The sequence below is a fragment of the Flavobacterium filum DSM 17961 genome (assembly GCF_000425465.1).
In the GTDB taxonomy this organism is placed as follows: domain Bacteria; phylum Bacteroidota; class Bacteroidia; order Flavobacteriales; family Flavobacteriaceae; genus Flavobacterium; species Flavobacterium filum.
In genome coordinates, this window is sequence record NZ_AUDM01000006.1 from 1 (window position 1) to 45,173 (window position 45,173).

Annotated in this window: 37 protein-coding genes; 5 read left to right on the forward strand and 32 right to left on the reverse strand. The window is 34.4% G+C overall.

Going from position 1 to position 45,173, the window contains the following annotated elements; genetic code table 11:
* Positions 1–443 precede the first annotated feature (443 nt).
* Entirely contained in the window at positions 444–2,711 is a 2,268-nt protein-coding gene (locus H601_RS0103505) for an aconitate hydratase (RefSeq protein ID WP_026710214.1), read from the reverse strand.
* Between the two features lie 241 nt (positions 2,712–2,952).
* Complete coding sequence (locus H601_RS0103510; protein ID WP_156900336.1) at positions 2,953–4,074, reverse strand: acyltransferase family protein; 1,122 nt, start codon at positions 4,072–4,074, stop codon at positions 2,953–2,955.
* Positions 4,075–4,107: 33 nt separating this feature from the next.
* On the opposite strand from H601_RS0103510, the gene H601_RS0103515 reads away from it, so the two are divergent.
* Positions 4,108–5,250 (forward strand): hypothetical protein, encoded by a 1,143-nt coding sequence (locus H601_RS0103515; protein ID WP_026710216.1) that lies wholly within the window; start codon positions 4,108–4,110, stop codon positions 5,248–5,250.
* Here H601_RS0103515 and H601_RS0103520 read toward each other — a convergent pair.
* The 4 genes from H601_RS0103520 to H601_RS0103535 are packed head-to-tail and all read right to left on the reverse strand — an operon-like array spanning position 5,242 to position 10,440.
* Positions 5,242–6,195 (reverse strand): AAA family ATPase, encoded by a 954-nt coding sequence (locus tag H601_RS0103520; protein WP_026710217.1) that lies wholly within the window; start codon positions 6,193–6,195, stop codon positions 5,242–5,244. The genes H601_RS0103515 and H601_RS0103520 overlap by 9 nt on opposite strands.
* A 30-nt stretch (positions 6,196–6,225) precedes the next feature.
* Entirely contained in the window at positions 6,226–7,659 is a 1,434-nt protein-coding gene (locus H601_RS0103525; RefSeq protein WP_026710218.1) for a peptidylprolyl isomerase, read from the reverse strand.
* Positions 7,622–8,473, reverse strand: a complete 852-nt coding sequence (locus H601_RS0103530) for a hypothetical protein (RefSeq protein WP_035655501.1) — start codon at positions 8,471–8,473, stop codon at positions 7,622–7,624. Before H601_RS0103530 ends, H601_RS0103525 begins: the two co-directional genes overlap by 38 nt.
* Positions 8,473–10,440: a peptidylprolyl isomerase gene (locus H601_RS0103535; protein ID WP_026710220.1), complete on the reverse strand. Its 1,968-nt coding sequence runs from the start codon at positions 10,438–10,440 to the stop codon at positions 8,473–8,475. Before H601_RS0103535 ends, H601_RS0103530 begins: the two co-directional genes overlap by 1 nt.
* Positions 10,441–10,626: 186 nt before the next feature.
* On the opposite strand from H601_RS0103535, the gene H601_RS0103540 reads away from it, so the two are divergent.
* The 3 genes from H601_RS0103540 (at position 10,627) to H601_RS0103550 (ending at position 13,326) form a co-directional block, all read left to right on the forward strand.
* Positions 10,627–12,216 carry a peptide chain release factor 3 gene (locus H601_RS0103540; protein ID WP_026710221.1) on the forward strand — a complete coding sequence of 530 codons (1,590 nt, stop codon included), beginning with the start codon at positions 10,627–10,629 and terminating at the stop codon, positions 12,214–12,216.
* A 106-nt stretch (positions 12,217–12,322) separates the two neighbouring features.
* Complete coding sequence (locus tag H601_RS0103545) at positions 12,323–12,532, forward strand: hypothetical protein (protein ID WP_035655503.1); 210 nt, start codon at positions 12,323–12,325, stop codon at positions 12,530–12,532.
* A 56-nt stretch (positions 12,533–12,588) separates the two neighbouring features.
* Positions 12,589–13,326, forward strand: a complete 738-nt coding sequence (locus H601_RS0103550) for a tyrosine-protein phosphatase (protein ID WP_026710223.1) — start codon at positions 12,589–12,591, stop codon at positions 13,324–13,326.
* Here the strand turns inward: H601_RS0103550 and H601_RS0103555 are convergent.
* The 25 genes from H601_RS0103555 to recR all read right to left on the reverse strand — a co-directional run bounded on the left by H601_RS0103555 (position 13,306) and on the right by recR (position 43,034).
* A complete protein-coding gene (locus tag H601_RS0103555; RefSeq protein WP_026710224.1) occupies positions 13,306–15,693 on the reverse strand; it encodes a GumC family protein in 2,388 nt (795 codons plus the stop codon). The genes H601_RS0103550 and H601_RS0103555 overlap by 21 nt on opposite strands.
* 3 nt (positions 15,694–15,696) lie before the next feature.
* A complete protein-coding gene (locus H601_RS0103560; RefSeq protein ID WP_035655504.1) occupies positions 15,697–16,458 on the reverse strand; it encodes a polysaccharide biosynthesis/export family protein in 762 nt (253 codons plus the stop codon).
* 34 nt (positions 16,459–16,492) lie between these two features.
* On the reverse strand, positions 16,493–18,265 hold the full coding sequence (locus tag H601_RS0103565) for a polysaccharide biosynthesis protein (protein ID WP_245571607.1): 1,773 nt from the start codon (positions 18,263–18,265) through the stop codon (positions 16,493–16,495).
* A gap of 255 nt (positions 18,266–18,520) precedes the next feature.
* Complete coding sequence (locus tag H601_RS0103570) at positions 18,521–19,663, reverse strand: DegT/DnrJ/EryC1/StrS family aminotransferase (protein WP_026710227.1); 1,143 nt, start codon at positions 19,661–19,663, stop codon at positions 18,521–18,523.
* On the reverse strand, positions 19,656–20,276 hold the full coding sequence (locus H601_RS0103575) for an acetyltransferase (RefSeq protein ID WP_245571608.1): 621 nt from the start codon (positions 20,274–20,276) through the stop codon (positions 19,656–19,658). The genes H601_RS0103570 and H601_RS0103575 overlap by 8 nt, the downstream gene beginning before the upstream one ends.
* Positions 20,266–20,868, reverse strand: coding sequence for a sugar transferase (locus H601_RS0103580; RefSeq protein ID WP_026710229.1), 603 nt, complete (start codon positions 20,866–20,868; stop codon positions 20,266–20,268). The genes H601_RS0103575 and H601_RS0103580 overlap by 11 nt, the downstream gene beginning before the upstream one ends.
* 85 nt (positions 20,869–20,953) lie before the next feature.
* Positions 20,954–22,111, reverse strand: a complete 1,158-nt coding sequence (locus H601_RS0103585; protein WP_035655506.1) for a glycosyltransferase family 4 protein — start codon at positions 22,109–22,111, stop codon at positions 20,954–20,956.
* The gene (locus tag H601_RS0103590; RefSeq protein ID WP_026710231.1) at positions 22,092–23,240 is read right to left on the reverse strand and encodes a hypothetical protein; all 1,149 of its coding nucleotides are present in this window, start codon (positions 23,238–23,240) and stop codon (positions 22,092–22,094) included. The genes H601_RS0103585 and H601_RS0103590 overlap by 20 nt, the downstream gene beginning before the upstream one ends.
* 3 nt (positions 23,241–23,243) lie before the next feature.
* Positions 23,244–24,194 carry a polysaccharide deacetylase family protein gene (locus H601_RS0103595; RefSeq protein WP_035655507.1) on the reverse strand — a complete coding sequence of 317 codons (951 nt, stop codon included), beginning with the start codon at positions 24,192–24,194 and terminating at the stop codon, positions 23,244–23,246.
* Positions 24,191–25,375, reverse strand: coding sequence for a hypothetical protein (locus H601_RS15180; protein ID WP_035655508.1), 1,185 nt, complete (start codon positions 25,373–25,375; stop codon positions 24,191–24,193). The genes H601_RS0103595 and H601_RS15180 overlap by 4 nt, the downstream gene beginning before the upstream one ends.
* A gap of 2 nt (positions 25,376–25,377) precedes the next feature.
* The gene (locus tag H601_RS16030; RefSeq protein ID WP_051220650.1) at positions 25,378–26,319 is read right to left on the reverse strand and encodes a GNAT family N-acetyltransferase; all 942 of its coding nucleotides are present in this window, start codon (positions 26,317–26,319) and stop codon (positions 25,378–25,380) included.
* Complete coding sequence (locus H601_RS0103610; RefSeq protein ID WP_035655509.1) at positions 26,316–27,434, reverse strand: glycosyltransferase; 1,119 nt, start codon at positions 27,432–27,434, stop codon at positions 26,316–26,318. Before H601_RS0103610 ends, H601_RS16030 begins: the two co-directional genes overlap by 4 nt.
* Positions 27,421–28,512: a glycosyltransferase family 4 protein gene (locus H601_RS0103615; RefSeq protein ID WP_026710234.1), complete on the reverse strand. Its 1,092-nt coding sequence runs from the start codon at positions 28,510–28,512 to the stop codon at positions 27,421–27,423. Before H601_RS0103615 ends, H601_RS0103610 begins: the two co-directional genes overlap by 14 nt.
* Positions 28,509–29,660, reverse strand: a complete 1,152-nt coding sequence (locus H601_RS0103620) for a glycosyltransferase (RefSeq protein WP_026710235.1) — start codon at positions 29,658–29,660, stop codon at positions 28,509–28,511. The genes H601_RS0103615 and H601_RS0103620 overlap by 4 nt, the downstream gene beginning before the upstream one ends.
* The gene (locus H601_RS0103625) at positions 29,661–30,821 is read right to left on the reverse strand and encodes a polysaccharide pyruvyl transferase family protein (protein WP_026710236.1); all 1,161 of its coding nucleotides are present in this window, start codon (positions 30,819–30,821) and stop codon (positions 29,661–29,663) included. It abuts the gene before it with no gap.
* Positions 30,818–32,011, reverse strand: coding sequence for an outer membrane protein assembly factor BamB family protein (locus H601_RS0103630; RefSeq protein ID WP_026710237.1), 1,194 nt, complete (start codon positions 32,009–32,011; stop codon positions 30,818–30,820). Before H601_RS0103630 ends, H601_RS0103625 begins: the two co-directional genes overlap by 4 nt.
* Positions 32,011–33,315, reverse strand: coding sequence for a flippase (locus tag H601_RS0103635; protein ID WP_026710238.1), 1,305 nt, complete (start codon positions 33,313–33,315; stop codon positions 32,011–32,013). The genes H601_RS0103630 and H601_RS0103635 overlap by 1 nt, the downstream gene beginning before the upstream one ends.
* Positions 33,316–34,335 carry an NAD-dependent epimerase gene (locus tag H601_RS0103640; RefSeq protein WP_026710239.1) on the reverse strand — a complete coding sequence of 340 codons (1,020 nt, stop codon included), beginning with the start codon at positions 34,333–34,335 and terminating at the stop codon, positions 33,316–33,318.
* A gap of 5 nt (positions 34,336–34,340) precedes the next feature.
* Complete coding sequence (gene rfbB / locus H601_RS0103645) at positions 34,341–35,393, reverse strand: dTDP-glucose 4,6-dehydratase (protein ID WP_026710240.1); 1,053 nt, start codon at positions 35,391–35,393, stop codon at positions 34,341–34,343.
* Position 35,394: 1 nt separating this feature from the next.
* Positions 35,395–36,672 carry a nucleotide sugar dehydrogenase gene (locus H601_RS0103650; RefSeq protein ID WP_035655511.1) on the reverse strand — a complete coding sequence of 426 codons (1,278 nt, stop codon included), beginning with the start codon at positions 36,670–36,672 and terminating at the stop codon, positions 35,395–35,397.
* 11 nt (positions 36,673–36,683) lie between these two features.
* The gene (locus tag H601_RS0103655) at positions 36,684–38,075 is read right to left on the reverse strand and encodes a UDP-glucose 6-dehydrogenase (protein ID WP_026710242.1); all 1,392 of its coding nucleotides are present in this window, start codon (positions 38,073–38,075) and stop codon (positions 36,684–36,686) included.
* A 16-nt stretch (positions 38,076–38,091) separates the two neighbouring features.
* Complete coding sequence (locus H601_RS0103660) at positions 38,092–39,069, reverse strand: SDR family oxidoreductase (RefSeq protein ID WP_026710243.1); 978 nt, start codon at positions 39,067–39,069, stop codon at positions 38,092–38,094.
* Positions 39,070–41,547 (reverse strand): exopolysaccharide transport family protein, encoded by a 2,478-nt coding sequence (locus tag H601_RS0103665; RefSeq protein ID WP_026710244.1) that lies wholly within the window; start codon positions 41,545–41,547, stop codon positions 39,070–39,072.
* A gap of 10 nt (positions 41,548–41,557) precedes the next feature.
* Complete coding sequence (locus tag H601_RS0103670; protein ID WP_026710245.1) at positions 41,558–42,349, reverse strand: polysaccharide biosynthesis/export family protein; 792 nt, start codon at positions 42,347–42,349, stop codon at positions 41,558–41,560.
* Positions 42,350–42,413: 64 nt separating this feature from the next.
* Complete coding sequence (gene recR / locus H601_RS0103675) at positions 42,414–43,034, reverse strand: recombination mediator RecR (protein WP_026710246.1); 621 nt, start codon at positions 43,032–43,034, stop codon at positions 42,414–42,416.
* 118 nt (positions 43,035–43,152) lie between these two features.
* Between recR and H601_RS0103680 the strand changes: the two genes are divergently transcribed.
* Positions 43,153–44,592 carry a sodium:solute symporter gene (locus tag H601_RS0103680; protein WP_026710247.1) on the forward strand — a complete coding sequence of 480 codons (1,440 nt, stop codon included), beginning with the start codon at positions 43,153–43,155 and terminating at the stop codon, positions 44,590–44,592.
* Between the two features lie 58 nt (positions 44,593–44,650).
* On the opposite strand, the gene H601_RS0103685 is transcribed toward H601_RS0103680, so the two are convergent.
* Complete coding sequence (locus H601_RS0103685) at positions 44,651–45,016, reverse strand: CoA-binding protein (RefSeq protein ID WP_026710248.1); 366 nt, start codon at positions 45,014–45,016, stop codon at positions 44,651–44,653.
* Positions 45,017–45,173: the final 157 nt, after the last annotated feature.

A 45,173-nucleotide genomic window follows, 5' to 3' on the forward strand; every position in this document is an offset into this window, starting at 1 on the left:
GATTAATGTCAATAACACTAATACAACAATCAATTTTTTTACTTGAAACGTCAAGTCCAACAGAATACTTTAGCATATTTCAAAAATTTAAAAATGTTAAGTAAACAAAATCATATTGGATTTTATCTCATATTTTATGCAACATCTCTATATAAAAATAAAGTGTTTAAGTACTAATTCAAATTCAATATATGATTAAAATAAGGTTGATATTCCTCCCGAACAATATCATAAAAATGTATCTAGACCTTGGTAGTTATTACAACCTTATTTGTTTACTTTGTAAAGATATGAGACTTCGCGGAGCTTATCTTTGGAAATTTGTTCTAAAAACTCAGCGGAGCTGGTAGGTAGATATAAATCTATCTACTAGTATGTCTATTAAAAGTTAAAAAAAACTCCTGAAATTCAGGAGTTTTTTTATGAATGATATTTATAAATGCTTAAGCTTTTCCTGCAGCAGCAATCAAATTCAAAGCAGAACCGGCTACAAACCACTCAATTTGACTGGCATTGTAGGTATGATTCGCTAAAATGATGTCTTTACTACCATCTGCATGCACAAATTCTAAAGTCAAAGGTTTTCCCGGAGCAAAATCTACTAAGTCTAAGAAATTGATGGTATCATCTTCTTGTACTTTATCATAATCCGCTTCATTGGCAAACGTTAAACCTAACATTCCTTGCTTTTTCAAGTTGGTTTCATGAATTCTGGCAAATGATTTAACCAAAACCGCTTTTACACCCAAATGACGTGGCTCCATCGCAGCATGCTCACGTGATGAACCTTCACCGTAGTTATGGTCACCCACAACAATGGAAGCAATTCCGGCAGCTTTGTATGCACGTTGCACTTTCGGTACTTCTTCATACGCTCCTGTCAATTGATTCTTAACAGAATTAGCTTTCCCGTTGAAAGCATTTTCCGCTCCAATCAACATATTGTTTGAAATGTTATCCAAATGCCCACGGAAACGCAACCAAGGACCAGCCATCGAAATGTGGTCGGTGGTACATTTTCCAAATGCTTTGATTAATAATTTTGCACCGGTAATATTTTTACCATCCCAAGGTTGGAAAGGGTCTAATAATTGTAAACGCTCAGAAGTTGGTGAAACCAATACTTGAACACCAGATCCGTCTTCTGCCGGAGCTTGGAAACCGGCATCTTCCACTTCGAAACCTTTGGTTGGTAATTCATCTCCTACCGGAGGTAGTAATTTTACTTCTTGTCCGTTGTCCGCCAATAACGTATCCGTAATCGGGTTAAAATCCAAACGTCCTGAAATAGCCAAAGCAGCTACCATTTCAGGTGAAGTTACAAAAGCATGTGTGTTTGGGTTTCCATCAGCTCTTTTGGAAAAATTACGGTTAAAAGAGTGAACAATTGTATTTTTCTCTTGCTTGTCTGCACCTTCTCTATCCCATTGGCCGATACAAGGTCCGCACGCATTCGTGAACACTTTTGTTCCCATTTTCTCGAACGTTGCAATGATTCCGTCACGTTCAATGGTGTAACGAATTTGCTCAGAACCCGGATTGATTCCAAACTCTGCTTTAGGAGTAATGCCATGTGCAACAGCTTGTTCAACAATGGAAGCCGCACGCGACATATCTTCATAAGAAGAGTTGGTACACGAACCAATCAATCCCCACTCTACTTTTAGTGGCCAACCATTTGCTTCGGCTTCTGCTTTCATTTGAGAAACCGGTGTACCTCTATCCGGAGTAAAAGGACCATTGATATGTGGTTCTAATTCTGATAAGTTAATTTCAATTAATTGATCAAAATAATCAGCCGGATTTGCATACACTTCAGCATCAGCCGTTAAATAAGATGCAACTTTATCAGCCGCTAAAACAACATCTGCTCTTCCGGTAGCGTTCAAATAACGACGCATAGAATCATCGTATCCAAAAGTAGAAGTGGTTGCACCAATTTCTGCACCCATGTTACAAATGGTACCTTTTCCGGTACATGACATTGCCTCAGCACCTTCACCAAAATATTCAACAATAGCTCCGGTACCTCCTTTTACAGTTAAGATATCAGCAACTTTTAAAATCACATCTTTTGGAGCTGTCCAACCATTTAATTTTCCGGTTAGTTTTACCCCAATTAATTTAGGAAATTTTAATTCCCATGCCATTCCGGCCATCACATCTACCGCATCAGCACCACCCACACCAATAGCCAACATTCCTAATCCGCCTGCATTTACTGTATGTGAATCGGTTCCAATCATCATTCCACCCGGGAAAGCATAATTTTCTAACACAATTTGATGAATAATTCCCGACCCCGGTTTCCAAAATCCGATTCCATACTTGTTAGATACAGAAGATAAAAAGTCGAAAACCTCTTTTGATTGGGAATTCGCAACTTGTAAATCTGTTTTTGCTCCAACTTTTGCCTGAATTAAGTGGTCACAATGCACAGTAGTTGGCACTGCTACTTTACTTTTACCGGCATGCATGAACTGAAGTAACGCCATTTGAGCGGTTGCATCTTGACAAGCTACTCTATCCGGAGCAAAATCAACATAATCTTTTCCTCTGGTAAAAGCCTTTGTAGGCGTTCCTTCCCATAAATGAGAATATAAAATCTTTTCAGATAAAGTAAGTGGACGACCAACTAATTCACGTGCTTTATCAACACGTTCAGCCATAGTTGCATACACTTTTTGAATCATTTCAATATCAAAAGCCATAATATAAGTGTTATTTGTTTGTGGTGCGAATTTACGAAAACGTTAGAACATTGTAAAATTAATAGCATACTATCTTTTTTGGAAGTCATTTTTTATAGAAATGCTAATTTTTAAAAATTATTTTCAATAAAAATCAATTTTAGCTTAAAAAAATATAAAATTGATAAAATTAGATGTCATAAATGATAAATTTATAACCCAACCAATTCAAAATAGAATACTTTAAAATAAAAAATGATAACTATTTATCTCTCCAATCCAAAATTGGCTTTTCAAAAAAGCGATATAACAGGAATGAAAAAACAAAAGTCAGACATACATAACCAATTGTATATAAATGTAAAGAAAAGCCATCCATATCTTTTGAAGGAAAATAAAAATGTAATAATTGAAGTAGTACACTGTAATGTAATAAATAGATGGAATAAGAAATTTTACTTATAAAGGTAATGGTTTTGGAAAATAAAGCATGTTGATTTACTTTCCATTCAGATAAAAACGGAAGAAATAAAAGACACATAAAGGAGGTAAGCGGAAGATAAAATACATTCCAAAAATTGGGGTAAGTCTCGATAGTCAATTGAAAAAAGCCAACACCAACAAATAAAAACCCAAACAAAAGACATCCCAAAACAGCCGAGATAAATCGAATTTTTGTCCAAAACAAAGTATGATTTATCGCAACCCATGCAGCCAAAACACCATACAAAACAGCATCTAATCGATATACTACAATTGCTTTAATCCCCGTATTCCATTCCGATAAGGTGGTGTTTGTAGTAGTAAAAGCATAATATACTTTGGTACAAAAAAAGAAAAAAATCAAACCAAGTATTACCCATAAAAAGAAGTTAGCTTTATTTTTAGGTTGAACCACTTTCGTTTTAAAGAATAAGGCAAATGGCAATAATAAATAGGCAAATTCTTCTACAGATAAACTCCATGACTCGGGAAAAAATGAAGGCATAGGAGCTACAAAATTATGCAGAAAGAAAAAATATTTCCAAATATCCGAAATGGTGTAACCTATTAAAAAACTAATGAAAATATTGAGCATTAAAACCAAGTAATAATTGGGTAACGTACGTAGCCATCGTCGTTTTAAAAAAGTCAAAACATAGTGCAAAATAAAATCATTTTCGAGATAGAAATGATAAAGAATTTTTCCAATTAAAAAACCACTTAAAACAAAAAACAATTCTACTCCTAAATAGCCGAAAACCTGAAAAAGTTGAGAAATATAGTTATTTGAATGAGGATAAATCCATAAAACATGAGAACTTAATACCATCAAAATGGCCGTAGCTCTCATCAAATCTAATCCGAAAATTCGCTTTTTATTTTCCATGATGATTATCCTCACTAAATTATGTACTTTTGAAGTACATTTTTTTATATGTTAAAATCAAAGATATTCAAATTTTCAATTGTTCTATTTATTCTTTCCATTCTTGTGGGAACAATTTGGTATTTTACGCTTTCTACCCGTCATAAAGCCATTGTAAAAACTACTCTATTGCATAAAACCGGTTTAGTTGATAATGAATGGTTGGTTGAAAATAAAACAAAAGAATATAAAATGCTTTCACCTACCTTTATTGTAGATGATATCTATAAATCGATGGAAGGCCCAAAAGCGTCCAACTATGTGATGCTTTCTCAAGACTCAACCTTGCTTTGGATTACCGGTTTTAAAGTGGAAGCTCAAGATGCAAAAACAAGTAAAAAAATGTCAAATGATTTTATTTGTCATATGAATGTAGATATTAATGATATCAAATACTATTCAACTTTTGGATTAGAGCATCGAATTGGTAAACAATATCCCAGACTAACTTCTCTTTCGCATGGAATGGAAACGTTTACTTTTCCGGGAGGTTTTGGTGTGCCGATGAAGGGTAATGATTTATTATATGTTACCACGCAAACCTTAAATCACAATATCAAAAATGCGTATTATAAAGTGAAACACAAGGTCACGATTGCCTATGATGAAAAACAAAACCTCAAACCTTTGATGAGTAAAACGGCTTTTATCATGCTTCCGTATGATCAATATGACCCTTATAAAAGTCCGATTGACCCGGGAACCGATTTTTGTATTCCGGTAGAAACCAAAAATCATAGTTATGATGACGGGAAAGGGAATAAACTATCCGGACATTGGGTCATTCCGATAGGAAAAAACGAATACAGAAGTAACATCAACCATCAATTGGAAATAAAAGATAGTCTGCGGCTTCATGCAGCGGCCATTCATGTGCATCCGTTTGCCACAAAAATAATGTTGTTTAACAAAACTACTCAACAACCGATTTTTGAGAGCAATATCACCAATCATCAAAACAGCATTGGACTCAAAAACATAGAAAATTTTTCATCAGAAGAAGGCATTTGGCTATTTGCCAATCAAGAATATGAAATAGTGCTAGAGGTCAACAACACTTCTGCCACAGAACAAGATATGATGGGAAGCATGTTTTTATTCTTTTATGATAAAGAAATGGACAGCATCCTACAAAAAAGGTGGCTACACTAATTGACTGATAATTTTTTCAATACTTAGTCCTTCTGCATCGGCTTTGTAATTTTTTACAACTCTGTGACGCAAAATTCCCTCAGCTACAGCTTTCACGTCTTCACTATCCGGCGAGAACTTTCCGTTGAAAGCCGCATTGGCTTTGGCAGCTAAAATTAAGTTTTGAGAAGCACGAGGTCCGGCACCCCAATCAATATAATTTTTAACCAATTCAGGCGACATTGGATTATCGGGACGTGTTTTTGACACCAAAGTAACTGCATATTCAATGACATTATCAGCAACCGGAATTCGTCTGATTAAATGTTGAAAATCAATAATTTCTTGAGCTGTAAACAAAGCATTGATTAACGGTTTATCATCAGAAGTAGTGCTTTTTACCACTTGAACCTCTTCTGCAAAAGAAGGATAATCCAATTTTATTGAAAACATAAAACGGTCAAGTTGAGCTTCCGGCAAAGGATAAGTTCCTTCTTGCTCGATTGGGTTTTGAGTGGCTAAAACAAAATAAGGCAAACTCAATTTATGGTTTTGACCGGCAATGGTCACCGCTCTTTCTTGCATGGCTTCTAAAAGTGCCGCTTGCGTTTTGGGTGGTGTTCTGTTGATTTCATCTGCCAAAATAATATTGGAAAAAATGGGACCTTTAATAAACTTAAAGGTTCTGTTTTCATCTAAAATTTCGCTTCCTAAAATATCGGATGGCATCAAATCGGGTGTGAATTGAATACGTTTGAAATCCAATCCTAAAGCTTGAGCAATGGTATTTACCATCAAGGTTTTTGCCAAACCGGGAACACCAACCAATAAGGCGTGACCTCCCGAAAAAATACTCAATAAAATTTGATCAACTACAGCATCTTGACCCACAATAATTTTGGCAATTTCCGCTTTGAGTTCATTACGCTTTTGAACCAGAGATTGAATAGCAGCTACATCAGACATAAAAAGGATATTTATATTTTTAAACGAAAATTATTTTTTTAACCAGTTATTTGTGAACTCACAATCTCTGTACTCACCATTGATACGAATATAGGTTTCCATGATTTTTTCATTAGACCATTTTCCTATTTCATCAAATTGTTTTTCTTTCAAGGCTAAATCTTTGATTTTAATGTAATCTCTGGCATAGTCAGCCGTGTGAGAATCTACTCTATTTGAAACCATGAATAATTTATACTTCTTGGTTCCTTTTTGATCTTCATCTAAAATAGCCAATGAAACTTCATTTTCTTTTAAATTGGACACTTGACTATATAACGTTGGATCCATTTTTGTCAATTCAAATTTTGGATCAAGTGTTTTTGGGTTCAATAAAACGCCACCATTGGTTCGGGTTTCTTTTTCATCAGACATACTTCTTGCTGCTTCAGCAAACGTAATTTCTTTATCTACAATTCGTTTTCTGATTAAATTGGCTCTTTCTTTTGCTTCTTTGAGAGCCTCATCAGACACTTTTGGCGTTAATAAAATGTGACGTAATTCAATCTCTTGACCTTTAATTTTCTCCACTAAAATGATATGATAACCAAATTCCGTTTGAAAAGGTTTCGATATTTCTCCTTCATTCAAACTGAAAGCAACTTCTTTAAATTCTTTTACAAAAGGTGTTTTTCGATTCATTTTATAAAACCCACCACTTGCTCTTGAACCGGGATCTTGAGAATACAATACTGCTCTAGTTCTAAAACTTGCACCGTTGACTAGAACATCATTTCTGATTTCATTTAACTTATCAATAACCTTTTGAGTTTCAACTTGTGATACTTTTGGTTCAATCACGATTTGGGAAACTTCCAACTCTGCACCAAAAATTGGCAATTCATCAGCTGGAATTTTTTTAAAAAAGTTTCTAACCTCCTCAGGAGTAATTTCAACTTTCTCTACTACTTTGTTTCGCATTTCTGTAGAAAGCTTGTTTTGCTTTAACACATCAAAAAAGAAAGAACGAAATTCTTCCTGACTCTTTTTATTGTAGTATTTAAGCACTTTTTCCCAACTACCGATTTGTTCCAACATATAGTTCATTCTTTCTTCCATCATCCCATTAATTTCAGCATCTTTTACAACAATCGTACTGTCTTGAAGTGCTTGATGAGCATATAAACGGTCTTCCATTAATTTTCCTAACAATTGACAACGCGTAATATCAGTAATTGAAATACCTTGACTCGACAATTCGATGTATTCCATGTCAATATCGGAATCTAGAATAATATAATCTCCAACAGTTGCTATAACGCCATCAACTTTTTTTCTTTTATAATTTTTTACAGTGTCTTTCTTCACTGGTGTATTTTCCATGATAATTTCTTGTGCATGGCTAAAAAAGACAGCAAAAATCAACATAAACATAGCAACAACCTTCTTATTTATACCTTTCATATTTTTTATTTTTAATGGCATCATCTGTAATTTCTTTCTCAATTTTTTTAATTAATTCTAATTTTCTTTGGTTTATGATAAGTTCTTTCAATGTTTCTTTAACATAATCAAACGGACAAATTTCGTTTTTATCAATCACTTGACCAATTTTTACAAAATAAACAGTTAACGAATCCGCTTGTTGTATCGATTTCCCTGAGGCAACAAAATTCTCTCTATTTTCTGGAGTGATAAAAGGAAGTTTTTGATACACTTGGTTCATTTCAACCCAAACTGAATCATTTAAAGCAGAACTTTTTAATTGCAACTGATAGGTTTCCCAAAACTTTTTGTCTTGCTTTTTCCCATCAAAAAACTTATTCTTTATCAAATCAAATTTTGGATGGTCTTTAGGTAATTGAATGTAACGCAATTTCAATAATGAACCACTTGTTCTAAAATTCTCTTTGTTTTCGGTATAATACTTTTTTAAAGTTTCATTAGACACAACGGTATCCACCTCCCTTTTAACCATTTCTTCCAAATACGCTTTTGTATATAAATCTGCTTTATACTGTTGGATCAATTGATTAAACGAAACTTGTTGCTCCTTGCTAATATTGACTTCTGCAGCTTTAATCAACAACTTTTGCGTTGCCCATCGATCAATAAAACTATGAACAATTGTGATACTATCTTCTTTACTGGTTCCGGGAGCAATTAATTCTGCAATATCCGATTTAAAAAGATACTCTTCACCAACTCGGGCAATGGCTTCCGGTTTGGCTTCCGGTGTAAAATAAGAACACGAGGCCAAACAAAACAGAAGAAAACTCATTACACCCAATCGAATCATTACTGCTTAATTTGTTTTTTTACGGCTGCAAAAACATCCGGATTTGTTTTCACCGTAAATTCAGATTTCAAATTAGAAACCCAGTTTTCTTCTAAATATTGTTGATAATCATTTACCACTCTACCTTTACATTCTTCTAATGTTTTAGGACCGGCTTCTTTAATTTCATTCACTTTTACAATGTAAAAATAATTGCCTTCTTGTTTAATTTCAGAAAGTCCTTTTTTCAATGGAATCGTTTTTGGCAAGGCATCATTTCCTTCTTCAAAAGTTCCTGCCGTGGCCATTACATTGATAATGTCTTTCGTATTTAAAGTGGTCTTGATTTCTTCTATTGATTTATTTTTAGCCAATAGCTTGTGTGCCTTTTTGGCTACGTCGGCTTTAGTAGTGGATACAATGACTACATCATAGCGGTTTTTCCACAAATATTTGAATTTATTTGCTTCATGAAATGCTTTAATTCCTAATGTATCGGTTTTTGATTTTTCCCAAATTTCTTTTTCCATCAAATCAAACAACAATAAACCATCGCGGTATTCTTCCATAACAGCTGCGAACTCCGGAAATTCATTTTCTAGGTTAGCATTGTAGTATAAATTTAATTCAGAATCAACAAAATTTTGGTAATGAAAATCTACTAATTTCCCTATTGGTCTTGGTTGAACCGGATTTTTTTGTTGAGCATTTAAATAGTTTAAAAACAAGCTTCCGTAAACCTTCTTGTCTTCAAAAGAGAGTAACTCACCGTTATAATCTTTCATATTGGTTGGTAAATCCCAGTTGGATTCATAATAGCGATCATCGACCAATTTCTTGATTTTGGCATACAAAGCGTCATTTCGTTTTACCTTATATTTGGCTCTTAATTTCTCATTTAATGATTCTGTAATCTTTCTGGAACGATCATCACGACTGATTTTATTTTCCATTTCTCCCTTCGCTTCATCAAAAGTTTTTACAGGATGCTTTTCAATTAGTTTCATGATATGCCAACCAAATTGTGTTTGAAATGGTTTTGAAATTTCATCTTTCTTTTTCAAAGAAAAAGCAGTGTTTTCAAACTCTTCTGAGCTCAATTGTCCTGATCCAAATCGATTTAACAAACCTCCTTTTGATGCCGATGATTTATCTTGTGAAAATTGTTTTGCCAATGCTTCAAACTCTTCGCCCTGTTGAATTTTAGCATATATTTCGTTGATGGTTGTTTTATTTTTCTCCATTTCATCCGGATTATCGTCTGCCGGATTCATTAACATGATATGTGCAACAGTAACTTCTCCTCTATTGTCACGAATATCATTCACTTTAACCAAATGATATCCGAAACGCGTACGAACCGGAAGGGAAATTTCTCCTTTTGGAGTAGTAAAAGCGGCAGATTCAAATGAATAAACCATTCGAAAAGCAGAAAAATAACCTAAATTTCCTTTGTTTTCTTTTGCACTCGGATCTTGCGAATATTGCATGGCTAAAGTACCAAAATCTTCGCCATTTAAGGCTCTCTTACGCAATTCTAAAATTTGTTTATACACTCTTAGCGTATCTTCAGGCTTTGCAGATTCTTCTAATGATAAAAGTATATGTGAAGCATTTACCTCTTTTAGTGAGCGAGCATATCCTTCTTCCAACAATTCTTTGGTCACTTTTGAATCTGTCAAATAATTTTTAGCCAATTGACCTCTATATGATTTTAATTCACTTTGGTATTGCGTATTGTGTTGCAAACCTAATTTATTAGCCTTATTAATCTTTAATTTATAACCTATAAATAATTCAAAATAGTGATCTAAATCCTTTTGTGATTCATCTTTCACCAAATCCAAATTTTTATTGTAAACCCTAATAAACTCATCGGTATAATAAGGCTGATCGTCAATGGTAAAAAGAACTTGTTTGTTTGTTTGAGCAAAATTTAATCCGAAAATCAATAAAGCAATAGCAACATAAAAAGATTTTATTTTCATTTTGTAAAATGTATAAGACTACGGTTTAAAGTTAGATTTTGTTGTTATTTATGCAACTCACAAAATTAACAATTAAGACAGACTATACAAGAATACGCTCAACTATTAACAAAAATTTATTAACGAAAAATGTTTATTCTTTTTCAAGCAATAAACACTATTTTTGCAAACCTTTTTAAGACGGATATGAATTTTACAGACGAAATTAAACGAAGAAGAACTTTTGGTATTATTTCTCACCCTGATGCGGGTAAAACTACCTTAACAGAAAAACTTTTGCTTTTTGGTGGAGCAATACAAGAAGCCGGTGCGGTTAAAAACAATAAAATCAAAAAAGGAGCTACTTCCGATTTTATGGAAATTGAACGTCAAAGAGGAATTTCTGTTGCCACTTCTGTTTTAGCATTCAATTATAAAGATAAAAAAATCAACATTTTAGACACTCCTGGTCACAAAGATTTTGCTGAAGACACCTTTAGAACCTTGACTGCTGTTGACAGTGTAATTGTAGTAATTGACGTGGCAAAAGGAGTGGAAGAACAAACAGAAAAATTAGTACAAGTTTGTAGAATGCGTAACATTCCTATGATTGTTTTCATCAATAAATTAGACCGTGAAGGAAAAGACGCATTCGATTTGATGGATGAAGTTGAAAAAAAACTTCAACTAAAAGTTACACCGATGAGTTTTCCTATTGGTATGGGATATGACTTTCAAGGAATTTATAATTTATGGGAGAAAAACATCAACCTATTTAGCGGTGATAGTAGAAAAAACATTGAAGATACAATTGCTTTTTCCGATATCAATAATCCGGAATTAGAAAAAATAATTGGCCCAAAAGCTGCAGATAAATTGCGTGAGGAGCTTGAACTAATTAGTGAAGTATATCCGTCATTTTCACAAGAAGAATATTTAGCAGGACATTTGCAGCCGGTATTCTTTGGCTCGGCTTTAAATAATTTTGGAGTAAGAGAATTGTTAGATTGTTTTATTGAAATTGCTCCTTCGCCGAGAGGAAAGCATTCTGACACAAGAATGGTAGAACCTACCGAAACTAAGATGAGCGGATTTGTATTTAAAATTCATGCCAATATGGACCCAAAACACCGTGATAGACTGGCGTTTATCAAAATTGTATCGGGCACATTTGAACGCAACAAACCCTATTCTCATGTTCGGTTAAACAAAAGCTTAAAATTTTCGAGTCCGAATGCATTTTTTGCGGAGAAAAAAGAAATTGTTGATATATCCTATCCCGGAGACATTGTAGGTTTACATGATACCGGAAATTTTAAAATTGGCGACACCCTAACTGAAGGAGAAGTAATGAATTTTAGAGGAATACCAAGCTTTTCGCCGGAGCATTTTAGATACATTAACAATGCAGACCCAATGAAATCGAAACAATTGGAAAAAGGAATTGACCAATTGATGGACGAGGGTGTTGCTCAGTTATTTACGTTAGAAATGAACAACCGAAAAGTAATTGGAACCGTTGGAGCTCTTCAATATGAAGTTATTCAATACCGTTTGGAACATGAATATGGTGCAAAATGTACGTATGAAAACTTTCCGGCTCACAAAGCGTGTTGGGTAAGACCCGAAAATCCAAAAAATGAAGAATTTGCAGAATTCAGAAGAATTAAACAAAAATTTTTGGCTCATGACAAATATGGACAATTGGTTTTTTTAGCCGATTCTGAATTTACCATTCAAATGACACAAAGTAAGTTTCCAACCGTTAAGCTGTTCTTTACTTCAGAAATGGAGTAAATAAATGACTAACAGTTTATTTCGAGTTTAAATTAGTAAAATTTTATAGAATTTACTTTAAATTTTGAAAATCATTTTTATCTTTGCGACTTACTTATTGAATACTATGAAAAAATTTTATCAATTTTACTTAATTGCCTTTGTTCTTTTATCTGATTTTGTCATGTTTGCTCAACCAGGTGATGATGACGGTGGTGGTGGTTTAGAAGGTGATGATACACCGGCAGCTCCTATTGATGGAAAATTAATTTGGCTGGCGATTGCTGGGGTTCTTTTTTCATTGTATTATTTTAAATCAAAACAACAAAAAGCTTAAAATAGTAACCCCTTTAAAAGGGGTTTTTTTATGTCAATACATTAAATTCTATAATTTTGTTTACTTTTCTTAGCAAAAAAACCTATTTAACCGATTTGATTCCTTCAAATTATATTGACATTCATTCTCATCTTATTCCAGGAATCGATGATGGTGCAAAAACAATAGAAGATAGTTTAGGCTTAATAAATGAATTAAACAAAATTGGATTCAGTCAATTTATTACTACACCACATGTTATGCCTCCCGTATGGAAAAATAATACTTCCATAATTCAAAAAGGAGAAAAAGAAGTACAAGTAGCACTTGATAAAAATAATTTACCTTTTAAGGCAGCAGCTGAATACATGCTTGACCATCAGTTTTTAGATATTTTAAAAAACGAACAACTGCTGACACTAAAAGATAACTATCTGTTAGTAGAAATGTCTTATTTGAATCCACCTATTAATATTCAAGAAATAGTATATGAAATTCAAATCGCAGGGTACACGCCAATTTTAGCACACCCGGAACGATATTTATTCCTCCATCAAAACTTTGACTTTTATACAACACTTAAAAAATCGGGGTGCTTGTTTCAATTGAACTTGTTATCAGTTGTTGGATATTATGGATTGCCTGTTTTAAAGACTGCTGAAAAATTACTCAAACAAAGAATGATTGATTTTGTTGGGTCAGATCTACATCATTATAAACACCTTGCCGCTTTCAGTCAAAAAGTAGGGATAAAAGAAATGGCTCCTTTAAAAGAAGCCATTCAACAAAATCAATTATTTCGATTTTCTATTTAGTAGTTTTTTGTGCCAAGGCAATTCTACTTCTTCCTTATCAGCTCCGTAGCCATAGCCGTAGCCATAACCATAACCGTAGCCATAACCATATCCATAACCATAGGTTTTATTTGGATCAGTACCGTTAAGAATCATTGCCATATTGGGTAATTTCTTTTCTTTGTGTAATGATTTTGGTATAACTAAAGAATGTTTCTTCAAATAATTTGCACGAACAACATACACAAATACATCAGCAAATTTACTCACTAATAATGTGTCTGTTACCAAACTTACCGGAGCAGTATCAACCACAATATAATCATATTCAGCTTTAAGGTCTTCAAATAAGGAAGCAACCTTAGAATTATTTAATAATTCAGCCGGATTAGGCGGAATAACACCGGATGGCATTACCCAAAAATCTTTATGACCATCTTGCTTATAAACAATGTCACTTATTTTCAATTTATCATTGGAAAGATAATTACTCAAACCAACATTTGATTTGATTTTGATATATTCCATGATTTTTGGATGACGTAAATCCATTCCAATTAACAACACTTTTTTACCGTATAAAGATAACGTACTTGCAATATTTACGGCAACAAAAGTTTTTCCTTCTTTTGGGATGGTAGAAGTAATGAATATTGTTTTGGCTTTGTCTTCAGCAGTTGAAGCCAACATAAAATCTAAGTTGGTCAACAAAATCCTAAAGGACTCAGCCGTACTGGAACGACTTTCAGAAGTCATAATTTCATCACTGGTCTCTGATAGTGGAATATCTCCTAAGAATGGCAGACTTAATTGTTTTTCTAAATCCGTTCTGGAATGAATTTTAGTATCCAACAATTGATTTATATAAATAATCAAAAAAGGAATCAAAAGTCCTACTAATAAGGCGATTAAATAAACATTCTTTTTGTTTGGTGAAACAACTCCAACAGAATATCCCGAATCGATAATCTTTGCTTTTGGAGATGTTACTGCCAAAGAAATTGCTGTCTCTTCTTGTTTTTGACGTAAATAGAGATAAAGAGCTTCTTTAATATTTTGTTGACGCTCAATATTTCTGTATTTTCTATCTAAAGTTGGAACTTTTGAAACTTTACTACTAAACTTACTTTCTTGCTGCAATAATTGATTTTTTTCAACCAATAAAGCACTTTGCAAATTTTTTAATGTTTGAAGTATGGTAGCTTTTAATTCTATAATCTGTTGATTATAATTCAAAACGTTTGGATGATTAGGAGAAGTACTCTTTAGTAAATTATTTCTAGTCAAAACCAAGGTATTGTATTGGTTAATCATACTGTAAGAGGCATCTTCTGCCGGAATAATATTTTGTGGAAGTGTTTGATCATAACTGCTGTTTTTCAACAAAGGCAACATGATTTCTACCACTTTTAACTCTTTTCCATTTTTTACGATAGCTTTTTCATATTCAGAAGATGTGGCTAAATTTAACCCGGCATCGGTAACTAAATCAGTTAATCTATTTTCTTTTTTAAAACGTTCAGCACTTCGCTCTACGGTATCTAACTCACCGGTAATAATATTCAAACGCTCATTAATAAAATCTTGTGTATTTTTAGCTACTAGATTTTTATCATTCAAGGCGTCTTCATTAAATTGATACACTAAGTTATTTAAATAATCAATTCCCTTATTTTGAACAGGATCAACAACTGACAACTCTATAATTGTAGTTTTTTCACCTAAAGGCTTGACATTTAACTTGTTTTTATAACGTAATGCCGAATTTAGAATAGGACTTATTTTGATAATAATTGCATTGTTGAATCGAGCACGAGATGAAACTTTTTTTATCATGATCCTACCAACGGGTGAATCAAAATAATCGCCAAATTGATGTTGAATGTAATTCCCATTTGCTGTAAAAGCAATTTCAAATGTATTTTCTTTAACGTATTTAAAATGAAACTCACCTTTACTGTCTGTGGCATCAGCTTCTTTTTCAAAAACCAATTCAATGGGTGAGTCATCATATAATTCAGGAGTTAAAATTCTGCCTTCAGCATAATAGACAACATTAAACTTTAATTCTTTAACTGTATTTTGAGTTAATCTTCTGGAATTAAACATTTCTATTTCATTTTCCAGATTACTTTTTTTAACCCCTAGAATTCCTAAATCACTAAAAGCATCAATTTCTGAGGCAGCTCCTTTTTTATCATCCTTAATCAATACGGTTGTAGTTAAACCATATTGCGGCAATTGATATCGTAAATAAATATATGCACATGTTAACGACAATAATATACTCAATAAAAACCACTTCCAGTTTTTGATATAACGATAGAGTTGTTCCGTTAAATTAACTTTTGAATCAGCAGTATCAATATTTGTATTAAATTGTTGCATGCTTTATTTTGTTAATAAGATAATAGTAGTCAAAGCAAATCCAAGAATAGAAATTCCGGCAAGAATATTTGGTCCTATTGCCGTTGAATTAATTTTACGTTTGTTTGGCTCTACATAAACCAAATCATTTTGTGTAAGATAATAATATGGTGAATTTATAATTTCTGGATTTGTAATATCTAATCTCATTGTTGTTTTTACTCCATCTATTTCACGAACAACTAAAACATTTTCTCTTTTACCAAACAATGTCATATCACCGGCCATCGCTAAAGCCTCAAAAATAGTAATTCGCTCACTAGAAATTGTAAAAGTACCGGGATTATTAACTTCTCCTGCAACAGAAATCTTATAATTCATAATTCGTAAATTGATCACAGGATCTTTAGCAAATTCAGAAATTTTTGATTTTAACAATGAGATGACTTGTGTCCTATTTAATCCACTAACTTTTAAATCACCTAAAATGGGAAACTGAATAAATCCTGCATTATTGACCAAATAGGTTGTGCGTTGAAGTTGCATAGCATTAGCACCAACACCTCCCTCATTCTGACCTATATTAAAAGGTTCTGAAGCTTTAGGATCAATAGTAGAGATATGAATAAATAAAACATCATCTGCTTTGATTAGAGGCTCATAATTTGTGTTCTTACTTGATGAAGTATTACCAATCTCTTGAAGATAAACAACCTCTTTCTTAGGCACACAAGAAGTAATAATTACTGAGAGAAAAAGATATAAAAGGATATTTTTTTTAAACATGTGAAAAGTAAAATTAAATGCAAATATAGAAAAATTAACTGTCTAGTTCCTGAAAAACAGAATTCATACTTTTAAACTCAGGAACTAACTTTTTCATTTTTGAAACAATACTTGTATTTGGTTTAATATGAGCAGTAATAATCAAATCTTCAACTCCATCTGCAATAACGTCAAAATCATCACAAATTTCTTGAGCAATCATGATTTTTTCATGATGTGTGGTAAGATTTTTAGCTGAATTATTTAATAATTCTTCATATAATTTTTCACCGGGACGTAAACCAACTATCTTAATCTTGATTTCTTTATCAGGTGTATAACCGGCCAATCGAATCATTTTTTTGGCTAAATCGATAATTTTAACGGGTTCACCCATATCAAATATAAATATTTCGCCTCCATCACCCATTGCACCTGCCTCTAAAACCAATTGACAAGCTTCAGGTATCGTCATGAAGTATCGAATAATTTCTGGATGTGTTATTGTAATAGGTCCTCCTTCTTGAATTTGTTTAGTAAACAATGGAACTACGGAACCATTTGAACCTAATACATTACCAAAGCGAGTAGTGATATACTTTGTATGATTTTTTTCTTTGGAATTTTGATATTTGAAATGCATCGATTGTACATACATCTCTGCAATTCGCTTACTAGCCCCCATCACACTACTCGGATTTACTGCTTTATCAGTTGAAATCATTACAAAGCGTTCTGCTTTATATTTATGAGCCAAGTCAGCAACATTTTTAGTCCCCATCACATTAGTATAAATCGCTTGTGCTGGATTTTCCTCCATTAAAGGAACATGTTTATAGGCCGCTGCGTGATAGATAACTTCTGGCTTATAATGTTTAAATTTCTTTTCTAAATACTCTGCATTTCTTATATCACCTACCAATGTATAAACTGGACACTTACAATTTAAGGCTGATATCTCTAAAGTCAAATGATGTAAAGGTGTCTCAGCTTGATCTAACAATATTAATGAATGAGGTTCAAAACTCAAAACTTGTCTGACAATTTCACTTCCAATCGATCCTGCGGCTCCCGTTACCATAACCGTTTTATCTTTCAATTGACTCGATATGGCTTGCGTATCCAAAACAATTGGTTTTCGTTCAAGTAAATCCTGAATTTCAAAATTCTTAATGTTTTTTGAAATTTCTTTTTCGTTTTCCCAATCGGTTACTAACGGAATCGTCAATACTTTATAATTGTATTCTATACATTCATCAACAATTTGAGATCGCTCTTCTTTACTTAAACTATTGTCAGCAATGATTAAAGCCTCAGCTTTATTCAATCGCATCAATACAGGAATTTTACGTTTAAATTCCAAAATAGGTAAATCTAATATTCTCTTAGTGTTATTTTGATTTCGCTTATCAATGAAACCTATCAATTTAAAACGTTGAGGCGCTTCAGATTTTAAAGCATTGGCAACCGCAATAGCATTAGCATCTGTACCATAAATCAAGGCTTTGATTTTAGGCCCTTCATGTGCTACTGTAAAATATTTTTCGAATATCTGTTTAACAACAACTCTGTAAAAAAACAGAAAGCTAAATGAAAGTACTGCTTGAATAAAAATACCGGTATTCAAAAACATTTTTTCTTTTCCGGTTATTACAAATATAAAATTGAAAACTACAAAAAATGCCATCACAGAAAACTGTGAGAAAAACAATTTCAAAGCATCAATATAAGACGAATGTCTAATGATACCGGAATAGGTTCTAAATAACCAAAAGAAAAAAACATTTACAAATACATAGGTAGGAATAGCGATTAGCATATTCTCCATTCTAATATAGTGAAACTTAATTCCACTAAGAAGAATAAAAGTTACAATGCCTGAAAAAACAACAAAAGAAAGATCTAGCAATAGAACAACCCACCTTGGTAAATATCCAAGATTTTTAAGGTTGAGTCTTAGCCTTAAATTATTAAAATAACTTAATAACTCTCGAACAAAATTGCTCTTATCTTTCAAAATTTTTAATTACAAATTAAACAATACGTAAAAATAAAACTTTTTTTCTAATCTCTTAAAAAAATCTTAAAAATCAAATAAAGTTTCAACAACTGCCTTTATTCTTGCACAATCTTCAGCATTCAAATTAGACCCAGAAGGCAAACAAAGTCCGTTTTCAAATAGATTTTCAGCTACTTTTCCTCCATAATAAGGATATTGTTCAAATATGGGTTGTAAATGCATCGGTTTCCATAAAGGTCGACATTCAATATTTTCAACTTCCATGGCTAATCGTAACGTTTCACGGGTAATTCCATTCGTTTTTTGAGGATCAATCACAATACAAGACAACCAATGATTCGAAAAATAATCGGTATTGGGTTCAGAAAAAACAGTCACACCTTCAACCTCTTTAAATAAATCAACATAAAAATCGTGCATTTTTCTACGTAAGGCAATGTGTTGGTCCAACACTTCCATTTGTCCTCTACCTATTCCGGCACAAATATTACTCAATCTATAATTGTAGCCAATTTCACTGTGTTGATAATGCGGAGCTGCATCCCTTGCTTGTGTAGCTAAAAATACGGCTTTGTCTTTATGTTCTTTTTGTGAAGAAACCAAGGCTCCTCCTCCGGAAGTCGTGATAATTTTATTTCCATTAAAAGACAAAGCAGCCAATTGTCCAAAAGTGCCACAATTTTTTCCTTGAAAAGTACTCCCTAATGCTTCTGCACTATCTTCTAGGACAGGAATACTATATTTTTCAGCAACCGCCATTACTTCTTTCACTTTAAATGGCATTCCGTACAAGTGAACAGCAATAATCGCTTTTGGTTTTTTCCCTTTCGAAATGCGGTCAATAATGGCTTCTTCCAATGCAACCGGACAAATGTTCCACGTCTCAGATTCACTATCTACAAAAACAGGCGTAGCCCCCAAATAAGCAATGGGATTAGCCGAGGCAGAAAAAGTCATACTCTGACAAATCACCTCATCTCCGGGCTGAACATCTAACAAAATCAGTCCCAAATGCAAAGCCGCCGTTCCGGAACTTAACGCTGCAACATGATGCTTTCCTCCTAAATAATTTTCCAAATCCTGTTCAAAACCGGAAACATTTGGTCCTAAAGGAGCTACCCAATTGGTATCAAAAGCTTCTTGCACATATTTTTGCTCATTGCCCCCCATGTGTGGGGAGGACAACCATATTTTAGATTTATTCATCGCTTGAATGATATTTAATTATTTTACCGGGATTTCCAACAACTACAGCATAATCCGGAACGTCACGAATGATTACAGAACCGGCACCAATAGTAGCCCATTTCCCAATTTTTATACCTTGAATAACAGAAGAACCTATTCCAATATGCGTCCCTTCACCTACCGAAACATTACCGGCCAAAGATACTCCCGGAGAGATATGAACATAATCCTCAATTTTACAATCATGCTCAATAATACAACCGGTGTTCAAAATACAATGTTTTCCAACTTCTACATTTGGATTGATAATTACTCCGGCCATTATCACTGTTCCCTCCGCTACTTTAAGATAGGGAGAAAGAATGGTCGAGGGATGGATTCCCACAGCAAATTTTAATGTAAATTTTTGTGATAGTTTTTTTCGAATGGAATTATTCCCCACACCAATAAGTATTTGAAAATCATCTATTTGCTTAAATTGTGTAGTATGGAATACCGGAATACCTAAAATAGTTTCTTGTTTTGGATGATCGTCTAAAAAAGCTACAACTTCCTGTTGTGCGGATTGCAACAAATCAGCAATCACTTTACCATGACCACTCGCTCCAAATATGATGATTTTAGTTGCCATTAAATGGTTCGATTGTGGCTGCATCGGCAGCGTTAATGCCTTCTTTTTTTATCACTTTCAAAACAGTCATAAACAATATTTTCAAATCTACACCAAAGCTTAAATGATCAACATACCAAACATCCAATTCAAACTTCTTATCCCAAGAAATAGCATTTCGTCCATTTACTTGGGCCCAACCGGTAATACCGGGTTTAACCTCATGGCGTCGGTTTTGAAAATCATTATACAAATGTAAATAATGCGTCAATAAGGGTCGTGGACCTATTAAACTCATATCACCTTTCAACACATTCAATAACTGTGGAATTTCATCTAAGGAAGTTTTTCTTACCAAACCACCTATTGAAGTTAATCGATCCGCATCCGGTAATAATTTTCCATCTTTATCCTTTTTATCATTCATGGTTTTAAACTTTACGATATGAAATATCGCTCCATTTTTTCCGGGTCTTGCCTGAATAAAAAAAGGTTTTCCTTGGTTGGCAAAATAAAGAAAAACAGTAATTAAAATGAATAGTGGAGAAAGAATGATTAATCCTAATAGGGCAGTCGTAAAATCTAAAAATCCTTTTATGAAATTTTTATACATTGATTAGGATAAACTTAAATCGAGTGGCAAAGGTAAGCAAAAGTAAATTCAAATCACAATTGAAAATTTTTTGGATTCGTTACGTTTAATTTATCTTTTTATATTCTCTCAACAAGGCTTGCCAAACCACCTTTTGTTCAAAGCGACTAACAATCAACTTTCTGGCATTTGATTGTAAATAACAATATAATTCTTGATTTTCCATTACATCAGACATCGCTTCTAAAAGTAATTTTTCATCCTTTACGGGAATAATTATTCCATTTTCTTTAGGAATAATAATTTCATTACATCCGTTGATATTGGACACAATAGAAGGTAATTCCATCGCTCCGGCTTGCATGACTACATTCGGAAATCCCTCTCTGTAACTTGGGAAAACCAAACAATGGGAGATGGAAAAAAACAAGCGAACATCTTGTTGATAGCCAACGGATATGATTTGTTTTACATTTTCGATTGCCTCCAAAGTCTGAGGCAATAAAGGGTCTAAATCAGATTCCAACGGGCCAACCAAAATCAACTTAGCATTCGGATGATTGATTTTTAATTTTCGAAAAGCGGCTACCATTTCATTGATACCTTTGTCTGTAACTAATCTTCCAACAAACACAAACACAAAATCTTGGTCTTCAATACCATATCGTGTTTTAAGAGCTTCCTTTTCTGCAAATGAAAAATGTTCTTTACAGAAATAAGAAGTGTTTATACCATTGCTGCTACCATTGGCTAAAACCTTCAACTTCTTGAATTTGGCATAGTTGTTTTTAAGTATTATATCATACAACCCTTTTGAGTTTGGATATACTTTAGTAGCAAATGTGTAAGTCAATTTCTCAACAAAATCCAATACTTTTCGTTTCGAACCGGTTTCTTCCAATAAAGGTAAACCGGCTACCGTATGAAAACGATTCGGAACCCTTGCCATAAATGCGGCTAACATGCCAACTATTCCTGCTTTGGGAGTATGTGTGTGAACTATTGCCGGTCTGACTTTCAATAAAAACCATACTAGTTTTAAAACGGCTATTATATCTTTGAAAGGAGTTATCTTCCGAGTCATTTCCAAATGAAAGGTTGAAACACCTTCCCTTACTCCAACTTTTTCCAAATATTCTTTTTCTGAGGAAACGGCTATCACCTCATAATGCTGCTGCATAAACTTCAATTGCCCTTCTAATAATTTGTCCAATGACAAAGGCACGGTTGTAATTCGAACTAATCTAGGCTTTTTGGTTTTCACGTGTTGCACTACTAAATAATTTAATTCCTAACCAAAAGATGGCTACAACCATAAATGGAGCATACATCAACTTGGTTCGCATAAATATTCCGAAATTAGCATATCGAAATACATAAACACAGCCGGAGAACAACCCAAATAAAAGGGCAGAACTCCACCACAAAGGAACAGCTTTCTTTTGAATTTCCCTCCAAAATCGTATAATTAAATAACCAAAAAACAAAACCAAGAAAAGTAACAACAAGTTCTCCAGCCCTACTATCCACCCTTTTAAAGTGTTAACTTCTAGCGGTAAGGGTCGGAAATAAAAAGAAAATAATTTGTAAAAAAAAGAATAGTCCTCCATTGGCACATAACTATTCGAACGTTCAAACGATAAAACCGAACCACGATTAAACCGTACAATTCTATCCCAATCCAAACGTCGTATATGGGATAATTGTAAAACCATATAGCCTAGTGCTACTGCTATGGAAAGTCCAAAAGTGGACCATTTCAATTTCGAAAAAAAAGTGGCTTTCCCAAACAAAAGAAAACTGACTCCAAAAGCTCCTGTAACCAAAATAGCCACATGCGGTCGGATGATAATCAACAATAAACAAGCCATGACAAAGGAAATTGAAGTGTATTTTTTTTGAAAACTAATCACACCAAACACTTGCACCAAACTCCAAAAAATGAGTGGCTCTTTCCCTAAAACAGCTGTCCAATAATGCAAATTAGGCCATATAAAAAGAAACAAAAACAGAAAAGATTTACCCTTGAAACTGCACTGATTTAACAAATGATAAGTCCACTTTAAAAATAGCCAAATCGCTATATATCCCAACAATCCATAAAGTAAAAAACCACCCAAAAAAGAGAGGCCTAGCTGAATAAAAGGATAATTTAACCACACGACAAAATCCGTTCCGTAAGAAAAAAAGTCAAACCAATCTTTACCGGCAATATCAAAATCTAAACCCCAATAATGATGAGCATCAGAATGTCCTCTTGCCACCCGCTCTTGCCAAGCTAGAAAAACAAAAACAAAATGCCAAACAAACAACACGAAACGAAATCCAAAAGAATCCGGTGGAAAATTCCAAACGGCGAATCGCTTAGGAAATATTTGAGTTGAAAAAGTCAAATCTTATATTTTTTGGGATAATGAACCCATCGTTACCGATTCAAATTCATATTTTTGGTGCAAATGAACATACCATTTGGCAATTTCCATCAACGCTTCCATCGATTGCTTGGGATAGTCCCCAAAATTATGCGGATGCCACCATAAATGATAGATTTCACCTTTTTTTGCAGCGAGCAACATTTCATTTTTGATGCGTGTTAATCGCAATTGATTCAATATAGAAACCGAATGATGAGGGCGTAAAAAACGACTCGCCGGTTGAGCAGTAACAATTGTAGATTTGACTTCTTTTGGTGAATATGATTTTGCACCCAACGGCAAATAAGCATCTCCCGTGCGGAAGAACTTTGTTGCCAAGGAAGCACTGGCTGTATCTTGCCAATACCAAGCTGCCGGATTAGAACGCAACTGCGTAATTCCTCGTTCAGCACAAAGTGATAAATATTCCTCATTCCATTGGTTACGGGGAAAAACCAATGATTTCAATTCCACTCCCACTTGCTTGGCCATTTTTACTGCCAAATCCAAATCATCGGCAAACTGTGCAGCCGTTTGTCCATTTTCTAAACAATAATAATGAGAATAGGTATGCGTAGCCAATTCTTGACCCGGGGTTTGCATGATACGATGTATCAAATCTGGAGCAAAAAAATATCGGTCAAATCCGGAATCTTGATGAGCCAATCCATACGCATAGGCATCCAATTTTTTGTTTTGGTAAGTGGGTAGGTTTTCCGGACGATTTGCCAACCATTCCTCCCAATTCCGATTGAATAACATCCCAACCGTAGCCAATGTTACCTCCATTTGATGCTGTTCAAAACATTTCAACATTTCGGGAATAACCGACAAAGTGTTTTCAAAATAGGCTTGCTTTTGCGGTAAATCGATATGATCAAAAATACCCCACACCAATTCAAAATCAAGTGATATGACTAATTTTCCACTCATGAGGATGTTTCTTCTAGTGTTGATTGTACAAGTTGTTGTCGGTTATATTCCTCTTGTGCTAAAAAGTAATAAATCACGAAAAAAGCAAAATACATTACCATCGACTTTTGTCGCATAATAATACCCAAATTCGACATCACAAAGGTCATCGCAAAGGAGGTCAACAAAAAAGCAATAGCCGACATCTTGACCATATATACGGATTTTCTGAAAAACCTTAAAAACCGTTTGTTTAGAATTTTAAAGAATAATAACAAATAGAGAAAATTTTCAGCTGAGCTAAACAATCCCAAAACTCCCGGAGAATCTACAAATAAAGGTCGAAACCAAAACGTAAACAACTTCAATGGCAATGGATAATTGCTCATTGTCACACCTGAACCGGCTTTTTCTGACAATCCTTGTGAACGAGCATCAGCAAATGCTTCAAAATCAGTAATCACATTTTCTGAATTTTCCAATTTCGCAACGGCTAATATGGAATTACTGGCTGCTGCCAAAAAACCTACAGAAGCTATCACAATAACCACTTTTAAGGCCGTACTGATTTTATCCCTTCCAAACCATAAACCGATTGTAACCGCTACCAGCATAAACAACATAACATGTGGACGAACCATATACACAAAAAATCCTCCCAACAAGAGTAAAAACCATCTCCCGGTCGGATTTTTTACTGCATACGTAAAAATCATTAGCCCCATAAAAATAACGGAACCTTTACCTAATGAAACGGTCCAAAAATGCATGTTTGGGAAAAATAATATCAACGTCAACAAATCAAATCGTCCAAACACTTTTACATCTATAGGGATGTTTTCCCGCATGAATAAATAGGCATACACAAACCCTATATAGCCAAACCAAGCAAATATCAACATCAACGATTCATACGACAACCCGGCTTGTACAAAAGGAGAAGCTAAAAAATTGATAAAATTGGTACCCGTTTCAAACAACTCGGGCCAATCATTCCCAATTTGACTGGCTACAAAATAATATTGTCGGGAATCCGAAGGATTAAACAGCGTATAAGTATAATACACCAAAAAGAATAACAAATGATAAAAGAAAAGATAATTCAATAGCTTTTTATCCAAAAAAGCATGTTTTCGGGCAAGACTGTTCAGCAACACTTGTGTTGCCAAAACAATGACCAAAAAAATCACTAAACTATCCATGCTTAAAATAATTCCAAATCACCCATGGCATATTGCCAACCTCCCTCTTTTTGTGCTTGTTGCACTATTATATGCTGCTCCGTTAAATCTCTACAGGTTAAAATAGGACCAAAAGCTCCGTAAAATGAAAATCGAAACAATTCTTTTTCTGTTGTACTCATCAATAAACAGCCGTTTTGGGCAGCAAATCGAGAAACAACTCGTCTGATTTCTTTTCGGGCTTTGGCATCATTTGCTCCAATCACCTCTGCTAATCGTAATTCGCTAAAGTAACGATGTTTTTTGACATACAATGCTACATACCAATTTTTCCCGGTTACTACCGTATAAGATTGCATCGGATTTATGGGATATCGCCACTTTAAATAAGCCGCCGATTTAGGGGTAAACAATCCGCCTTTTTCGCTCAATCGCTCATTATGAGCCGTACAAAGTGCATCTAAATCCGTATCTGAAAGCTCTATTGGATAGTGGGAAGAAGAAGAAAAAACATACCCCATTCGATACAACAAAGCCGGCACTAAGGCCAACTTAATCTTTCCAATGGCCTCCCAACCCATTTTTAAATAACCGGGTCGACTCTTTTCATTGGGAGTATTAAAAATAAAACAATCCTTATGCTCTCCCACTTCCTCCAAGGCTTGTAACGTTAATTGCTTAAAAATCCCTCTTCCTTGATGTTCGGGGTGTGTGGCTGTATCTACTGCACGGTAGGCTTGCCAAACCTTGTCTCCGAGTTGCCATTTCCATGACATAAAAGCTCGAACACCTATAAACTGACCATTTTCCTCGGCTACCAAAACATAAGAAGCCCCAAAAGGATTGTCTTCATGTTTAAAATGCCAAATGGCTGACGTTTTCTTTAACAACGATTCGCCTAAACTGCTTTTCAGCAAATCAACAATGGCGGGAATATCGGTGGTATGTGCTTTTCTGATGTTCATGACTGATGGTAGTGTTGATACAACTGCTCTAAGGTTTTAATCATGGCGTCCATGCTGAATGAGGCCTTAGCTCGTAAACGTGCCGCTTTTTGCAAGGTAGCCAATCGACTCGGTTGATTTTTTAAAGCAATCAAATGAGCCGATAATTGTGCCCATTCTTCCACTCCTACTACTACTCCGTCTTGTTCGTTTCGAATCACTTCCTTAATTCCTCCGGCATCAGTAGTGACTATGGCACATTCCATACTCATGGCTTCCAGCAACGCAATGGGTAATCCTTCAAAAGAAGAGCACATCATAAACGTATCCATTGCCTCATAATAAGGTTTGACTTCGGTTTGCAGTCCGGCAAAAAATACTTTTCCTTCTAAACCCAAAGCCGCATATTTTTGTTCGATTTCCGATTGTAAGGGTCCTGCCCCTACTATGATTCCATAGATGTTTGCGTCTTGTTCAATCGCTTTTTTCATGATTTCCAACCACAAATCGAGTCGTTTTTGAAAACGAAAAACCGCTACGGTTCCCACTACAAAAGCATCCGCCGGAATGCCAAATTGTTTCCGTATGGATGAATCAACAAACGAACCTTTTCGTTGAAAACTATCCGTATTCACCCCATTTAAAACCGTTTGTACCGGAATAGTCGGATGTATATTTTTTTGGATGGAATGGGAAACATCATCCGAAACGCCAATTCCCAACGTTTGACGATTAAACGTCAATTTATTGATGGTTTTGGTCAAAAAATGATAGCGTTCCTGCATATTGTGTTCCGTATAAAGCACCGGAATCTTGGTCAACGAATGCACCAAACGGCTTACAAATCCTGCCCAAGGCAAATGAGCATGAATCAATTGAATTTCATTTTCCCTACAATAGCGAATGATTTTTTTGTATTGCCACAACAAAAGCAAATTATTTTTGGCCCCAAAACAAGTTACTTTTCCACCCGCTTCTTCTATGGCGTGTACCATTTGGTCTTTCCAAGGCAAAAAGTAGATATAATGAAATTTAAACGCCTCTTGGTTGTGCTTTTTCAAGGTTTCCGGTAAAAGCATTTCTGCTCCGCCACGCCCCAACGATTTGATGATATGAAGTACTTTAATCTTTGCCATGTGTGAGTGCCTTATAAACGGTTTCAAACTGCTGGGCAAGGTACGTATTATTAAATTTTTTGACAATTAGTTCGTAAGCATTTTTCACGTAATGTGCCGTTTTGCCTTCATTTTTTACTTTCTCCAAAGCCTCTACAAAACCTTGCTCATCCCCTTTCTCCACTAAATATCCGGTTGCACCGTTTTGAATGACTTCTGAAATACCGCCCACATTATAGGCAATCACAGGGGTTTTGGCATACAAGGCTTCTAAAACCACACCCGGTAAACCTTCAATAATACTGGGTAAAACGACAACATCGGCTTGGTGCATATAGTGAAGGGCATCTTTACTAAAACCATAAAAAGAAATGGTATCCGTTAGGTTTTTTTCAGCTACCGCTTGCTCGATTTCGGCTCTCATCGGACCATCGCCAATGAGATGCAAATGCGAATCGGGACATCTTTTCAACCATTGTTCAAAAATGGAAAGTAAACCATGGTGGTTCTTCTCAAATGAAAATCCGCCCACATGCACAATCTGAAATGCAGTTGGCGGAGTATTTTTCCAGGCTACCGAAGTAAACGGTTGTTGGTTTATACCAATGGGTATTACAGTTGTTTTAACTTTTGTTTCCGGAAACAATTGATTCAAATCTTTCGCCGCCAAGTGCGATACCGAAACAATGGCCTGGGTACGGCTATACAGCCAACGGTTGAGCCTTTTAATCAATGGATTTTGAATGTAGGCACTCACCATGCTCGCATTACGGGCGATGATTGGGACTTTCCATCCACAGAAAAGTTGCGAAAAAACCGCAAATTTCAACGTATCACCGGCATTGCATTGCACAACCTCAACATGATGTATTTTGATTAAATTGGCTAAAGCTTTCCACCCTTCATAATCAAACCAACGCTTTCCAATAGGCCGATCCAACCGAATAAAAGTACCCTTAAAAGGCAATTCAGAGGCACCGGGAAATAACGCCACCACCATCACTTCATGTCCCAATTCCGTCAACTCATTCGAAAGTTGCGTTGCAAACATTTCTGCTCCTCTTAATTGTGGCTTTTGTATGAGTTGGAGAATGGTCATGGTTGGGATGCGTTAACAATGGAAGAATAAAAAGAATTGTATTGGGCTACAACTTTTTCAATACTGAATTTTTCAATGGCTACTTTTTTAGCATTTTCGCCTAAATCATTGTAAACATTTGGATGATGAATGACACTTTCAATCATTTGTACCAATTGAGCAACATTCCCTTTTTGAAAAACAAGGGCTTCTTTATTCGAAACACATTCTTTATTTTCCGGAATATCAGAACAAATAATTGTTTTTTTAGCCATCATTGCTTCTATCAATGCTCCGGGCAATCCTTCATAATGAGAAGGAAACACAAAAGCATCAGCTAAATGGAGCAAAACAGGAACATCTGAACGATTACCCAATAAAGTTACATGTGCAGACAAATCATTTTCCTGAATATATTGTTCTAGTACAGAACGATAAAATCCTTCTCCGGCAATAAATAATTTAACTGAATTGTTAGATTTACTTACTACATCTATCGCTTTCAAAAGATCTAATTGCCCTTTTCGATCAAGAAGACGGCTTACATTTAAAAACACAAAAGAATTGGATGGAATATTTAGAGCATTTTTTGTTTCCTCTATTTGTTGTGAGGTGATGGAAGTAAACTTTGAAAGCTCCCTGCCTCTATAAATTACTTTTATTTTATCCAAATTCAAACGTAACGCTTTAGCATTAGAATCTTTTATCGTTTGAGAATTGGAAACAAAAAAATCTACTTTTTTGGCCGTTTTGGCATCCAATTGCTGTATGTAATATAATTTTAATTTGCCGATGAACGATAATTTTTGATATCGATCAGCCACGTATGAATTATTGACAAGACTGGATACCAGCGGAATAGAAAAATATTTTTTTAGTTTTCGAGCAACAATATCGGCTCTAAACAATGTAGCATGAATGATATCAGGTTGTTCTTCACGAACTATGGGCAGAAGCAATTGAGCAATTTTGTTAAAAGCATATTTCTCGTTTCTATTGAGAGCAATCACTTTTATTCCGGCTTTTTGAGCCGTTTCTGCCAACTGATTTCCTTGATATAGAGTCACAAAAACAGAAACCACTTCACGATTATGCATGGCAATATCCAGAAGGCTTTTTTCGGCACCACCGGTTTCAAAAGTATCTAGGATGTAAAGTATTTTTTTCAATTATCCTTTAATAGAATTTAGCAAATGAGTTCGAAATTGCTTTTTCAAATGGTCAATAATATCCGTAAAATTATCACTTTGATATTTTTGTAATAAATGATCTATCTTTTCCTTAAAATCAATCGAATCATCAAAAAATTGATGATAGGCCAATTTATCCATTTTTGACAATAAATCAACAATCTTTCCTTTGTGAGCTGTCGGATACTTTTTATTCGATTCAATAACTAAAAAAGGAATGTGATTCTTAATACTAAAAATAGTTGAATGAAAACGATCGGTGATACAAAAATCAAAATATTGATAGCACGTAGCCCACTCCAAAGAATTTAAAACATCCGAAAAATTCAGTTCACAATACTTGTTATACTGGCCAATACCCACCAATTGAATGTTGTGTTGCTTGGCATACTGCTGAATCTGCTCGGATGCTTTGGCAAATTCAGGGTTATTGGAACTCAAATTCAAAGCAAAACGTTTTCTGTTGAAATCAACACCCACCTTCTGCAACTTTTCTTTCACCCCATCTGCTTTCCAATCGACCCCAAAAGTAGGATCAGGCACTTGATACAAAGGTGTACTTACACCAATTCGATGAATAAAATCAAACGTATATTGGTCTCTTACCGCAATGGCTTCAAAACCTTTAACAATGGTTTTTACCTTTTCTTGTATTTCCTTCTTTTCCAATAACTTCGGATTGGAACCATTGGCAGAGGCCGCAGAAGCAATTCGCTTGGCGGTTAAGGTTTCCGGCAACCAATAAATATTAGGAAATTGTCGGGCATATTTGCGGTCTAATATTTTCCAAACCTCATCACTCCCAACAATCACATAATCATAGTGTTGACGATTGATAAAAGCAACCGCTTTGGCGGTATCATCCGTTTGACAATATTCTTTGGACAAAGGCAATAAATCATTGACAAACCGTTTGAAATTATAGTATTTTTTGATTTTGGAAATGGCCCCTTTTTTTAGCTTTATCAAGGCTTTGAAAGCTTCTCTTCGCTCAATACGTTCGATAGTGGCATGACGATAATCAATCACTTCAATGGTAGCCTCAGGAAACAATTCCCGTAAAGTGTAAACATGACCTAATGTCTGCAAAACTGCACCGTCATTTATCACATGATGATACGTTAATATCCCTATTTTCATGATTCATTTGTTTTAAATTGATAAAAATCACCGGCCCATGTCGCAGTATATAATCGCCCTTGTGCATCGATAGTAGGAACGGATAAAGCTTTCGCATAAAAGATTTCCCATTGAATGGCTCCATTCGGTTGTAAACAAACCAACGAACCTTTTTGAACCGTTTTTTTGGTGTTGATTAAAACAGATTGATTGGCCATGATAGCCGGCGATGTCCACAATCCTCTGTCTTTGGAAGCAATCAATTGAGAAGCAACTTCTTTTCCGGTAGCTTTATCTAAAAAATAAGCGGTTCCATTTAATCCTAAAAATACTATAAAATGAGCCGTACTGATGCCTACAGAAGCACGACAACCGAATGAAAATTGCTTTTTCCAAATGGTCTTACCGGAAAAATCGGTTTTATACAAAATTGACGTTTTATTGTGAAAGCTTTCGGTATGATAAATACAACCTTCCGCCGCATCAATGGATGGATTGGCCCATGCATTACTACCGCGAAAAGCATTTGTTTTCCACAGTAATTTTCCTGTTTCGTCTAACCAATGTAAACCACTGTTCTGACCACAAACGGCAATATAATCTTTACCATTCACTTGGGTTACTGCCACTCCTGCTAAGTGAAAGGAAGGACGGCCCAAATCATACTGCCAATGCACTTTTCCGGTATCTTTATCTAAAAGTACTAAACCTATGCCATAAAAAACAAAGGCTACATACTGTTGTGCAACCAAATTAGGTGACGTCCAAGTATTGATTTTCATGAATTTTTTAAATTCATAATCATAAAATCGATAATTGTAAAGATTCAAAAACAACCGCTTTAATTTAGATTGTTTGGCAAAAGCCTTGTAACCGTCAAATTGCCACAACAACTCGCCTTGTAAACTCAAACACAAAAGAGTGGACATATTACAACCGAAATACAACTTCCCGTCCACCAACATCGGGCTGGAATATACTTTGACTTCTGTTACAAATTGCCATAAAACCTTTCCTTCCGGTGATAAGGCATAAATGCTTCCGTTATGAGAACCAAAATAGAGGTTACCCTGTTCATCAAAAACCGGAGTAGATTCGGCACAACGAATGGGTTCTTGTTTGAAGAGTATTCGCCAAGCTTCTTGTGGCTGTTCTTCAAAACTGGTAGAAGAAGGTATTCTTCCCGTGCGTTCCCTGTCGAATAAAAACATTAGCGTTTTATTTTTTGAGTTAACTTTTTTTGTATGGCCAAAATAGGCTCAAAATCACTTTTTTTGTACCCAATTATTTCTCGAATAGGAATATTGGTTTCTTTACTGTAAAAATATAAAAAGAAAAAGGAAGCTGCAGAATAACTAATCAAAGAGGAAATTGCGGCTCCTTTTGACCCATATAACGGAATAAAGTAGAGGTTACAAACTACATTCAAAATGAGCGGAATCCACATTGATTTTAAAGAAATATATGGCTTTCCCTTTCCGGCCAAATCCATGTTCATTACTTTAAATACGGTGAGTAAAACCACTCCGGGTAATAAAATTTGCATCACGATCACACTAGGTAAAAAAGCTTCGCCAAACAATAACAAAATCACTTGTTTGGAAAGCAACATCAATACCAACGCCACAAATCCCACCATCAAAATCGACAAACGCAACAGTTGAGCCACTTTTTTTGAAAAGGCCAATCCGTCTTTTGAAGTAGCACTTCGGGCAAATACTATCGTACTGAACAGCATTGGAATTTGCCATAAATATTGAACGATACTGGAACCTTTGGCATAAATACCCAATTCATAGGGGGTACTCAAATTTTCTAAAAGTACAACATCTATTTTATAATTCAGATTGACAATCAATAAGGCAAAAGCATAAATTAAACCCAAGGAAAGCATTTTGGAGATGACTTCTTTTTCAATGCGAAAGGTATTTGGTAATAAATTATCTCTTCGAATCCATAAAGCAATAAAAATAGCCATGTGCCCAAACAAATAAGCCAACATAGCACCCATCACTTCAAAATCAAAAAAGTAAAGTAAAATAAAGGTGGTTAAAAACGTAACAAAATTAGGAATCCAATTGATTTTGTTAAAAGCCTTTATTTCATTTTTTCCTAAAAAAATACCGGCACAATACGTATTATGCAAACTAAACGGAATACACAAAACAGAAACCAAAACCAACGAAAAATCAGGAATGCTCTTTGACAAATAATGAAAGAGTAAAAAACAAACCACCATACTAATCAAGGAAGTAATCAACCAAATTTGGGTGACCGCTTGTTTGATTCGCTCTAAACTATAAATTTCTTTCCCAACAAAGTAAGTGGTAGATTGACGAATGCCCATCGAACCTAATACCATAAACAAAGAAGGATAAACCAATAAAGCAGCAATGATTCCGTTTTCGTCAGGCGTGAGCAATCGAGCGGTGGCAATAGAAGTACCCACACCAAAAATAATGATGTTTAATTTTGAAAAACCAACCCGAACTAAATCCTTGACAAATGATGCCATTTATTTTTTATAGTATGCTTTAAACCAATCCACAAAGGCAGAAACACCTTCAGAAACAGGAGTATTCGGCTCATATTGAAAATCCCGAATCAAATCATCCACATCCGCCCAAGTGCGTTCTACATCTCCGGGTTGCATAGGCTTCATTTCTTTGATGGCTTGCTTACCGGTTTTGTGCTCAATGGCTTCAATGAAATCCATTAATTTCACCGGTTTACTGTTGCCTATATTGTATAAACTGTAGGGTTTTGAAATGGTATTCACTTCAAAAGCTTTGGTAATGTTCAACATTCCACCTACGATATCATCAATATAGGTAAAATCTCTTGATAAATTTCCTTCATTGAACACTTGAATAGGACGGTCATTTAAAATGGCGTCCGTAAACAAAAACATCGCCATATCGGGTCTGCCCCAAGGACCATATACCGTAAAAAAACGAAGTCCAACCGTTTGAATACCAAACAAATGACTATACGTATAAGCCATTAATTCATTTGACTTTTTGGTAGCGGCATACAAACTAATCGGGTGATCAACCGCATCATTTACCGAAAAAGGTATCTTTTCATTTAAACCGTACACACTGGAAGAGCTGGCATATATCAATTTTTTCACGCCATAATGACGACAACATTCCAATACCGTTAAAAAACCGGTTAGGTTACTGTTCAAATACTGAAAGGGTTGTTCTAAACTGAACCGAACTCCAGCTTGAGCCGCTAAATTAATAACCAAATCAAACTGTTCTTCTTTGAACAACACTTCCATATTTTCTTTGTCTTCCAAATTCAATTGAAGAAAGGAAAAAGCAAAATTAGGCTGTTGAGAAGGAACCAATTCATCGTAAATAATGGCTTTTGTATCAATTCCCAGTTCTTTGAGGCGACCTAATTTAAGGTTCACATCATAGTAATCGTTTAGATTATCCAATCCAATTATATGATGACCAAGTTTAGCCAATTGGTTAGCCAAATGAAAACCGATAAATCCTGCTGCTCCGGTGACTAAAATTTTCATGTTGTTTACTTTTCTGCGTACTGTTTTTGATAATACTGCTGGTAAGCTCCTGAAGTAACATGTGTTAACCATTCTTGATGCGTCAAATACCAATCAATGGTTAACGACAATCCTTCTTCGAAGGTAACGGAAGGCTTCCAACCTAATTCTTTATTCATTTTAGTAGCATCGATAGCATAGCGTAAATCGTGACCGGGGCGATCTTTTACAAACGTAATCAACTGTTCAGATGTGCCTTTTGGACGATTTAATTTTTCATCCATTTTTTGACATAACAACCGAACTAAATCTATATTTTTCCATTCATTAAAACCTCCAATATTGTAGGTTTCGTGGTTCTTCCCTTCATGAAAAACCAAATCAATAGCAATAGCGTGATCAATAACAAATAACCAATCACGAGTATAATTTCCATCACCATAAACCGGCAAAGGTTTCTGATGAATGATATTGTGAATAAACAACGGAATTAATTTCTCCGGAAAATGATTGGGTCCGTAATTGTTTGAACAATTGGTAATAACATAGGGTAATCCATACGTTTCTCCATACGCCCTAACAAAATGGTCTGAAGCAGCTTTTGAAGCAGAATAAGGCGAATTGGGTGAATAAGGAGTAGTTTCGGTAAATAATCCGGTATCACCTAAAGCACCATATACTTCATCGGTAGAAATATGATAAAAGCGTTTATCTTGATAATCATTTTTCCAACAATCACGTGAGGCATTCAACAAATTCATGGTTCCGATAACATTGGTTTTCACAAAAGCCAATGGGTCGGTAATAGAACGATCTACGTGAGACTCGGCAGCCAAATGAATGATACCATCAAATTGTTCCTTTTCAAAGAGCTGATGGATAAAATCCGCATCTGTAATATCACCTTTAACAAAAGTATAATTGGGTAAATGCTCTATATCTGCAATATTTTCTAAATTACCGGCATACGTTAACGCATCTAAATTGTAGATGTGATAAGCGGGATATTTCGACACAAAACGTCTTATGACATGTGAACCTATAAACCCTGCTCCTCCGGTGATTAGAATTTTTTTCATTTTATAATTTTCCGTCAGCTTGTGAAGCTAATATACCTTTTACATCATAAACAATAGCCTGTTCTTTTTTCAGTGATCCAAAATCCAATGATAAAAATTCTTTATGTGCTACGCCTAAAATGATAGCATCAAATCGTTCATCACTCAATTGATTCGACATACTCAAGTTATATTCATGTTTAACTTCTGTCGGATTGGCCCAAGGATCATAAATAGAAACCTCAACACCATAATCTGACAAGGCATGAATCACATCTACAATTTTAGTATTACGAACATCCGGGCAGTTTTCTTTAAAGGTAATTCCTAACATCAACACTTTAGCTTTGTTTACAGAAATACCCTTTTTGATCATCAACTTCACTACTTGTGAAGCTACATACTCTCCCATACTGTCATTTAAACGACGTCCGGCTAAAATAATTTCGGGATGATAACCTGCTTCTTGTGCTTTTTGTGCTAAATAATAAGGGTCAACTCCTATACAATGTCCGCCCACTAATCCGGGTTTGAAAGGTAAAAAATTCCATTTCGTTCCGGCAGCAGCCAATACGGCTTGGGTATCAATATTCAATAAATTAAAAATCTTAGCCAATTCATTTACAAAAGCAATATTGATGTCGCGTTGCGAATTTTCAATCACTTTAGCTGCCTCCGCTACTTTGATAGTGGGAGCTAAATGCGTTCCCGCTATAATAACGGATTTGTATATTTCATCCACTTTCTTTCCTATTTCAGGAGTTGAACCGGCAGTTACTTTCAATATTTTTTCTACCGTATGTTCTTTGTCACCCGGATTAATACGTTCTGGTGAATAACCGGCAAAAAAATCAACATTGAAACGTAATCCACTAATTTTTTCTAAAACCGGAACACACTCCTCTTCTGTTACTCCGGGATATACCGTAGATTCGTAAATAACGATATCCCCTTTTTTCAAGACTTTCCCAACGGTTTCGCTCGATTTATATAAGGGTGTCAAATCCGGACGATTATTTTTATCAACCGGTGTTGGAACGGTAACAATGTAGTAATTACATTCCTTTATGACGTCTAAATTGGTGGTACAAAATAATCCGTTCTCTTGTAAAGGCTCTGATTTTAAAACTTGTTTTAATAAATTTCCCTCTACTTCAAGAGTACTGTCTTCACCTTTATTTAATTCATTCACTCGGTTTAGATTAATATCAAATCCAACCACAGGATACTTTGTCGCAAACAATCGTGCGAGTGGCAACCCAACATATCCCAATCCTATTACCGCAATTTTGATGCTCATTTGTACTTATTTTATGAACCGATTGCTTGGTATTTAAACCCAATCTTCGTTAATTTTTCTTTATCTAATAAATTTCGCCCGTCAAATATAAAGGCCGGTTTATTCATGTTAGCATAAATTTGCTCCCAATCATACGATTTAAATTCATCCCACTCTGTTAAAATGGCAATAGCATGTGCTCCTTTACAAGCATCATAAGGATTTGAATCAGAATGAACTCTTTTTTTATTCTCATCTTCTGTTCTAGACTGCAAATAGTTCAAATCATCAATAATCTGTTTTTCAGACACCTTTGGATCAAAAACAGCAATATTCGCTTGCTCAAAAATCAAATCATCTGCCACATAAATGGCCGCAGATTCACGAGTATCGTTCGTGTCTTTTTTGAAAGCCCAACCTAAGAAAGCAATCTTTTTATCCGCTACCGTATTGTATAAAGTGGTTACAATATTCTTAGCAAAACGTCTTTTTTGGTGATCATTCATAATAATCACTTGTTCCCAATAATCAGCTACTTCGTGTAAACCATATGACTTAGCAATATACACCAAATTCAGAATGTCTTTTTGAAAACATGAACCACCAAATCCAACAGAGGCTTTCAAGAATTTAGGTCCAATTCGACTATCCATTCCAATCGCTCGGGCGACTTCATTAACATCTGCTCCTGTTTTTTCACATAACTCGGATATTGAATTAATGGAGGATACACGTTGAGCTAAATAAGCATTTGCCACTAATTTTGACAACTCTGAAGACCATACGTTGGTTGTTAAAATCCGTTTCCTAGGAACCCAATTGGCATATACATCTACCAATGCTTGAATGGCTTTTTCTCCCTCTGGAGTGGTTTCACCACCTATTAAGACTCTATCCGGTTGAAACAAATCTTCAACGGCTGTTCCTTCGGCTAAAAATTCAGGATTGGATAAAATTTGATACTTTACTCCGTTTCCTGTATTGTGAAGTATACTTTTTATTGCTTCTGCCGTTCTAACGGGTAAAGTAGATTTTTCCACAACTATTTTATCCGTTTTGGCAACTCGGGCAATTTGACGGGCACATAATTCGATGTATTTCAAATCAGCGGCTAACCCTTTACCTGAACCATAGGTTTTTGTTGGAGTGTTTACTGATATAAAAATCATTTCAGCTTCATCTATCGCTTTATCAACTTCGGTTGAAAAAAACAAATTTCTACCTCTTGCTTCTGCTACCACATCACTTAATCCCGGTTCATAAATGGGAATATTCTCTACATTTGGATCATTCCATTTCGCAATACGATCTTCATTTAAATCCACAACGGTTACTTGTATATGAGGACACTTTTGAGCAATAACTGCCATTGTAGGCCCTCCTACATACCCTGCACCAATACAACAAATTTTTGTAATCTTCATTATCTGTAATTTGAATTTATTTTAAATTTTGCCAATACCAATTAACGGCTTCTTTTAATCCTGCAGCAAAAGCATATTTAGGTTCATACCCTAATAATTGTTTTGCTTTTTCTATACTCGCCAACGAATGGGGTATATCCCCAACTCGATTTGGACCATGAATGATCGGAATTGTTCCAATTGACGCATCATAAACCGATAGATATTCTTTTAACAAATGAACCATTTGATTCAATGTAGTTCTATCACCATATGCGGTATTATAAACAGTGTTCACAGCTTCTGGATTGGTAGTTAACATTGCCAATTCATTCATTTGAACTACATTGTCAATATAGGTAAAATCTCTAGAATATAAACCATCCCCGTTAATAACAGGACTTTCATGCTTCATCAGTTGCATCACAAACTTGGGGATTACAGCTGCATAAGCTCCATTTGGGTCTTGTCGTCTTCCAAAAACATTAAAATATCGCAAACCAATCGTTTCCATTCCATAGGTACGACTAAAAATCTCTGCATATAACTCATTCACATATTTGGTAATAGCATAAGGAGATAAAGGTTTTCCTATAACATCTTCTACTTTTGGTAAAGATTCTGAATCACCATATGTAGAAGAACTAGCAGCATAAATAAATCGTTTAACACCTGCATCACGTGATGCTACTAACATATTTAAAAAACCTGAAACATTAACATCATTAGATGTAATTGGATCTTTTATAGAACGAGGAACTGATCCTAAAGCAGCTTGATGCAAAACATAATCTACTCCATTAACTGCTTGCTGACACATAGCTAAATCTCTTATATCACCCTCAATTAATTGAAACTTTTCGTTGGTTAAAAAAGGAGCAATATTGTGTCTGTGACCGGTTGCAAAATTATCTAAACAAATAACGATGTGTCCTTTTTCTAAAAAATGTGCACATAAATTGGAGCCAATAAATCCGGCTCCTCCGGTAATTAAAATTTTATAATGATGTTGCATTTATCGTTTAAATAAATTACGCTTAATTTTTTGAATGAATGTTTTTGGACGATCTTCATCGCCATAACCACCATAATTCCCATAATTCCCATAAATATAACCATAGCCATAACCGTAACCATAACCATAACCATAACCGGTACCATATTTTGCTCTGTTTTCAAAACCATTAAAAACTATGCTTACATTTTTTATTTCTTCTCTTTGATGTCTATTATTTAAAAGACTAACCATATCCTTTTTGGTGTAATTTTGACGCATAACGTATAGAGTTGCATCAACATGAGGTGCTAATTCAATAGCATCTGCCACCAAACCAATAGGAGGAGTATCTAAAATAATATAATCATATCTTTCTTTAAGTAATCGCATAAATTCATTCATAGAATTTCCTATAATCAATTCTGATGGGTTGGGTGGTATTGGACCAGAGGTAATAACATCCAAATAAGGAATATGGGTTTTTTGAATTACCTCATCCAGTGTTTTTTGACCAATTAAATAATTTACAACCCCAATATCGTTCTTTATTTTAAAATCATCAAAGATTTTTGGTTTACGTAAATCCAAACCAACAATAACAGTTTTTTTGTCACTCATCGCAAATACTGTTGCAATATTTATAGAACAAAAGGTTTTTCCTTCACCCGAAATTGAAGAGGTCAACATTAACGTTTTTGATCCTTCAATATTATTCTTTTTATACATAAATTGGAGTGAAGACCTAATAGCTCTAAAAGACTCAGCTAATACTGATTTAGGTTTTTCAAAAACTGATAAATTGGAACGATTTTGTTTCACACCAACAATTCCAATAACAGGTAAGGTTGTCAATTTACTAATGTCATCAACATTCAAAATTGTATTTTCTAAAAAGAAAATTGTAAAAATGGCTAACAATGGTAAAATCAAACCCAATAAAAATGCAATTACATAATTAACTTTTGTATTGGGCCCAATTTGACCTTTACCTATATCTTTTGCAGGGTCTATAAAATGAATATCTGCTAAATTAGCCGCTTTTACAATGTTTGCCTCGTTGCGTTTTGCCAAAAAGGATGTGAAAATTTGATTATTTAAATCATACTTTCGCATTACCTTTATATGTTCTTGCTGATCCTCAGGCAATTTACTAATTAATGATTCTACTTCAGAAATCCTTTTATTTATTTGATTTAAATCAATTTCTAAGTTTGCTTTTGCAGTTGAAATATTTTCTAAAATAACATTTTTTAAAGCCGTAATTTCATTGTCAACATCATTAAACAATTTTGAGTTTTTTACCGTATAGGGCTTACTAGCTCTTTCTGTTGTTAGATTAATTAACTTTGATATATTAACTAATATATTTGAATCATCAATTCCCGCTACAGACGGAGCTGGTAATTTTGAATAATCTACACTATTATTTAAATAATTTTTGAGCGAATTATAATAGGCAACTTTTCTTAAAATTAAATCTTTTCCTTTATCAAATTCTAATAATTTGTCAGATAACTGATTCCCACCATTCTCAAGTTGATATATGTTTTTGTTTCTACTAAAATTTTTGACCTCTTCTTCATTGTCTTTTAACTGTTTCTCCATAGACCTTAATGTACTGTCAATGAAAGAGATTGTATTAGTAGCAAATTGATTTTTTCGTTCTAATTGAGATTTTATTAAAGTATTAACTGTTTCATTCAAATAAGTAACTATTCTTTTTTTGTTTGTTCCTTCAAGGCCTATTTCAATAATAGATGGAGCTTTAGGGTCAATAATTGATGAAATATCTCTGTATCTTTGTACAACTTCATCAAATGAATTAAATTTTACATAAAACTCTTTTGAATTTAACGGAATTGCAGTTTCGTTTTTTAAAATTTTAAAAGTAAAAAAAGGTAAATTAATTGGTTCGCCATAACTGTACTCCTTTTCAAATAATTGTGATGTAACAAATTCTTTTTTGATTAAATTCAAATCATAATTAATAAAGTTAACATCATCGCTTTCTACCTGAAAAGAGATTTTGAATTTTTGATCGTTTATTAAATTTACTTTAATTAATGTATTTAACAATTGATCTTTTTTTCTGTCAATTTCAACTTTAAAAGGTACTGAACCATAAACATCTCTTATATAATATTTGTCTTTGTAAAGATAATCTATAAAAAAATCTAACTTATCAACAACACGTTCATTATGAGAACGAGATTTTAATGTACTGGCAACATTTTGTACTTGATCTGAAGTACCTCCCCAGTTAAAAACCAAACTTGTAGTAGAAGTAAAAAATGGATTACTTTCCTCTTTTATGGCTAAAGTTGTTTTTAACTCATAAATTTTTTCTTTTCTAATATTTACATTGTATGCTACTAAAAAGGAAATAATCCAACATATAACAAACCATTTCCAATAGCCGAAAGTTTTTATCAAAAACCCTTTGAAATCAAATTTATTTTGATTTTCATTAAACAAAAAATCATTATTATCTAGCATAAATAAATTTTTATCGCTGAGTTAAAACCAATATTGTTGTGACAAGAGTTAAAACCGAAATTATTGTTGTTAAAGATTGAATACCGGTAGTCCCTGTTCCCCATGATTTCTGTTTTAATGGATTTATTAAAATGTAATCATTAGGCATTAAATGGAAAAAAGGAGAATCAATAACACTTCTATCAGTCAAATCGATAGTATGCATTTCAACACCTGTTGGAAACTGCCTAATAATCATTACATTTTTACGATCCCCTGTGATGGTTATATCCCCGGCATTAGCAACAGCATCTAATATTGTAGCTCTCTCCGTATAAAGTATTTTTGTTCCTGGCGAAAGAACTTCTCCATTGATAGTATATCGTATTCCAGCAATCTTAACATTAACAAACAAGTTAACTTCTTTATTAAAATATTCTTCAAGAAGTTTGGTTTCAATCTTTAATCTGATTTCTTCTATTGTTAATCCCATAACATTTAATTCCCCCAAAACAGGTATTCTTATCACTCCATGATTATCAACATTAAATCCTTGAAAAAAAATGTTTTGTTCATTCTGATTTTGTTGAACATTAACTTCAGATTGATGAAATAAAGCGGTTAATTGTGGATCTATAGTTTTGATATTGATATAAAGTAAATCATTTACCTGAACGCGATAAGGTTTTTTTAAAATCTCATTTATTGATGTATTATCTTTTGTATTCCCTTTATCTTGTAAATACATCAAATCCTTTGTGGGTACACAAGAACTTAATATAGTCAATAACACTATGGCGGTTATCCATCTGAACATTTTCATTCTTAAAATTTTAGCAAACAAAGATAGTTTTTCTATTCCAATATCAAAATAATGCACGGTATAATTAGTTACTTTTCATCGTATTCTCAAATGGGATTCGATTTACAATACTTCTACCCAACGTAACCTCATCAGCATATTCTAATTCATCACCCACCGAAATTCCTCTTGCAATGGCAGATGTCTTTACGTCAAATTCTTTGATTTGCTTATAAATGTAAAAATTTGTCGTATCACCCTCCATTGTTGAACTTAACGCAAAGATAATTTCCGTAACTTTTCCTAAACGTACTTTTTCAACCAACGATGCAATAGATAATTGTCCGGGACCAATACCATCTATAGGCGAAATTTTCCCTCCCAACACATGATAAATCCCTTTAAATTGTCCGGTATTTTCAATCGCCATCACGTCTCTTACATCTTCAACCACACATATCAATCGATGATTTCGTTTTTCATTGGCACAAATTTCACAAACTTCTACATCCGAAATATTATGGCAACTCACACACGTTTTGATTTCATTTCGCATCAAAAGTAATGCCTCTGATAAAAATGCTGTTTGTTCTGCCGGTTGCTTTAGTAAATGCAAAACCAGTCGCAAGGCTGTTCGCTTACCTATTCCCGGCAATTGAGCCATTTCATTAACCGCTTTTTCTAACAACTTTGACGAAAATTCCATAACGGCAAAAATACATGTTTTACGTCAACTTTAAGACTTCAAAAAATAAAGTTTATTCATTTATTTTCAAATTTCAATTAAATGGTTTTTTGTACTTTGCAGCCTTAAAATTGCCAACATGGAACCTTTTTCAATTGTACTCATCATTCTAAGCTATTTTAGTTTACTCATTTTAATTTCCACCTTAATCAGTAAAAAAGACGAAGGGAATGATGCCTTTTTTAAAGCCAACAAAAACTCTCCTTGGTATTTGGTTGCCTTTGGAATGATTGGAGCATCACTCTCCGGCGTTACCTTTATTTCCGTTCCCGGAAAAGTAGAAGCGTCTCAATTTGTGTATTTTCAATTAGTACTCGGTTACATTGTGGGTTATTTTGTTATTGGAACTGTACTATTACCACTCTATTATCGTCTGAATCTTACTTCTATTTATACCTATCTCGGAGACCGATTTGGCAAAAATGCCTATAAAACCGGAGCATGGTTTTTCATCATTTCCAGAACAGTTGGGTCTAATTTACGATTAATGCTGGTGGCCGATGTGTTGCAAACTCTTGTTTTTGATAAACTCAATGTGCCGTATTGGATAACCGTTTCCGTTACCATTTTACTTATTTGGGTCTATACCAACAAATCCGGCATCAAAACCATTATTTGGACTGACACTCTACAAACATTGTTTATGCTAATTGCCGTTGTGTTTTGTATTGTCACAGTTTCGCAAGATTTAGGATTAAATATCGCTAACATTTCAGGTTTTATTGCAGAAAGTGATTTTTCAACAACCTTCTTTTTTGACGATATGAGTTCACCGAATTATTTTTGGAAACAATTTTTATCCGGAGCTTTTATTGCCATTGTCATGACCGGTCTCGACCAAGATATGATGCAAAAAAACCTTACCTGCCGCAGTTTAAAAGACGCTCAAAAAAATATGTTTTGGTTTACCATCGTGCTTACGTTTGTGAATTTTTTATTCTTAGTCATGGGATTATTATTCACAGAATATGCACTAAAATTCAATATCAACGCTCACAAAGACCAGCTCTTCCCTATACTAGCCAATGAATATTTAGGCGTTGGCGTGGCGTTTTTCTTTATTTTAGGATTAATTGCAGCGGCTTACTCAAGTGCAGATAGTGCGTTAACTTCTCTTACCACATCCTTCAGCATCGATATTTTAGAAATTGAAAAGAAATATGATTCCGTAAAACAAGTTATCATCCGCAAACAAATTCACAAAATGTTTGTTGCTGTTTCTGTCATCGTCATTTTATGTTTTAAATATTTTGTAGAAGATGCAAGTATCATTGACAAAGTACTGAAATTCGCCGGATTCACTTACGGACCTCTACTCGGTCTCTACAGTTTTGGATTATTTACGAAATGGAAAGTAAAAGATAAATGGGTGCCAATTGTCGCCATTTTCTCTGTCATTTCATCTGTTGTGCTCAACCTAAATAGCAAGGCTTGGTTCGGATTTGAATTCGGATTTGAAATCTTAATCGTAAATGGTTTGTTTACTTTTATTGGATTAATGCTCATTCGAAGAAGATAAGTCGCAGTTGGCAGACAACTGACAACCAACAACTGACAACAGACAACCAACAACCCCGCTAATACTGATTCGTAGAAAGTAAAACCAGCGTACAAGCCACCTCCACTTGTATATTATTTATTCCCAACAAGGCATAAAACTCAGGATTTTCGGTTCCGGGATTAAAAATAACGCGTTTAGGTTGTAACCCGACAATGTAATTGTAATAGTCTCGTTGACCCTTCGGATTCAAATATAACGTTACGGTATGAATATTTTTAAACGGTATTTGTTTCGTTTGGATTTTTACTCCATTTACTTCACCTATTTTCTGTCCAATGGCAACCACCGGCTGCTCTTTTTTAAGCAAACTGTTGATGGCCATGAAAGAATATCTTTCCGGATTGGTGGAAGCTCCAATAACTAAGGTTTTTTTCATTTGAATAATCTAGGCGGCAAAGATAATGATTTAAAAAAGAGTTAAAACAACTCTTAAACCTTTATTAAAGCATGAAAAAAAAATTAAACATTGTATTATCTTTACTAATTAAATTATTCACTTGACGAATTGACGAATTGACGAATTGACGAATTGACGAATT

Coding starts and splice junctions, on each gene's coding strand:
- H601_RS0103505 (WP_026710214.1), bottom strand. CDS start 2,711: ATGGCTTTTGATATTGAAATGATTCAAAAAGTGTATGCAACTATGGCT.
- H601_RS15180 (WP_035655508.1), bottom strand. CDS start 25,375: ATGGATAGTTTAGTGATTTTTTTGGTCATTGTTTTGGCAACACAAGTG.
- H601_RS0103545 (WP_035655503.1), top strand. CDS start 12,323: ATGAAAAAATTTTATCAATTTTACTTAATTGCCTTTGTTCTTTTATCT.
- H601_RS0103665 (WP_026710244.1), bottom strand. CDS start 41,547: ATGCTAGATAATAATGATTTTTTGTTTAATGAAAATCAAAATAAATTT.
- H601_RS0103565 (WP_245571607.1), bottom strand. CDS start 18,265: ATGGAGAATATGCTAATCGCTATTCCTACCTATGTATTTGTAAATGTT.
- H601_RS0103670 (WP_026710245.1), bottom strand. CDS start 42,349: ATGAAAATGTTCAGATGGATAACCGCCATAGTGTTATTGACTATATTA.
- H601_RS0103525 (WP_026710218.1), bottom strand. CDS start 7,659: ATGCCATTAAAAATAAAAAATATGAAAGGTATAAATAAGAAGGTTGTT.
- H601_RS0103570 (WP_026710227.1), bottom strand. CDS start 19,663: ATGAATAAATCTAAAATATGGTTGTCCTCCCCACACATGGGGGGCAAT.
- H601_RS0103640 (WP_026710239.1), bottom strand. CDS start 34,335: ATGAAAATTTTAGTCACCGGAGCAGCAGGATTTATCGGTTTTCATTTG.
- rfbB (WP_026710240.1), bottom strand. CDS start 35,393: ATGAAAAAAATTCTAATCACCGGAGGAGCAGGGTTTATAGGTTCACAT.
- H601_RS0103575 (WP_245571608.1), bottom strand. CDS start 20,276: ATGGCAACTAAAATCATCATATTTGGAGCGAGTGGTCATGGTAAAGTG.
- H601_RS0103650 (WP_035655511.1), bottom strand. CDS start 36,672: ATGAGCATCAAAATTGCGGTAATAGGATTGGGATATGTTGGGTTGCCA.
- H601_RS0103515 (WP_026710216.1), top strand. CDS start 4,108: ATGTTAAAATCAAAGATATTCAAATTTTCAATTGTTCTATTTATTCTT.
- recR (WP_026710246.1), bottom strand. CDS start 43,034: ATGGAATTTTCGTCAAAGTTGTTAGAAAAAGCGGTTAATGAAATGGCT.
- H601_RS0103655 (WP_026710242.1), bottom strand. CDS start 38,075: ATGAAGATTACAAAAATTTGTTGTATTGGTGCAGGGTATGTAGGAGGG.
- H601_RS0103560 (WP_035655504.1), bottom strand. CDS start 16,458: ATGTTTAAAAAAAATATCCTTTTATATCTTTTTCTCTCAGTAATTATT.
- H601_RS0103530 (WP_035655501.1), bottom strand. CDS start 8,473: ATGATTCGATTGGGTGTAATGAGTTTTCTTCTGTTTTGTTTGGCCTCG.
- H601_RS0103625 (WP_026710236.1), bottom strand. CDS start 30,821: ATGAAAATAGGGATATTAACGTATCATCATGTGATAAATGACGGTGCA.
- H601_RS16030 (WP_051220650.1), bottom strand. CDS start 26,319: ATGAACATCAGAAAAGCACATACCACCGATATTCCCGCCATTGTTGAT.
- H601_RS0103520 (WP_026710217.1), bottom strand. CDS start 6,195: ATGTCTGATGTAGCTGCTATTCAATCTCTGGTTCAAAAGCGTAATGAA.
- H601_RS0103615 (WP_026710234.1), bottom strand. CDS start 28,512: ATGACCATTCTCCAACTCATACAAAAGCCACAATTAAGAGGAGCAGAA.
- H601_RS0103680 (WP_026710247.1), top strand. CDS start 43,153: ATGGAACCTTTTTCAATTGTACTCATCATTCTAAGCTATTTTAGTTTA.
- H601_RS0103555 (WP_026710224.1), bottom strand. CDS start 15,693: ATGCAACAATTTAATACAAATATTGATACTGCTGATTCAAAAGTTAAT.
- H601_RS0103580 (WP_026710229.1), bottom strand. CDS start 20,868: ATGTATAAAAATTTCATAAAAGGATTTTTAGATTTTACGACTGCCCTA.
- H601_RS0103610 (WP_035655509.1), bottom strand. CDS start 27,434: ATGGCAAAGATTAAAGTACTTCATATCATCAAATCGTTGGGGCGTGGC.
- H601_RS0103595 (WP_035655507.1), bottom strand. CDS start 24,194: ATGAGTGGAAAATTAGTCATATCACTTGATTTTGAATTGGTGTGGGGT.
- H601_RS0103630 (WP_026710237.1), bottom strand. CDS start 32,011: ATGTTTTTATTCGACAGGGAACGCACGGGAAGAATACCTTCTTCTACC.
- H601_RS0103540 (WP_026710221.1), top strand. CDS start 10,627: ATGAATTTTACAGACGAAATTAAACGAAGAAGAACTTTTGGTATTATT.
- H601_RS0103660 (WP_026710243.1), bottom strand. CDS start 39,069: ATGCAACATCATTATAAAATTTTAATTACCGGAGGAGCCGGATTTATT.
- H601_RS0103535 (WP_026710220.1), bottom strand. CDS start 10,440: ATGAAAATAAAATCTTTTTATGTTGCTATTGCTTTATTGATTTTCGGA.
- H601_RS0103635 (WP_026710238.1), bottom strand. CDS start 33,315: ATGGCATCATTTGTCAAGGATTTAGTTCGGGTTGGTTTTTCAAAATTA.